Raw genomic sequence first — 53,328 nt, 5'->3', positions numbered from 1 at the left:
TTCAACCCGGACGGAACTTTATTGTGGAAAAACTGGTTAGATACCGTAACTGCAATCATTCCTTACTTTAAAATGAGGTTCTTGGGCGGTCTGCTTTATATTTCAGGAGCTATTTTAATGGTTGTGAATGTCATAAAAACAATCAGATCCGGATCATTCCAAAAAGAGGTCCCTGCAGAAGCACCCGCTCTGGCCAATATCGGAAACAACAGGAAAGAAGGCGAAGGAGCACACTTATGGCTTGAAAGAACTCCTAAATTATTATCCATCCTTGCATTCGTTGTGATTTCCATCGGCGGACTGGTAGAGATTGTGCCTACGCTTACCATAAAAAGCAACCTTCCACAGATCACTGCTGTAAAGCCCTACTCTCCGCTGGAACTGGAAGGAAGATATTTATACATCCGTGAAGGCTGTAATTCCTGCCACTCTCAGATGATAAGACCTTTCCGTGATGAAGTGATGAGATTTGACGGTAAAAACGGACAGTATTCAAAAGCCGGGGAATTTGTTTATGACAGACCATTCTTATGGGGATCAAAAAGAACAGGACCGGATTTGCACAGAGAAGGAAGCAGAAACCCTGATTCATGGCACTTTAAACATATGTATAACCCGAGAATTACTTCTGCAGGCTCCATTATGCCCCGCTTCCCGTGGCTGATCACCAATAAACTCGACCGTTCAGAAATGGTTGCTAAAATGGAACTGATGAAAAATACGTTTGACATACCTTATACAAAAGCCCAGGTCGATTCTGCAAATCAGTGGGCAGACAACCAGTCTAAAGCGATTGTAAAAAGAATTTATTCAGAAGCTGCCGACGTAAAAGATCAGGTAGAAAAGGATAAAGTCGCTAAAGGTTCTGCATTTGTTCCGCTTGAACAAAGAGAAATTATAGCCATGATCGCTTATCTGCAAAGATTAGGGACAGATATCAAAACGACAGACATTAAAACGGCAAGTGCAGATTAATTTTTTTAAACTGATGTAATATGAAGACAAGAACCCCCATTTCAATATACATTGCGGTAACGACAGGCTTAACCATTATGGCGTTCGAAATGTTCGCCCAGGATGCCAGCTATTTTTCTTCGCCTTTCTTCTGGGTATTGCTGATCATTGCAACTATTCTGCTACTGATCATGAATTCAATCGGAGACCTGGTGGAAAACGAAAGCTTCAGCCGCCTGACCGAGGAAGAAAAAAAGCTGTACTTGGAAGAAAAGAAAGTTTCTTATTTTCAAAAACTATGGAACTCCGCATTCAAAAAGCAATCCCAGTCTGAAGAAAAAGACATTCTTATCGACCATGGTTTTGACGGAATCACCGAGCTCGATAATTCATTACCGAAATGGTGGATCGGCCTCTTTTATTTCGGATGTATATTCTGTGCCATTTACATGATTGCATTCGCTTTTACAGACTATGCCCATCCCGATGCGGAATATGATAAAGAAACCAAAACCATGCTTGCCTCCATCCAGGAATTTGAAAAAACAGCTCCTGCGATTAATCTGGAAACCGCAAAATACAGTGCAGATCATATTGCGGAAGGTGAACAGCTTTTCAAAACCAATTGTGTAACCTGCCACGGAGACGGGGCAAAAGGAGGAATCGGGCCCAATCTTACCGACGCTCATTGGATCAACATCAAAGAAAAAAGTTTATTCAAAAATGTTTTCTGGATGCTTGAAAACGGTTCCCCGAATAATCCTACCATGAGGCCTTTCATAAAAGAAGGAACCATTACGGGAAGAGATGCTGAAAAAATTGCAGCCTATATTTATCATATCAATCAGGAAACAGCTCCTATCACAGAAGCTCAGGGTGGTGCCCAACCACAGGGAGAAGAAGTAAAATGGGAAAACGGAAACGAATAAATTAATAATCTTAACTTATAAACCATGCCATGCCCCTTTGAAAAACAAACTAACATTTTGAATTTTCATTTTTGCAAAAACCTTTTCAACACATCAAAAAAATGATTAAAAGGGGGCTTTTAAAAAACAAAAAATCCACGCCTTGGTTGTTTTCATCAACTAATTCACTTGACTACAACTAAACAAAAATTCCATAATAGACAGCCAAGGCAGGATTTTTGTATTCCAATAGGGTACCACAACAGATATTTTTTTTAATTAGTATTATTATCTTTGTTACAAACCCTATCACAATTTGAAACTAAAAATCAATAAAAGAAAACTTCTGAGGCGTATTGCAATAACCTTTATTTCAATATTGATTCTTCTTACCCTGCTTATACTTAGCTTAAGGCTTCCGGCCGTTCAGAATTTCATCAAAGACAAATTGGTGGTATATCTTGAAAAAAAAATCAAAACAAAAGTCAGCCTCGAAAAAGTTTATATAGGATTCCCAAACAGTCTGGTAATGGAAAACCTATATCTTAAAGGGCAGAATATTGATACTCTTTTAGCGGTTAAAAAACTCGATGTAGGGCTGAATATGCTGAAGCTCATTAATTCCACCGCAGACATCACCTCTGTAGATCTGGAAGGAGCCCGAGCCAACGTGGTAAGAAAACCGGACGGCACATTCAATTTCGATTACATTATCGATGCTTTTGCAACCAGTGATAAGGAAGAAAGCCCCTCTAAACCATTTATTATTTCGCTGGATAAAATCAAATTAAAAGATATCGGGGTTACTTTTAACGATCAGCAATCGAGAAATGATATTCAATTATATTTCAAATCTTTTGATACAAGAGTAAAAACTTTTGACCTCAGTAAAAATAAATATGCAGTCAATGATATTAATCTTGACGGATTAAAATTAAAGCTGAAGCAGGACCTTGTGGAGGAAGTTTCTGAAAAAGTAGAACAAAAAGTAGATTCTCTCAACCAAAAAAAACCGATGAGTATTGGTTTAAGAGGAATCAAACTAACCAATTTCGATATTGATTACGGGGATGACAACACCAAAACATTCGCAAAAGTTCTGTTTAAAGAATTAAGCACCAGAGTGAATAAGCTTGATCTGGAAAATAACGCTTATAACGTCAGTACTGTTTTTCTTTCAGGTGCGGATATTAATGCCAATCTTTACCTTCCGTCTCAAAATGCCAATCCGAAAACTTCAAAAGAACCGGACGTTTCAAAGGCTTCCGATGAAGAAAAAGCCATGAAAATTCTTTTAGGAAAGCTCGTTCTGAATGATGTGAAAATGGTGTACAACAACACGGCAATTGCTCCCACAAAACAGGGAATGGATTTCAATCACATGAATTTTTCAAAAATGAATGTAGAGGTCCGGAATTTTAAAATGGAGAACAATACATTCGCAGGAATCGTCAATTCAGCAGAAATTAAGGAAGCACGCGGACTGGATATTCAGAAATTCAACACCGATTTTGTTTACGGAGACAAAGAAGCTTATCTTAAAGATCTGTATCTGCAGACTCCAAAAACCCTTTTACGGGATGAGGTGGTATTAAATTACAATTCAATCGAACAGCTCAGTTCTAATCTGGGAGCCGTAAAAATTTCAGCCAATATCAAAGATTCAAGAATAGGTTTTTCCGATATTTTAAATCTGGTTCCGACTTTAAGAAATACTGTGCCTTTCAACAAATATCCAAACGCAATACTGAATGTAAATGCCAATGTAAAAGGAAACGTAAATGATCTTCTGATCCGTGACCTGAAAGTTTCGGGCTTAGATCAATTGAGAGTGGCTGCTTCAGGAAGAATTAAAAATGCAATGAATCCTGATAATCTGTATTACGATTTAAGGATCGGTGAGCTTTCTTCATCAGCAAAAACCATTTTCAATTTAGTCCCGAAAAACACGATTCCATCCAATATTTCTTTGCCGTCACATCTCAGCATAAAAGGAACAGCAAAAGGTTCAACGAAAGTTGTAGATGCTAATCTCAATCTTTATTCAACCCTTGGAAATGCAGCCGTTATTGCACAAGTTGACATGAGACGTAAAAATCATGAGCTCTATGATGTAAAAGCTAATCTTCAGGCCCTACAGATCGGTAAAATCATTCAGAATAAAGACCTCGGACCTGTTACAGCCCAGATTTCCGCAAAAGGAGAAAGCTTTGATTTCAAAAATGCCAATGCCAATCTTAAAGGTTATGTTTCGTCCGCAGTTTACAAAGGTTACCGCTACAGCGATATGAATCTGACCGGAAAAATTAATCGCGGTGCCTATCATATCATCCTCAACTCAAAAGACCCGAATGCCAATGTACAACTAACCGCATCGGGAGTTTATGACGAGAAAAACCCGACGGTAAAAGTAAACGGAAGTATTAATAAGCTGGATCTGAATAAGCTTGGATTTTACACAAAACCTATGATCATTGCAGGAAAAATAGACGGTGATTTCACCAATCTTGATCCCGATCATCTTAACGGATATCTAAACCTTAAGGATTTTGCCTTTTCCGACACCAAAGAAGTTTTCCCTGTTCAGGAGCTTAATCTTAAAGCAACTTCCACCAATGATTCGACCAGGATTGTCTTCAACTCACAGATTGCTGATGTTGACATGAAAGGGAAATATAAACTGACACAGGTTTTCGGTTCTTTAGCACAAACGATCAACCAGTATTACCAGTTCCAGAAACCGGATACATCTCAGAAAATTGATGCCGGACAGTATTTTACATTCAATGCCAAAATTAAAAATGATGATCTGATCAGAAAATTCGTTCCCGATTTAAAGAGCTTTGAAACCATCAATATCACGGGAAATTACGATGCTGATTCTCAGAAAATAGAGATTGACGGGCAGATTCCACAATTGCTCTACGGAACCAATTCTATTGAAAATGCCACATTAAAAATCACTAATGAAAATCAGGCGTTACAGTATAATCTTGGGGTGGTTTCATTAAAGAGCGAGAGTTTCGCTTTAAACAAAGTGAATATCAATGGAGATGTTGCTGATAATATGATCAATTATAACATCACAACAAAAGATGACAAAGATGTTACCCAATTCCTGATTGCAGGAAATGCCAAATCATTAAATGACATTACGGAAATATCACTGAATCCAAACGGTTTAAAATTAAATTACAGTGACTGGACCGTAGCGGAAGGAAATAAAATCCAGATCAGCAGCAAAGGCATTTTAGCCGATAATTTCAGATTATCCAACAGCGGAAGTGAAATATTGCTGCAGTCTGAAAGCAATTCTCCCAACAGCCCGTTAAATGTTTCGCTAAAAGATTTCAAAATTGAAACCATCACGGAAATCATTAAAAAAGATTCTCTTCTCGCTAAAGGAACAATCAATGGTACTGTTCAGATTAAAGATCTGACCAAAAAACTGACCTTTAATTCAGACTTGAATATTTCAGACCTTTTTGTATTTGGAAATCCTGTCGGGAACCTTGCCGTGAAAGTAAACAATACTTCAGCCAACCTGCTGAATGCAGATATTGCGCTTTCTGGAAATAATAATGATGTAAAAATCTTAGGAGATTATAATACTTCCACAAGTTCTTTTGACCTGAATATGGCCATTAACCAGCTTCAGATGAAGAGCCTTCAGGGATTCACGATGAATGCAATTACCAATACGGAAGGTTATATTTCCGGAAACCTGAAAATCACAGGAACTACGGATAAACCGAATATTTTAGGAAAAGTAAAATTCAATAATGCCGGACTTGAAATTGCAAAAACGGGAAGTGATTTCAGAAATATTGATGATGAAATTGCCTTTACAAACCGGGGTATTGAGTTTGATCATTTTAAAATCAAAGATAAAGACGGCAATGCATTAAATGTAGACGGGCAGGTTCTTACCCAGACTTACAGAGACTTTGCGTTCAATCTTGATGTGAATGCCAAAGATTTCAAAGTGGTTAATTCTGAGAAATCAAATGATGCCATGATGTACGGAATTCTTGCCATTGATGCCAACTTACACGTCCGTGGAAATCTGGATTTACCGAAAGTTGACGGAAGATTGGCGGTTGCAGACAATACGGATTTTACGTTTGTGCTTCCCCAATCCAGCCCGTCATTACAGGAAAGAGACGGAATCGTTGAATTTATCGATCAGGACCAGGTTGTTTTGAATAAAACCATTAAAGCAGATTCTTTAAATGCACAAAGCCGCATCAAAGGAATGGATGTGAATGTAAATATTGAAGCCAGTAAAGAAGCGAAACTTTCAATCATCATTGATAAGGCTAACGGAGACTTTGTAAAGCTTCAAGGGGAAGCAGACCTGACCGGCGGTATTGATCCTTCGGGAAAAACAACGTTGGTTGGTGTTTATGAAGTAGAAAAAGGATCTTATGAACTTTCGGTGAGTCTTTTGAAACGTAAATTTGATATTCAGAAAGGAAGTACGATTACCTGGACCGGTGAACCGACTGCCGCCACAATGGATATTACGGCCGTCTATAAAACCGAAGCTCCGCCTATTGATCTCGTGGAGCAGCAGTTAAGTGGCGAAAGTGCTTCTATTATGAATCAGTTTAAGCAGCGAATACCTTTCAACACATTATTGAAAATGAAAGGTGAATTGCTGAAACCACAGATCAGCTTTGATATTACCACGGAAGAAAAAAACAATTCTGTTTCATCTACTGTGACGGATATTGTAGATCAGAAGCTCACTCAGCTCAGAACGCAGGAATCTGAAATGAATAAACAGGTTTTTGCTTTGCTTTTACTGAATCGTTTCGTAGGGGAAAATCCATTCGAGTCCAGTGCGGGTCTTTCTGCTGAAGCCATGGCAAGACAGAGTGTAAGTAAAATTCTTTCGCAACAATTAAACAATCTTGCTTCAGGCTTAATCAAAGGGGTAGATTTAAATTTTGATCTTGAATCTTCCGAAGATTATACATCGGGAGAAAAAAATACCAGAACAGACCTGAATGTAGGTCTTAGTAAAAAATTACTGAATGACCGCCTGAAAGTTTCAGTAGGAAGTAATTTTGCATTGGAAGGTGATGCCCGTCAGAATGAAAACATGACGAATATTGCAGGTGATGTAACGGTGGATTACAGCCTTTCAAAAGACGGAAGATATATGCTTCGGGCCTATCGTAAAGATGAATATCAGGTAGCGCTGCAGGGGCAGATTGTAGAAACGGGAGTCGGGTTTATCATTACTCTGGATTATGATAAATTCCGCGAGATTTTTCAAAAATCGAAGAAAGACAGACCTAAAAAAACAAATAAGAATAACCAAGTGGTAGAATTTAAATAATGAAAAGTAATTGGCAGACCTATTTCAGATGTGTATTCGCTTCAGGACTTACCCTGGTTACTCTTTCGTGCAGTAACACCAGGTATCTGAAGGAAGGGCAAATGCTCTACACCGGCGGCGAAGTAAAAATCGAAAACGACACCATTTCGAAAAAAGAAAAGAAAGAGCTTCAGACCGCTTTGGAAGAAAATTTAGTTCCGAAACCGAACTCCTCAATTTTAGGGTTACGCCCGAAATTATATTTTTACAATATCGCCAAAGAACCGAAAAAAGATAAAGGCTTTAATTACTGGTTAAAATATAAGGTAGGTGAAAAGCCTGTTTTATTAGGAGATGTAGACCGTGAGTTTAATAAAAAAATCATTGAAAACTATTCTGAAAACAAAGGATATTTTAATGCAAAAGCTACTTATGACACCGTCTCTAAAAATAAAAAAGCACAGGTTATTTATACCTTAAAACCAGGATCAAGATATTTAATAAGCAATGTTAAGTTTCAGCAGGATTCTTCATTGATCAATAAAGAAATTCTGACCTTAAGGGATAAAACTTTACTTAATTCCGGGAAGCCATTCGATCTGGATGTCATTAAAAACGAAAGAGAACGAATTGATAACGGGTTAAAAGAAAGAGGTTTTTATTATTTCAGTCCCGACAATATTATCGTACAGGCAGACAGTACCGTGAGTAAAAACCATAAAGTTGAGCTTAATGTAAAACTGAAGGAAGATACTCCCGACCTGGCGACCAAACAATTCACCATTGATAATGTTATTGTTTTCCCGAGCTATAATATCCAGGATGTAAAGGATGGTAAATATAAAGTACCTATGGATGTGGATTCACTTTCAAAATACGCCTATAATGGCATTTATGTGATCGATCCGCAGCATAAATTCAAACCGAAAATTTTTGACAGGGCTTTATATTTTAATAAGGGCGATCTGTACAACCGGACCAATCATAATCTTTCACTGAACCGTCTGATCAGTTTAGGGGTTTTCAAGTTTGTGAAAAATGAGTTTATCGTTTCAGATTCGCTCAACCATAAATTTGATGCCTATTATTTATTGACCCCAAGACAAATCCAGTCATTAAAGCTGGAAGCATTAGGAAGAACCAACTCCGCGAATTATGCCGGCAGTGAATTGAATCTCAACTGGACACACAGGAACTTCTTCAGAGGCGCAGAACAGTTTAAAGCAGCTGTTTACGGAGCTTTTGACTTTCAGATGGGCGGACAGGAAAATGCCAAAAACCTGTTCCGGGCCGGAGCCAATGTGCAGCTTTCCATACCCAGAATTGTGGCCCCTTTCCGTTTTAATTCTTCAAGCGCGTTTGTCCCGAGAACGAATATTACTTTGGGCTACGAATTTCAAAACCGTACGGAATATTACACGCTTAATAATTTTAATGCATCATTCGGATATGTATGGAAAGAGAATGCAAGAAAAGAACACGATTTAAAAGTAATCGATATTACACTTGTCTCTCCCGCTAAAGTAACAGATTTGTTTTATGAGCAGGCGAAAACTCCCGCTGCATTAAGGGTAGTACAGGAACAGCTTATTTTCGGACCCACCTATTCCTATACTTATACGAATACGATGCTTCCAAAGACCAATACGATCTACTATAAAGGTACATTGGATCTGGCAGGAAACATTACCGGTCTGGTCACGGGAGCCAATGTAAAAAAGAATAAAGAAAAAGAAATTTTCGGCATTCCGTTCAGCCAGTATGCAAAAATTGAAAATGATTTCAGGTTCTATCATAAGTTTACGGAAAAAAGCTCATTTGCCAGCAGATTTATCGGAGGAATAGCTTATCCTTATGGAAATTCAGAATTTGTTCCTTTCTCCAAACAGTTTTTCTCAGGAGGAAGCAACAGTATCCGTGCTTTCCGTGCAAGGACTTTAGGGCCGGGAAGTTTTGATCCCCGGACGATTCCACAAGGAACCTTGCTGGATCAGTCGGGAGATATTAAACTGGAATTGAATGCAGAATACCGAGCCAATCTTTATAAGTTTTTAAATGTAGCTGCTTTTGTTGATGCAGGAAATATCTGGTTGCTGCATGACGATGTAGACAGACCCGGAGCCAGGTTTTCAAAAGATTTTTTAAGTGAAATTGCTGTAGGAGCCGGTGTCGGCCTTAGACTCGACTTCTCTATTCTGATACTGCGATTGGATCTGGCCATGCCGTTACGTGTTCCTTATTATGAAAAAGGAGACCGATGGGCATTTGACCGGATTAATTTCGGAGATTCCGGCTGGAGAAAAGATAATCTTGTACTGAATATTGCCATCGGATATCCATTTTAATATGATCAATAATATAAAATTTTTCTGGGAAGTTTTAAGGGAAACCTTTAGTGAATGGAACAGCTCATCTGCATCCAAAGATTCGGCGAGCCTTGCCTATTATGCAATTTTTTCCATCCCCGGATTATTGATTATTATTATCTGGATTGCAGGAAATTTTTTCGGTGAAGAAGCCATCCGTGGTGAAATCAGCAATCAGATCAGCGGATTAATGGGAAATGATGTTGCCAAAAGTATTGAAGGCATGATCGCCGGCGCACTGATCGATAAGCAGAATATTTTCATGAAAATCGTGGGAATCGGATCTTTGGTTTTTGGTTCCACTACTTTATTTTTTCAGCTGCAGCATACTTTAAATACGCTTTGGGATGTGGAAGCGGCTCCTAAAAAAGCATTGATTAAATTTCTTTTGGACCGGGCCAATTCATTAGGAATGATTCTTATTCTCGGCTTTTTACTAATGATCACCATGATTTTATCGTCTATGATAAGTTTATTTAACAACTGGATTACCAATTATTTCGGACTTGAAACGTATATGCTTGTAGAGTTTGTCAATTTTGCGATCGGTTTTGGAGTGGTGATGCTGTTATTTGCATTGATGTTTAAAGTACTTCCTGATGTTAAAATAAGCTGGAAACCCGTATGGAGAGGAGCATTATTAACTACGATCCTGTTTACGCTGGGGAAATTTTTACTGAGCCTTTATTTTGGTAATTTTAAGCCTACTTCCACTTTCGGGGCCGCCGGAACTGTTATTTTAATTATGATGTGGATCAATTATTCCTGTATGCTGGTGTTTTTCGGAGCAGAATTTACCAAGGTATATACCTATAAAAAAGGATATGAAATTATTCTTTCCAAGCATGCAAAATGGAGTGCCGCCAAGCTTTATGCCGATAGCCGTAAAAATCAGGATTCCCCAACCTGACCAAGATAAAAAAAGCCTCCTGAAAATCTCGGGAGGCTTTATAGTGTTTATTACATTCTGTTTACTGTTCCTATTCCCAGTAAACCTAAAGATTTCTTTATTGTTTTCGCTGTTAAATCCGAGAGATTTAAGCAGAATTGCTTCATATTTTCATCTTCCAGAATCAAAATCGGATTATTCTGATAGAACGAATTATAAGATTTAACTAAATCATATAAATAATTGGCTACCAATGCCGGGCTTAATATCTCCGCAGCTTTTTCTACCACAGTTTTATAATTGGCAAGCTGCATAATCAGCTCTTTTTGAAACTGATTCAGCTCTACGGCTTCAGTTTCTTTCTGGGCATATCCTGCTTTTGACAATAAGGACTGAATACGTGCATAGGTATATTGAATGAACGGACCTGTATTTCCGGAAAATTCTACACTTTCATCGGGATTAAATAGCATTTTCTTTTTAGGATCAACTTTCAGCATGAAATATTTCAATGCTGCCTGTCCTATTATTTCATAGGAAGCTTCTTTTTCTTCTTCTGAAAGTCCTTCAAGCTTCCCTAATTCTATTGTGATCGCTTTTGCCGTTTGATACATTTCCTGCATCAAATCATCAGCATCAACAACGGTTCCTTCACGGGATTTCATTTTTCCATTTGGTAGCTCCACCATTCCATAAGATAAGTGGAATAACTGATCTGCCCAGGCATAACCCAATTTCTTCATGATTTTAAATAGTACCTGGAAGTGGTAGTCCTGCTCATTTCCCACAGTATAAATCAGCTTCTGAATATCATTCTGCTTGAATCGCTCTACTGCTGTCCCTAAATCCTGGGTCATATATACCGAAGTTCCGTCTGAACGCAGTAAAAGTTTCTGGTCCAACCCTTCATCGATAAGATCACACCAAACCGATCCGTCTTCTTTCTGATACAGAACGCCTTTATCCAATCCTTCCTGAATAAGGTCTTTTCCTAATAAATAAGTATTGCTTTCATATTGAACCTGATCAAAATCTACTCCTAATCTTTTATAGGTTTCATTGAATCCTTTATAAACCCAGGAATTCATTTCATTCCAGAGATTTCTTACTGTTTCATCATTATTTTCCCAATCCAGAAGCATTTTTTGAGCTTCTTTCATCATGGGAGCTTCTTTTTTAGCCTGGTCTTCCCCTACTCCCTGCTCAACCAGCTCTGCAATTTCTTTTTTGTAGTTTTTATCGAATTCAACATAATAATTTCCTACAAACTTATCTCCTTTTGTATGGGTTGTTTCCGGAGTTTCGCCATTCCCGAATTTCTCCCAGGCCAGCATCGATTTACAGATATGAATTCCTCTGTCATTGATGATCTGAGTTTTAATGACGTCATATCCTGCCTCTTTAAGAATCTGTGCGACAGAAAACCCCAATAAATTATTTCTGATATGACCCAAATGCAAAGGCTTATTGGTATTCGGAGAAGAATATTCCACCATTACGGTAGCATTTTTCTTTTCTATTTTTGAAAAACCTTCACTGACAGATTTAAACTGGTCTACAAAGAATTGATTTTTAACTTTCACGTTAAGAAAGCCTTTAACCACATTGAAACTTTCCAGCAGGTTTGTTTGAGCCGTTAAAGATTCTCCCAGTTCTACTCCTATACTTTCAGGATTTTTTTTCAATTGTTTTACCAATGGAAAAGTAACAATGGTAAAGTCTCCTTCATATTCGGTTTTATTTTCCTGAACTTCCAGATTGATCTCCTTCAACTGGTATACATTCAAAATAATTTCCGAAAGTTTTTCTTCTATGATATTTTTGATATTCATGTGCTAATATTCTTTTTTCAAAGACCATATGAAATAGCCTTGTATTTTCGCTTAAAATTTTGAAATACAAATATACGGAAATAAAAAAACCACCCGAAGGTGGTTTGTATAGAATACTTATTGTTTTATAAACACTAAGACCGCATCATCATTTCCTGGGATATTATCTAAATCTCTCGTATTATCGGAAATTTTAAGTTCTGTATCGGAAAATGTATCAACATCTTTTTTAAGAGTCTTAACCACTCCGGCCTCTGTATAGGTAAGTGTTAGAGTTCCACCCATATTATCATAGCTCCATTTACCGGCAAATGAATCAAACATATTACACTCTCCGGAAGACGGTGCCACATCATATCTTTCGTATACTCCTGAAAAATCTGCATTCACCGATATCTGTCCTTTTTGCTGACAGGTAGTTACCGGATAGGTCTTTCCTTTATATTCATATTGATAGGGCTTCCAGACTCCATTGATATCCGGAGTTTTTATTTCTGCATTTTCTCTGCTATCATCACTGCTGCAAGAAACAATACTCATCATGACAATAAGGCTGATCAAAAATTTCATATTTACAATTTTACAAATTTAAATAAAGATATTCCTGCATAGTTACAGGAATATCTTTTAATATGATTCATTAACTACTAATTAGTTTACATCCCAAAAAACTTTGGTTGATACTTTATCACCACCGATTTTTGCAGCAGCGGCAGCAACGTTAGTTGCGTTAAGTAAATATTCCTGGTCTGAGTATTTCATTCTCACAGGTACTGCTTCAACAGCAGAATCTTCTGGGTTTTCAAATACAGGATAATTTAGTCTTCTTGCAAAATTCCATGCCTGGAAACCTTTATTAAACATAGCTACCCAAGCCTGGAAACCGATAGATTTTCTCCAGTTGGTTGCATCATAAGGATTGGCAGCAATAAATGTAGCTGCAGCCGTAGGGTTTATCCCGTATTCTCCCATAGAAGCGGTAATGGCTTCACCATATAATGTAGCAGCTGTTCCGCCTACATTGAAGCCGCGTGCAGCAGCTTCAGCTCTTAAGAATGTAATTTCAGAATAATCTAATAAAAATCCTTGAGCATTTTCGGTAATAAGCATGTAACCATCCTCTCCGGCATCATTCGGTTTTGAAGAAGTCATATGCGAGTATGCACCAAATGAATTTCCTGAACCGTATACTCCTCCTACAAAAGCACCACCTACTTTAGTAAACCATCTTCCTCTTCTAGGATCTGAAGTAGAGTTCATATAATCAACCAACATTTCTGAAGGAACAAAATCATTTCTACCAGATTGTACTACATCTTGATAAACCGGATTAGCAAATAATCCCGATGGGAAAGCAGTTAATCCGAAATTATCTTCTTTAGCTGTAAATAAGCCTGCAGCATAGGCTGCTTCTGCATGAGTTTTAGCTAAAGTAGGGTCAACATCTGATAATGTAACAGCTAATCTGAATTTTAATGAGTTACCCATTTTCTTCCAATTAGTCATATTTCCTTTATAAAACAGATCATCTGTATAGCCGCTTTCACTAGTATTGATCATAGCTGTAGCAGCATCAATTCTTTTAATCAGATCCACGTAGATGGTTTTGGCATCATCATAAGGAATCTCTGATGCACCCGGATTTCCAGGTACCGCTTTTAAGGCTCCGAAATAAGGTAAATCCCCGTAAGTATCAACAAGGTTTGCCCATGCATACACACTGACTAATTCAATAATGGCTTCATTATTACTCTTCTTTGCTGCGCTTACACTTTCATTCTGAAGAAATTGTCTTGCATCTCTAAGAGCCGATAAAACACCTGGAGAATGTACGGTGGCAGAACTCGAAGCCATCATTCTGTTATAATGGTTTCTTGGAATAGGTCTTGTCACCATATCATAGTTAGACTCATCTATATAAGTAGTCTGTGCCCATTGTTGGGTAAAGAATCTGGATATATTGTTATTAACATTAGGTGTTAATAATTGTGAAATTAATTCCTGCTCCGCACTTGCTACCAATAGTCCTGAAGGCACAACCGAAGGGTGTTTAGGATCTTCATTCAGTGAAGTAATATCCCTCTCACAAGAGTTGGTGATTACTGTCAGTGAAATTAAACTTAGTATTAAAAATATCTTTTTCATGTCTTTTTAGAATTTTAATGTTACATTGATACCGATGTCACGTGTTGTTGGAAGAACCCCAATAGAATTACCTTTTGAAGCTAATCCGTTACCTGTTCCTGCTTCAGGATCCGCGTAAGGTAAATTTTTGTGAATAATCCAAAGGTTTCTTCCAACCAAAGAAATTTTAGCTTCCTGTAAAGAAGTATTTTTCAATATAGATTTCGGAAGGCTGTAACCAATACTTGCTTCTCTTAATTTAACATATGAAGCATCATATACAAATCTGCTGTTCGGCATTCTTCTGTATCCGTCTACGTTACCGAAAGTACCCGGTGCAATTGTAGGTGTTGTGTTCACCTGTCCATTAGGATTTACTCCAGGATTGATAACACCAGCTGTTCTATAGTCACCCACTGCTGTTTCTTCATACAAACCGGTAGCAAGACCATAGTACATATCTGTTGAATAAACATCTCCACCGTGTTTAACATCAATTAAGAAGCTTACTGAAACTCCTTTATAATTGAAACTGTTTCTGATACCACCAATCCAGTCCGGAGTAATATTACCGATTACCTGGTTAGGGTTTCTTAAATATCTACCAGTAGCAGGGTCTACTACACGCTCACCATTTAAATAAACATAATCTGATCCTACAAGAGCACCGAAAGCTTCACCTACTCTTGCATTTAAAGAAATTCCCCCCTGGTAAGATGCTAATAAATAATTTTTTGCATCTCCATATAAAGAAACTACTTCATTTTCATTTTTAGACCAGTTCACATCAACATCCCAACTGAAATTAGATGTCTTGAATGGTGTTCCGTTTAACTGCACTTCAATCCCTTTGTTATTAATCTGTCCTGCATTTACCAGGAATGTTCTGTATCCTGTAGCTGAAGAAACCGGTAGATTAATAATCTGGTCAAGTGTACGAGTTTTATAAACAGCAACGTCAAATCCTAATCTGTTTTTTAAGAATTGAGCTTCCATACCGAATTCTAATTCTTTAGATCTTTGTGGTTTCAGGTCCGGATTGGCCAAAAAGTACGATTGGTCTACCAATCCTGTGTTTCCAAATCCACCTCTTACTCTGTAGGTATTCTGTAATTGATAGTTAACTGTTGATGAACCTACTTCTGCATAATTCGCTCTTATTTTCCAGAAGCTTAACCAGTTTTGTTTCCATAATTCTGAAAGAATCAAAGATCCTGTAGCTGAATAATAATCGTAGGTATTATTTTCTTTTGGAAGGTTTGAACTTCTGTCTACTCTATAAGTTCCGTCTACAAACAATAAGTTTTTATATCCGAATGAAGCGGTAGCATATAAACTTGAAGTAAGCCATTTTGCATAGTTCTCATCCGGTGGAATGATCGGACTGGCAGAGTTTGAGATAGCAAACAATCCCGGAGTTGCCAGACCTCCTTCAGTACTTGCATAAACACCGTCACTTAAGTTTCTTCTTACGTTCCCCCCTACGATACCACTTACGTTTAAATCGTCTGTAATATCAAATTTATAGTTGGCAAATACGTCGAAGTTGGTTTCCGCAGTTCTTACATCCTGACGGGAATATCCTGAAGTCACATTATTTCCTGAAGCACCAAATGCCTGAGGTAAAGATCCGTTCATCAATCTTTGCTCAATCAGCATCTGCATATTGTCATATGATAATTTCCCTGTAATACCGAAGTTTTTAGAAACATCATATTTTAACTGAGCATAGCTGAATGTTCTCGTTCTTGAATCCGACTGATAATTCTGATATCTTTGGAAATATGGGTTATTCCAGTAGGCAGGTGTTCCATCTGCACCTGAAGTTCTGTTCCAGGTGTTATTGGAATTATTTGTTCTGGCATACGCATCTCTCAGCTCATACAAATCTACGTTGGTCTGCCACCATTGTCTGAAACCGGTCACAATATTATCTGAATACCCTGTTTCATTTCTACCTTTAGTATCCTGAATCGTTAAGGTTGAGAAAACTGTAGCATGAAGCTTATCTGTAAAGTCATAGCTGAATTTTGCCGTCAAACTGTTCTTTCTCAAATCGGAATTCGGTAATAAACCATTGGAAAGCATATTTGAATATGACAAAGATATGTTGGATGACTTATTTCCTTTTTCTAATGAAATTGAGTTAACATAGGTAACCGGGTTCTCGAAAAATTTAATCGGCCCGTTTTTAGCAGCCACCCAAGGCGTCGCCTTTCCGTAATAAGGTGAAGTAGGGTCATATGAATACCATTGACGTACCATCAAATTAGGATTAAACTCTGCCCCATAAGATGCATCCTCAGTAAGTGGTACCTGAAACTCACCGGTATCAGGGTCGTGATTAAAATATTCATCCGGATTGCCATCACCATTCGTATCGTTTCCATATTGAGGACCATAGCCGGCTCCATATCTTGTCTGGTATTTAGGGAATGTCGATTTATCAATAAAACCTACATTTACACTTGAATTTAATGTTACTCCCCAACTTCCGTCTTGTTTTCCTCGTCCGTTTTTAGTAACAATCAAAATAACCCCATCACTTCCACGCTCACCATATAAAGCTGAAGCCGCAGCTCCTTTAAGAACGTTTATACTTTCTATATCATTTTGGTTGATATCAGATAAAAAGTTTCCGTAATCAAATATTGATCCTTTAACAGTACCGTTATTTACCGGAGATCCATCTATTACGATTAACGGGGCACCGCCACTTAAAGATTTGTATCCTCTAATCAATAAGTTTGAAGATCCGCCAAAGTTGTTATTTGTGTTCACCTGCAGACCTGCTACTTTACCTGAAAGTAATCCCGCAACGTTTCCGGTATTAGTAGTTCCTCCGGTAAGGGCTTCAGCCTTTACTTCTTCAGAGGCGTACCCTAATGATTTTTTTTCTCTTTTGATCCCGAGTGCAGTCACCACTACCCCCTCAATATCCTGTGTTCTTACCGTATCACTTGTCTTTTGCTGCGCATTTACAATAGCTAAAGACGAAGACAATACAAGAGTAAGCACACTTGCTGTTAGTTTCTTCATATCAAATTTATTTTTGCGTTGTTGCAAATTTGTAAAACTTTCTTAAAAACACAAAAGAAAATCACATAAATTTAACAATGTTTCAAAAAAAAATAAAAAAAACAACGTTTCAATCAATAATATTTGTTAAATACCAAACATTTAACAAAAACAAATCGTCATAAAAATAAAATGATTGAATATAATAAACAACGCTGAAAATTAGAATTTTATATCAATTATAGGTGAAATTATCATGAAAAATACACAAAAAAACAAATATTAATAACTGATTATCAGATCATTAAAAAACAAAAAATAAACAAAAATGAAAGAATATTTATGATAATTCAACACTATTGGACAAATAAAGCAATGCAACGCATATATTTTTTTTCATCTAGCTATCTGTTAAAATAGGTGAAAATTATAAAAAGTTTACAAAGATTCAAATAAAAAAATGCTTCGTAAGGCCTACTTAAATATTGAAACTTCTAGCATTAATTTGGAGAAAAAAATGGAATTAGTAAGTAATCAGTTTTTATATAACTACATTCATTTCGATATTCTTTTAATTGATATTTAAAACTTATTTATTAAATCCATCTCAGATTAGTCAATAAAAAAACCGCCCTAAGGCGGTTTTAAATATTAAAATTGTTTATCGTTCAAATATTAATTCTGGTTCCAGAATGGAGTAGAACTATTTTTTGTAAATAATTGTGCTGTCGAAAGACTTGGAACATTTGATGGGTTAGCACTGTATTCCGAAGTAGGATATTGTAATCTATATGGTTTTCTAGCTTGTGCAGCTGTTACAGCTAGAGGAATAAAAGGATATCCCGTTCTGCTATATTCGATATATGCTTCTGTAGGTGTTGCATTTACTGTAGAAATCCATTTCTGTGTCATAATTGCTTCAAGTTTTTGAGCATCAGACCCAGTCCAACCTAATCCCGCTTTTGAAGCAATATCAGCTAAATAACTTCCAGATGCAGCTCCATAGTAAGTAAATGAATCAGTGATTCCTTTGGTGAATTTGGTCTGAGCATTATAACTAAATAATGAAGGCCATCTTAAAGCAGCTTCAGCTTGTAAGAAACTACTTTCAGCAGCAGTCATCATTACACCTCCACGGTCATTTGATAACTGTATTAAACTTCCACTAGTTGCACCACCAATAAAGTTTCCGTTTGCAAGTTGAGAAACGTTTCTACTAGACGGACTGTTTGGATCCTGAGGTGCTCCTGGCTGACCCGCTGTAGCTCCTTGTCTTACTCCTTTCAACCTGTTAAAAGACTGACCGTTGAATGAATATGAAATACGCGTAAACTGTCTGTATTTTCTTGGATCACTAACGTTATTGAATTTAGCATAATAAGGCTCCGTAGAATTTAGAATCGTATTTCCTTCTAACGTATTAGCAAGGTGTTCAGATATTGTTACAGTTCCAAAGTTTGAAGGCCTAACTCCAGCTGATGTTGCAAAATAGCTTACAACAAACGGATGCATAGAATCATTATTTGCACTAGAATATCCTGGATTTTCGCTTACAGTTTGATTGATAAATACATTATCCCAACCCAAAACAGCTGCTTCAGCAGAAAGTTTTGCTAATTCCTGATCTCTGAATGTTGCCATACTGCCTGTAACATTTGACATTCTGATAAGATATCTTAACTTTACCGTATTAGCAAACTGTCTCCATAGGTCCATATCACCTTCAAAAACAATATCACTAGCATCTGCAGCTTCAGCAACTGGGTTAGCAGCATCAATAATAGCGATAGCAGCATTAAGATTTTCTATTGATGATTTGTAAATCGTTTCATCATTATCATATTTCGGATGTAGGTTTGCCTGACCTTTAAACGCTTCAGAATAAGGAGCGTCACCATACAAATCAACTATATATTGCATGTAGAATGCTTTCATAACTTTTGAAATAGCTATATAATTGTCTTGTTTATGATCTGGATTAGGGAAATTTTCAATAAAATTGAATGTATTAAGATTCAAATAAATATTGTCCCAGATCCCACTATAAGATGAGCTGTTTAAATTTAAGGTATTCTCTGTACTGAATGTTTCCCCAAATGAATAGACATTACAAGCCCAGTTATTCATCATCAAATTACCTAGTTTCATCATATCTGTACCTTGTGTTCTGTAAATTTCAGAAATCGCTCCTGGAAGAGCTAAACTTGGTAAAATATTTTCTGCCGGAACAGAGTTAGGGTTTTCGTTGATATCTAAATAGTTATTACATGAGGTTGTTGTTAGCCCCATCAACACTAAAGGAATTAAAAATTTTATCTTTTTCATTTTTTCTAAAAAGTTACGTTAACATTGAAACCAAAAGTTCTTGCAGTAGGGTATTGACTAATAGCTTGGTATCCTCCACCGTTACCAGCAGTATTGGTAACTTCAGGATCTCCAAAGTTTCTGTTTGATTTAGCATACCATACAAATGGATTTCTAGCATAAGCTCCAACTGTCAAACTGTTAATAAACGTATTGCTTATCCAGTTTTTAGGGAATCTATAGCTTAATGAGATTTCTCTTATTTTAAGAGCTGTACCGTCAACAACGAATTCTTCAGCAATATCATCCTGGTATGATCCCGTAAAATAAGACATCACATGCTGGTAATCACCAACACCTCCCACCGGGGTAGTGTTTGCAACATATTGCCCATTTACTAATTGTACCGAATTAGGAATAACATAACCTTGCGAACGATCAAATTCTGCAGTTTTCTCTAGCAATCCGGTGAAACCTGAAAGTTGTTTTGATGCTGAGATAAAACTATTACCTGTTCTATAATCTCCAACTGCTCTTAAAGTGAAACCTTTATATCTTACTGTTGTACCAAAAGTAAGAATGTAATCAGGATTTACTTTTCCTAAGATTTCATAGTCACTGTTTACTACAGGTAAACCATTAGCTCCAACTACGATATTTCCGTTAGGATCTCTTTCGTATTTAGTACCGATGATCATAGGCATTTGTTGTCCTACAACTGCTGCAATACTTGCAGGGATACCACCACCAGCATTAGCTAAAATTACTCTATCACCTCCACCTTCTAAGCTTAAAACTTCAGATCTGTATTGAGAATAAGAACCATTTAAATTCCATTCAAAATCAGCACTTTTGAAAGGTGTAATTCCCAAATCTACTTCAAAACCTTTGTTTCTCATAGTTCCTACGTTATCAAGCACAGCATTAAATCCTGTAGGTGTTGGTAAAGTAGCATTAGTAATCAAATCTTCTGTCTTAGTATTATAGTAAGACCCTTCAATAGTAATACGGTCTTTTAAGAACCCTAAAGCTAAGTTCGCTTCAAATGTATTATTAAATTCAGGCTTGATATCTGGAGATACTGGGTTTCTGTTAGGTCTGTAAGATGATAAATCTCCGAAAGGATACCCTGTTGGGATAACACCAACTTCATCCAATGCATAAGTTCCGATAGTACTGGAGTTACCTGTTCTTGTATATGAAGCACTTAATTTCACATAGTTAAGAACATCATTTTTAAGACTTTCAAATGCCTTAGTAGGAATGAAAGACGCTCCAAATGAATAATAAGAATATCCTTGATTTTTGAAATCATCAGTATAAGTTGGTCTAACACTTAAAACTGAAGATTGCTCATAACGGAATGTCCCATTTACAAATAAATAATCTTTGTATCCTAAATCTATATTAGCAAACCAAGCAGCACTTCTTACTCTTGCTTTACCATTTTCAAGATTATACCATGGAGTACTACTTGTAACGTTATTAATATTATACCAACCAGGAATTCTTAAATTTGTTCCTCCAACTTGAGTATAATCTTCTTTAGTATCCTGAAGGTTACTACCAACATTCGCTTTCAAATTAAGATTATCTGTCAAGTCATAGTTGAAGTTTAACATTAAATCTCCATAATACTTCCAGCTTTTAGTCATGCTCTTATTATAAGCCGAAGTGATTGGCGTATAGGCATTCTGTGTAAAACTGAAAATATCTTCACCATCAAAAAGCGGGTTACCCGTGTTTGCCCAAGGAATAGCATCTGATTGATTAAACTGATCATTATAAGCTTCAGTTATACCAGAACTGGTCAATAAATTCCCTGTATATGTTACACTGATATTTTTATTAAATTCATATGCTAAGTTAACGATACCATTAAAAGTAGTTGTATTGTTATTAGTTCTGAAATGCTCTCTCAACCAATATGGGTTTGTGGCATAAGGAGTCCAATGTCCACTGATTCCTGAATTTTTATAATCTCTAACATTAACGTTTGCAGGAGTTTGTAATAACATCCCATACAAGTTTCCAGAAGTTTGGTTAGTATTCTGGTCTATTACGTTAAATGTTCCATCAATTCTAAATTTACCTAATTGTTTTCCACCCTTGAAGAAGAATGTATTTCTTTTTAAGTTATCACCGTCAACCATAAACTGGTTTTCTAAACGGTTAAGAGATAAATATGCATATGCATCATCACCACCAACATTCATGGACAATCCATTTTGCATCAAAACTCCATTATTGAAGAATTTTTTGATGTTGTCTTCCTGATAACCATAATTAGCTTTGATGAAACTTCCATCAGCCTGAGGTAATCCTACAGGTAACAACTGCCCTCCTAATCCTGGAGTTGACCATACAGGTCCCCAAGAGGTATTTTCATAAGGAACCCAGTTGGTACCGTTGTAATCAGTATCATCAAAAGTTGTATCATTGATACCCTGACCATATACAGATTGTCTTAATGGTAATTTGTATATTGTAGAAATATCAACAGAAGAAGTTAAATTAAATTGAATTTTACTTGATTTCGAACCTCTTTTAGTTGTTACTACAATAACCCCATTACTACCTTTTTCACCATATAAAGCAGCACCTTGCTGTCCTTTAATTACGTTTATGTTTTCAATAATCTCAGGAGGTAATTGCTGGAAAATTGAAGTAGTTGAGATTGTTCCATCAATAATAATTAAAGCAGTATTAGTACCAGAAATAGATCTATTACCTCTTAATACGATACGAGCAGTCGAGTTTACTGAGTTATCCAAAGTATTAATCTGCAAACCTGATACCTTACCAGTTAATGCTTGAGCAAGATTCGGGTTACCTCCATTGCTGATTTCCTGGTTATTTAAAACCTTGTTACTGGAAATAACTGCATCCTGTCTCTTTTTAATACCAAGAGCTCCAGTCACTACGACCTCACGTATGTCTTGTGTTCTCAAAGTATCGCCTTCTGTATTTTGTGCATTCACAACCACAAAAGAGGAAGTAAGAACTATAGCCAAAACACTTGTAGTTAATTTCTTCATATTTAAATTGATTATTTTTTTTATTATTGCAAATATGTAAAACTTTCCCAAAGTAACCAAATATTTTGTTAAAAATATTTAATATTGCATGGTTTTATTTCACGTTATCGTATATATTTATGGAATTATTAAAAAAATGGTCGAAATTTTATGTCGAAGCAGGGTGTGACGAAGTAGGCAGAGGCTGTTTATGTGGGCCTGTTGTTGCCGCTGCAGTTATCTTAGATCATAATTTTAACCAAAATTTGGTTAATGATTCAAAAAAACTAACTTTTAAGACAAGAATGGATCTTGATAACTATATAAAAGACAATGTTAAAGACTATGCCATCGCCGAATTGCCACCATTATTTATCGACACCCATAATATTCTCAATGCAAGCATTCATGCCATGCATCTTGCGTTGGATCAATTAAAAATAAGACCGGAATTCATCCTTGTAGATGGAAACAGGTTTCATCCTTATAATTACATACCCCACGAATGTATTATTAAAGGTGATTCAAAAGTATTATCTATTGCAGCCGCTTCTATTCTGGCTAAAAATTACAGAGACAGGTTAATGATTGAACTCCATGACGAATTTCCGGAGTATGGCTGGAACACGAATTTCGGGTATGCCACTAAAAAGCATCAGGAAGCCTTAATAAAATTCGGGCCAACCAAACATCACAGACAATCGTTCAGACTTAAATATGATTAAACGATTATAAATTAACTGTAAGTGAAGAGTTGAAAGTTGAATTGATATCAATAAAAAAGAGAAGCAAATTTGCTTCTCTTTTTTATACTATTATATAAGGTATACTATTTCTTTTTATTTTTTTGTTCAGCTACTTTTTGCTGTTCCTGAGCTTTCTCCATCATTTCTCTCATTCTCTTCTGGAATTTACCCTCTGTTTTAGGTTTTTCCTTATTGGCCTGGATTTGTGCATGGATTTTCTTTTCATCCAGAATCCAGTATTTAATAACAAGGATGATTAAAATATTAATCGCGTTGGATACAAAATAATACCATGAAAGCCCGGAAGCTGAAGTATTCAGGAAGAATAGGAATGTAACCGGGAAAATATACATCAACACTTTCATGTTTGGCATACCTTCCTGCTGTGGCTGCTGAATATTTCCTGAGGTCATAATGGTATAGATCAAAATTACAACGGTACATGCAAGAGCAAAAATACTTAAGTGATCTCCCAGGAAAGGAACTTTAAACGGTAATTTAATCAAATCATCATAAGCCGTAAGGTCTTTTGCAAACCAGAAGCCCTGCCCTCTCAAATCTATAAAGTTCGGGAAGAAACGGAACAATGCATAGAAAATAGGAATCTGTACCAACGCCGGCAAACAACCAGCCATTTGATTCACTCCTGCTTTTCGGTAGATTTCCATGGTAGCCTGTTGTTTTTTCATGGGATCTGCATCCTTTAATTTAGCATTGGCTTCATCAATTTCAGGACGGATCACTCTCATCATTGCACTCAGCTTATGTTGCTTGTACATAATTGGTGACAAGATCAATTTAACCAGGATTGTCAATAAGAAAATCGCCCAACCTGCTGTCAATCCCCAAGATGCAATAAAGTTATAGATAGGAATAAAGAATCCTCTGTTCATCCATCCGATGAAAGACCATCCCAATGGAAGAATTTCGTCGAAGTTTTTATCATAAGACTTTAACAAAGGTAAATCCAATGGCATAAAATACCACGTGAAATCCTGGTTCAGTTCACTTCCTGTCATTTGAACAAAACCTTCATAGTTCAGTTTTTTCAGATATTCACCTTCTTCAATTGATTCCTGATTTCCTTTACTTTGAGTAAATCCGTTTTTAGCCTCAATCACAGAAGTAAAAAACTGCTGTTTTACCCCAATCCAGTTAAGTGTTTCTTTTTCCTCCTCCATTGTTGTTCTTCCGTCATAATCATAATCTTTATAATTATTAAATGCATAAGAGAATTCTGAGTGAGACTGTTCCTGAGCTCTACCCTTTTCCATATTTCTTACACTGTAGTCCCAGATGAAATCAGCTTTGGTATCAGAAGTTACTTTTGCAAGGCCCTGAGTTCTTACTTTAAAATCTAAAGTGTATTTCTCAAGCAGTGTATAAATAAACTGAATAACAGCGCCATTATAATTAGCCGTCAGTGTTACAGCATTCCCGTTTACAGTTGGGGAGAAAACTAAATCTTTGGTATTAATTACTTTCCCTGTTTTATCTTTAAACTGGAATCCGTAATTGGAATTGTTTTTATTGATTAAATATAATGGCAAATCTGTTTTGTCACTTTTGTGATCGTATGCCTTATATTTTAAAAGTTCTACTTTAGAAACCTGCCCTCCTAAGCTTGAAAATTCCAGTTTCAATTCACTGTTTGCTAAGTTGGAAACCTGAATCGCATTAGGAGTTACATTTGGATTGATATTGCTTGCCTGAGTTTGTTTTACCGCATTTTTAACCTGTTCGGTCTTTTGTTGCTGAGCTTTTACCTCCTCCTCTTTCGATTGCTTGTTTTGAAAATAAAACATAAAACCGAAAAGTACCAGACATAAAACCGCAAAACTAATCAATTGACTTTTATCGAGTCCGTTGTTTTGTTGCATTTTATCTTAATTAAAATTTTTAATATTAAATAGGTATTACAAGTGCAATACATTTTGAGTCGACAAAAATACTGTTTTTTTATCAAAACTCTATGCTATAATATATTACTATATAATAAACTCAGGCTGAGAATAATCAGTCTGAGTTTATTTATGACGTTTGTAATTAAAAAATTACTTTACTTCTTTTCACAAGCCTTGATGAAAGCTCTGAATAACGGATGCGGCGTTGCTACCGTGCTTTTGTATTCAGGGTGATACTGTACCCCGACATAGAAAGGATGATCCGGCATTTCAAGAGCCTCAACCAATCCTGTTTCAGGGTTTATTCCCGTTGCCAGAAAACCGTTCTTTTCAAATTCCTGAAGATAATCGCTATTGAATTCATAACGGTGACGGTGTCTTTCGGAAATATTTTTGTTACCGTAGATTTCAGATAATCTGGAATTGTTTTTTAAAGTACATTTCCACGCTCCAAGACGCATTGTACCTCCTTTGTCTACTACATTTTTCTGCTCTTCCATGATAGAGATCACTGGATGTTCCGTAGAAGTATCAAATTCCATAGAATTGGCTTTTGAATAACCGAGAATATTTCTCGCAAATTCAATCGTCATGATCTGCATTCCTAAACAGATACCCAACATCGGAATCTTATTTTCTCTTGCATATTGTGCTGTAAGTACTTTTCCTTCAATTCCTCTGTCTCCGAAGCCCGGAGCAATCAGAATTCCGTTCACTCCTTTTAAAGTTTCCTTGATATTTTCTTCGGTAATATCTCCGCTGTATACCCATCTTACTTTCACTTCTGTTTCCACATCTGCACCTGCATGCTTGAAAGCTTCAGCAATGGAAATATAAGAATCCTGAAGAGAGATATATTTTCCTACCAATGCAATTTCTATTGTTTTCTTAGGGTTCTGGAATTTCTTTAAGAAGCTTTTCCAGTCTTTAAGATCTGCCTGTTTATCACTTTTAAGATCCAGCTCTTTTAAAACCACATCATCAAAGTTCTGCTTCTGAAGATACATCGGAACTTCATAAATCGTTTCCAGATCTTTACATTCAATAACGTTATCTAACGGAACATTACAGAACTGTGCCAATTTTGCTCTCTGATCTTTCGGAATTTTATGTTCCGTTCTGCAAACCAAAACATCAGCCATAATTCCGCTTTCCATTAACTGACGAACTGAATGCTGAGAAGGTTTTGTCTTTAATTCTCCACTTGAAGCCAGATATGGCAATAAAGTCAAATGGATGACCATAGAATTTTTCTCACCCAGCTCCCACTTCAACTGACGCACAGTCTCAATGTAAGGCAGGGATTCAATATCTCCTACCGTTCCACCGATCTCAGTAATGATGATATCGTAGTTTTGTTTGGAAAGAATTTTAATTCTGCGTTTAATTTCGTTGGTGATATGAGGAATTACCTGAACTGTTTTTCCCAAAAAGTCTCCTTTTCTTTCTTTTTCAATAACAGTCTGATAAATTTTCCCTGTAGTAACGTTGTTATTCTGGGAAGTTGGAGCATCCAAGTATCGCTCGTAGTGACCTAAATCCAGATCCGTCTCCGCACCATCTTCGGTTACATAGCATTCTCCGTGTTCATAAGGATTCAGTGTTCCTGGGTCAATGTTAATATAAGGATCCAGTTTTTGGATCGTTACATTAAAACCGCGTGATTTCAGTAATAGTCCCAGAGAAGCAGATACGATTCCTTTTCCCAAAGATGAAGTTACACCTCCTGTCACAAAGATGTATTTAGTGTTCTTTTTACTCATTAGATTAGGTTTGTGCAAAGTTAGGGGAAAAAGAAATACAAAGCAATTTTTTAGATTTTGAATTATTTTAATTAATCGTAATGACGAAAAATAAGTTTAAAATTTAGGTAACTATATCCTATTTTACACTCAATCATTTTTTATTAACGCAAAGTTTTAAAAATTCGCCGGCTATATTTTAAGAAAAAGAAAGAAAAGCAGCAAAGCTGCTATGAAGTACTCTTTTGAAAATCTGTTTTATAGATTTAAAACTTTGCTCATCTTAGATAGGTCCGATTCAATTCATCTACGAATAATAACAAATTACTCACTACACTCCAAACTCACTCGTTTTGCAGCAATCTTAGTTACGAGTGACTCCGAATTTACAGTTTCACGATTTAGCAATTCCGCCTTCAGATATGGCAAAAAGGTTCCCAACATACATTGAAAACCTTTTACCCAACCAAATATATATATGAAAATTATTGTTTAATCAATTCAAAATATAAATTCACATCAACATCTTTAGCTACACCGGCTCCTGTAGGATCATATTTGATATTATAATCCAGACGGTTTACTTTAAATGCAGTCTGGAAACCCATTACTTCTTTCCCCTGCTGATTTTTTGTTACTCCGCCGTAAGTTACCGGAACACTGATTTCTTTAGTTACATCTTTAATCGTCAGTTTTCCTTTAAGCGTGTATGTATTATTTTTACCTTTCGTTAAAGAAGTACTTTCAAAAGTCATGGCAGGAAATTTTTCAGCATCGAAGAAATCTCCACTTTTCAAATGCTTGTCTCTCATTTCAACACCGGTATTCACAGAACCTGTCTGTACCGCAAAAGAAAATGTGGCATTATCCAGATTAGCTCCCGGAGTGGATATTTTTCCGTCAAATGCATCAAATCTTCCCTGTACAAAACTGATCCCCATATGTTTGATGTTAAAATTCACAGAAGAATGCATCGGATCTACAGCCCAGGCTGTTTGTGCAAAACCTATAACGCTCAGAAGCGCGAATACGAAAGTTAAAAATACCTTTTTCATTTTTTAATATATTTTAAATAGGAGTCAAAGGTATAAGGAAAATAAAGTACTGACATTGATCTATGTTAGTTTATTAACCCTTTATAAAAATTTTTTGATGCTGAGTTTTTTTATAATTTTACATCATGGCAAAACTTAAAACAGCATACTTCTGTCAAAACTGCGGAACCCAGTATTCTCAATGGATGGGACAATGCAAAAACTGCGGACAATGGAATACCCTGGTAGAAGAAGTGGTAGAAAAACCTTCTCATAAAAGTCTTCCTTCTTCAAAAACCAAACAACATGTCATTAACATCGTTGAAGTTGAGGCGATTGAAGAACCACGGATCAAAACTCCCTCTGAGGAACTGAACCGGGTTTTGGGCGGCGGAATTGTTTTAGGATCTGTAACACTGATCGGTGGTGAACCGGGAATCGGAAAGTCTACCCTTCTTTTACAGCTGGCCTTAAAAATGAAGAAGAAAATTTTCTATGTTTCGGGAGAAGAAAGCGCCTCACAAATCAAAATGAGAGCTGACCGGTTAACGGATATTCAGAATCCGAACTGCTTTCTTTTTACCGAAACCTCACTGGAAAAAATTCTTCATGAAGCTAAAAAACTGGAACCTGATTTTGTTATTATTGATTCCATTCAGACCTTACAATCTCAACTGATTGAAAGTTCGCCGGGAACCGTTTCCCAAATCCGCGAATGCTCCAATGAAATTATCAAATATGCCAAAGAAAACAACACGCCGGTTTTCCTGGTTGGGCACATTACGAAAGACGGACAGATTGCCGGTCCCAAAGTACTGGAACATATGGTGGATGTGGTATTGAATTTTGACGGCGACAGAAACCATCTTTTCAGATTATTGAGAGCCAACAAAAACCGTTTCGGTTCCACTTCAGAAATCGGAATTTACGAAATGGTTTCTCAGGGTTTGAAAGAAATTAAAAATCCTTCTGAAATTCTCATTACCAAAAAATTCGAAGAGCTTTCCGGAAATTCTGTGGCAGTAACTCTGGAAGGAAACCGCCCGATGCTTCTGGAAATCCAGGCGCTGGTAAGTACTGCGGTTTATGGAACACCTCAAAGAAGCTCCACCGGTTTTGATGCCAAAAGATTAAATATGCTTCTTGCGGTATTGGAAAAACGTGCAGGATTCCAGCTTGGAGCAAAAGACGTTTTCCTTAATATTACAGGCGGGATTAAAACCGATGATCCGGCTTTAGACCTTGCTGTTGTGGCTTCTATCCTTTCTTCCAATGAAGATATTGCGATTTCCGAGCATTTCTGTTTTGCAGGAGAAATCGGTTTGAGTGGTGAGATCCGTCCTGTGGCACAGGTAGAGCAACGAATTTCAGAAGCTGAGAAATTAGGATACGAAAAAATATTCGTCTCCAACCTTAATAAAATTCCTAAAAGAAAATTCGGGATTAAAATTGAGGAGGTAAGTAAAATTGAAGATTTTCACGAGAGAATTTTTTAGAGTTATAAGTTTTGAGTTATGAATTATGAGTTTTGAGGATTACTTCAGTTTATAATTTCAATGGGAAAGATAAAAACGGATTTTTAAATTTCATCTTTTTTAATCTTTAATCCTTACCTTTAAGTTTTCACAATAATGAATTACTTAGCACATTCTTTCCTTTCATTTACTGACGGGCAAATCGTAGGTCAGTTCCTGGAAGATTTTATCCGGAATAAGGACCGTTTTTCTTTCCCGAAAGATATTCAGGACGGCATTACTTTGCACAGGGCCATTGATACTTTTACAGATTCTCATCCGGCTATTCACGAAGCAAAAAAAGTATTTGCTCCGCTCGTAAGATTATATGCCGGAGCTTTTGTTGATGTTTCAATGGATTATTTTGTCGCCACAGATTTCACCCTAAACTCACTTCAGGGATGGAAAGATCATTCTCTGAAAGTATACAGAGTGCTTAATGAAAACAGCGAATGGCTACCTGAAAATTTTAAAAAGATGCTGGTAAAAATGGAAGCCGATGACTGGTTGTATAATTACCGTGAAGACTGGGGCATCAAATTCAGTATGCGGAATGTTCTCAATAAAGCTAAATATCTGGATCCGGACATCCCCGTGTTTGAATTATTCCTGCAGAATAAAGAAGTGCTTCAAAAATGTTATGACCAGTTTTTTCCGGATTTACTCGATCATGCAAAAGGGATTAATGCACTCCTGCAACTCGAAAGTTAGCTTATTTTAAATATCAGTTCCAAAATAACGGTTGGGATACGTAAGCTTTTCACTTTTTCTTTGCCCGTTGATGATGATATGAACGATATTGATCTGGTCATCAAATAAATTATATAAAAAGCTGACAGCCGTCTCAATTTTTTTCGGATTATTTACGGTTTCCGATTCCATAAAAATATTTACTGACTCACTGTCTTCTTCATATCCGATGTATCCTATTTTTAAAAAGGCATTGTTGGTTTTGAGTTTAAAATATTCCGCACAATACTGTTTTAATGCTCCATTAAGCTGCGCTTTGTATTTGGGATCATTAAAATGAAAAGGTTTACCGTACTTTTTCGTTAATCCGTTTTCCAGGTCATCAAGAAAAAAACGGCCTGTAATTTCAAAAGTTTTCGATTTTGAATTGTAGTTGATTTCCACGGAACCTACATGATAAGGATGTTTTTCTTTAGTAAAAGAAAACAAAAAAATAATCGGAAGCAAAAACAGCCATAAATTCTTCATAAACCCTCGGATTTAAAATTTGTTCCGAAATTAATCATTATTTTCGTAAGCTTTATATTTTACTACGTTATGCAGGATTTTTTATTTTATTTAAACCTTGGCTGGGAGCATATTATTTCTTTAGATGCATTGGATCATCAACTTTTTGTTTTAGCATTAATTGCAGTATATTCTTTCAGTGACTGGAAAAAGATCCTGATTCTTGTAACTGCTTTTACAATCGGACATTCCATTACATTAGCGCTGAGTATTCTGGATATTTTCAGAGTTCCGTCTGACTGGGTAGAATTCCTGATTCCGTTAACAATCGTTCTTACTTCACTGGATAATATTCTGATGAAGAATAAAAAGCAAACCCTGATGCGGGCCAATTATTATTTAGCCTTGATTTTCGGGCTTATTCACGGAATGGGATTCGCCAACACAGCCAGAGTAATGATTGCGAAAAGCCAGAGCATTGCCATTCCTCTTCTGGGTTTCAATATCGGGTTGGAATTAGGACAAATTGTAATTGTTTTTGCCATTTTAACAGCTCTTTTCATTTCACTTAATATATTTAAGGTAAATAAAAAAGACTGGATTCTCTTTGTTTCTTCAGGAGTTTTTGCGTTATCATTAAAAATGACTTTGGAAAGAATTCCGTTTTAAGGCTGAAACATTTCCTATTTTTCAACTACTTATCATTATATTTGAACATTCTTAACCATTTTGATCATGAAACTAAAAGTTACATTACTTTCTGTATTCACTTTTGCAGGCCTGACTGCACAAAATATTCAAAATAATCCGGGGAGCAATCACGGAAATAAATTTGAACAATTAGGAACCATACTTCCTACTCCAAATATCTACAGAACCGCTTCCGGAGCTCCGGGACACGGATACTGGCAAAACAGAGCAGATTATACTATTTCTGCTTATCTCGATGAAGACAAAAGAAATTTAAAAGGCTCCGAAACCATTACCTATTATAATAATTCACCGGATGACCTTGAATATATCTGGCTTCAGCTGGACGAAAACCAGCAGTCGAATGTAAAAAATGCAGACTTTCCTTTTTCCTCCACCCTTCCAAAAATTTCGAATGATCAGCAGTTAAAGACCACTGATCTTCCTGCAAAGGATAACGGATATGGTGTAAATCTTGAAAAAGTGACTGATGCATCCGGAACACCATTAAGATACACGGTAAACAAGACCATGATGCGTATTGATTTACCGAAAGTTCTGAAAAAAGGAGAAAAATTAATTTTTAAAATAGACTGGAATTATAACATCCCCAACAGAATGAAAATGGGTGGTCGTGGCGGCTACGAAAACTTTCCGGAAGATGGAAACGATCTGTATACAATGACACAGTGGTATCCTAGAATGTGCGTGTACAGCGACTTTCACGGATGGCAGAATCACCAGTTCACAGGACGTGGTGAGTTTGCTTTGGTTTTCGGTAATTTCAAAGTTTCGATGAACGTTCCGGCTGATCATATTGTGGGCGGAACCGGCGAATGTAAAAATTACGAACAGGTTTTATCTTCTGACCAACTGGCCAGATACAGAAAAGCACAAAACTCTGATGAGCCTGTAGAAATTGTAACCCTTGATGAAGCTAAAAAAGCAGAGAAAAATCATTCGAAACAGAGAAAAACATGGACTTTTGAGGCGAATGATGTAAGGGATTTTGCATGGACCTCATCCAGAAAATTTGTGTGGGACGGAATGGGTGTTGTCATTCCTGAAAACAATAATAAAGTAATGGCCATGAGCTTCTATGGAAAGGAAGCTTACGGTTTGTACAGAAAATTTTCTACAAAAGCTGTTGCCCATACTATTAAAACCTACTCTGAATTCACGATTCCGTATCCTTATCCTGTAGCGCAATCTATTGAAGCAGCCAACGGAATGGAATATCCGATGATCTGTTTCAATTTCGGAAGAACGGAGAAAGACGGAACCTATTCTGAAGGAACAAAAAACGGAATGATCGGCGTAATCATTCATGAGGTAGGACATAATTTCTTTCCGATGATTATCAACTCTGATGAAAGACAATGGAGCTGGATGGATGAAGGTTTAAATACTTTCACGGAATATCTTACTGAAGAAAAATGGGATAATAAATTCCCTTCAAAACGCGGACCGGCATGGACGATCGTAGATTACATGAAGCTGCCTAAGGATCAACTGGAACCTATCATGAGTAATTCTGAAAACATCATCCAATTCGGACCGAATGCTTATTCCAAACCGGCAACCGGACTGAATATTCTTCGTGAAACCATTATGGGAAGAGAACTTTTTGATAAAGCTTATAAAACATATGCTAAAAGATGGGCTTTCAAGCATCCTGAACCGGCAGACTTTTTCAGAACAATGGAAGATGCCAGCGGTGAAGATCTGGACTGGTTCTGGAGAGGATGGTTTTACGGGACTGATCCTGTAGACATTGCTATTGATAAGGTCTCTATTGCAACGCCTGACCTGGAAGCCGTTCCGAAAGCAAATGAAATTAACTATAAAGTTGATAAACCTCTGCAAAACGAATTTGAGGACATTTCAAAAATCAGAAATAAGGAGGATAAAAATATTACCTTCTATGTAGATAAAGATAAAGATGTTCAGGATTTCTATTACCGTTATGATCGCGGACAGGAAAAGGTGGACAATAATAAAGACTATTCTTTGAAGATTGAAAACTCCACTACACTGGATGCCAAAGACAAAGATAAGTTCAAAAACATTAGTGCCTATCAGATAGATTTTGTAAACAAAGGAGGATTGGTAATGCCTATCATTCTTGAGTTTACTTTTGAAGACGGATCCAAGCTTTATGACAAATCTTCCGCTCAGATCTGGAGACAAAATGAGCAGAAAGTATCAAAGACGTATTATTTTGACAAAAAATTGAAATCAGTACAACTGGATCCGATGAGAGAAACGGCAGATATTGATACGTCAAACAATTTCTGGAGCAATGACGGAAGTAATACCCATACGTCAAAATTCCAGGTGTTTAAACAGAAACAGGGAGGAGCCGTAAGAGGAGGAGCCAACGGAAAGGTAAATCCTATGCAGGCTGCAGGAAAGAATAAATAAAAGAACTTCATACCAACAAAAAAACTGCCCTCGGGCAGTTTTTTTGTTAATATAATCAGCCAGTTTAATTCAAATAGGTTTTCAAAGAATTTTTATAAGTTCTGCCCAACGGAAGTTTGTCGCCATCTTTAAGATAAACATTGCCGGCATCATAAGAACTGATATGAGAAGACAGTACAATATATGATTTATGAATCCTTATAAATCCTAAATCCTGAAATTTCTCTTCAAAATTAGACATCCGTTCAAGGATCATGTATTTTTTCAAAGGCGTAATGAGGATAATATATTCTCCGAATCCCTGAATCCATCTAATATCTTCCAGAAACACCTTATTCATGATATAATTGGATTTAAACATGATGAAATCTTCTTGTTTTTTATTTTCCGTTGAATTTTTAAACTGTAAAAAATCTTTCGCTTTATTCACTGCTTTTTTGAAGGTTTCAAAATCTACAGGTTTTACAAGATAATGTACAACGTCCAGCTCAAAAGCTTTTACAGCATATTGGGTTTCTAAAGTAAGGAATATGCAGAGGGGTTTATAGGGCAGCTGCTGCAGAAGCTCAATCCCATTAATGTAAGGCATATTAATATCCAAAATAACGAGATCCACTTTATTATTCTGAAGATACGCCAAAGCCTCTTCAGGATCCTGGAAACCTTTCAAAAGATCAACACCCTCTATCTGATCGCAATACTTTTCAATAAGTTGCAACGCAGGATATTCATCATCTACACTCACTACAGTCAGATTACTCATGATAATTTAATTTTTAAAATCGTCAGATATTCATTATTTTCTATTGCTTCTGACAAAAAAGTAAACATCCCCGGATAATTTTTTTCCAGGATACGAATGACAGCTTCATTACCCAATCCTCCGCTATCTCCATTATTTTCCAGAACTCTCTTTCTGGCAACCGAATTTATAATTTCAAAAAAAACTTCCCGGTTCAGTATCTTATAATTCATTTTTATAAAACTTCCGGGCTCAATTCCGATTGCAGAATGCTTCAGGGCATTTTCAAATAAGGTAAGAAAAACAGAAGGCGGAATTTCGATCAGATCTACCGTTTCTTCATCCTGAACATCAAAGGAAATATTCAGCAGATTATGATATCTCAGTTGATAAAGGCCACTAAGCGCTCTGATAGAAGAAAACTCCTGAGCAATACTTATTTTATCCTTATGGGTATCATAAATAACATATTGAAGTAATTTACTAAGCTGCAATATAGATTCTGATGTATTTTCCGAAGGCTGAAAACTCTTTGCATAAATATTGTTAAGCGTGTTCAGTAAAAAATGAGGGTTGAGCTTAGATTTAAGCAGATCCAGGTGTAACTGGTCTTTTTCTTCGCCCAGGTTCTTAAAATCTTTTTCTATAAGGAATTTATCTTTTGTTATTCCAAGAAATGAAGCGGTAAGAATCACGATGCCCTGCGCCGTATAAACATTGTATAAAAATTTGGTATTGGAAAGGCTCTCATTAAAATTCATACTAAAGATGGCCGGTTCCAATAAAATTCTGAAAAGGCTGGATACTAAAAAACAAATCAGAGCATACAGGATAAACTCCGGATACTTATTCGATAAATAAAACTGGGGAACAAGATAATAATACACCAGATAATACATTCCAACATTCAAAATAATTACAGATGCCACACACCAGATCAGATCCGGGGCATCAAGAAAGTAATTTTCGGTAAAAAAAGTAATTAAAATGAAAACAAAAAAGAAAAAAGCATGCTGAAACCTCAATAAAAGCTCCCAATGATAATCCATTAGTTTTTTCAGAATCTTACCATTAAATAAAACCCTGAAAACCAACAATATGACTACAATATTAATAAGTAAAAACATCTAAAAAACGAAAATTTTCCACTTTCAAATATAACATCTTTTTCATCCCACCCTGCAGTTTATTGATAAAATCTGTCATTGATTGAAAAATTAATTGACACTTTTTTCTTCTGGATATATTTGAGAAATCAGATATTAATCAAAGATTACATGAAAATTAAATTAAAATTAATTGTCATTTTATTGCTTGGACTGAGCAAATTCGCGACCGCCCAAAGCCGTGACCAATACAATATGTGGTTTCAGTATCTCATGTCAGCCAGACTAACGGATAAAAGTACCTTAACTGCGCTTTCCCAATACCGTTCTTTCGATCTGGCTTACGATACAAGACTTTTCCTGGTTTCGGCATATGTAGATTATGAAGTGGCGAATGATGTAAAACCTGCCGCAGGATTTATGTTTCTGATTTTAGATTCTTATAAATCTGATAACACCAAAAAAGAAAGATATGAAAAAAGGCCTTTTCAGCAGGTCAGCCTGGGAGGCAGCATCGGCAGAACATCCGTCTCTCACCGTTTCCGTGTGGAAGAACGTTTTATAAGCAACCCCAATGAATTTATCGTAAGGCTGCGTTATCTTATTTCCCTGAGAATTCCATTTAACAGAGCCGGAGAAAAAGAAAAACTCTATGGCATTTTGAAAAATGAAATCAGGATGAACGTAGTTAAAGAAGACCCGTTCGACAGCAACCGTTTAACTGCAGGAATCGGAATAAAAACGGGTAAAAACTCAGCCATAGAAGTCGCTTTTATCAATCAGCTTGAAACCGGATCTACCAGTAATTATGGCTATATCGGTTACAGAAATAATTTCGACTGGCGCAAGAAAAACAAAAATTAGATAACCTAAAATACATTCATTTATGCTTACATTCCTTGGATTTTTAATGATTATCATCTTTATGGTTCTCATTATGAATAAAAAAATGACTCCGCTTACAGCTTTGGTTATCGTTCCCGTAGTGATTGCACTTTTTGCCGGATTCGGGCCTGAGCTCGGAGATATGATGAAAAACGGAGTAAAAGAAATAGCCCTCACCGGGGTTATGCTGATTTTTGCCATCCTTTATTTCAGTTTAATGATAGACACTGGGTTATTTGAGCCATTAGTCAATATTATTTTAAAAGCGGTTGGTGATAATCCGGTCAAAACAACCATTGGAACTGCTATTCTTACCGCTCTCGTTTCTCTGGACGGAGACGGCTCTTCTACTTATCTTATCGTTGTTGCCGCAATGCTTCCGCTTTATAAAAAACAGGGATTGAACCCTTTGGTGCTGACCTGCATCATCATGCTTGCCGGTCAGATTATGAACATTCTTCCGTGGGGTGGCCCTACAGCAAGGGTAATGAGCTCTCTGAAACTTGGACATACGGAAATTTTCGTTCCGATGATTCCAATTATGGTTTTAGGAATTGCATGGGTCATATTTGTTGCCTATATTTTAGGAAGAAGAGAAAAGAAAAGAATCGCCAAACATGGAAAATACACCCACTACAACAGCGATGACATCATTGGCGAAACCGATCCCAGGCTCCGCCGCCCGAAACTCATCTGGATCAATCTCGGCCTTACCGTTGTTCTTCTGGTTGTTATGATTCTTGACCTCGTTCCTCTGGGTATTGCTTTTATGATTGCTTTCTGTATCGCTTCCATTATCAATTATCCTAAATTAAAAGACCAGCAGAAAATCATGTCTAAACATGCGGGTAACGCTTTATCTGTGGCAGGAATGATCTTCGGAGCAGGAATTTTCACAGGGATTTTAAATGGTTCAGGTATTATGCAGGCTATGGGAAACAGCATGATAGAAATTGTCCCGAAAAGCTGGAGCGGCTCTTTGAATATCATTACCGCAGCGCTCAGTGTTCCGCTTACCTTCTTCCTTACCAATGATGCCTATTATTTCGGAATATTGCCTGTTATTGTAGCTACCGGGCAGCAGCTGGGCATTTCACCGGAAATATTGGGAAGGGCAAGCCTTATAGGACAGGGCTCACATCTTTTAAGTCCGCTTGTTCCCTCAACCTATTTATTAGTTTCATTAGCAGGTGTAGAATTTTCAGACCATTTAAAATATACTTTAAAATGGGCAATAGGTTCTTCTGTCATCATGTTAGTCGGGGCATTACTTCTCGGGATTATATAATTGAAACTAATGTGTTATTATTTTGTTTCAGATGTATACCTTTATTCCCACCGGAATATAATATTAATTTTGTGCTGACAAACAGTTTTTGAGATGAATCTTTTCCATACAAAAAAGACATTTACGGGCAGTTATCTGAGGAATCTGACTTTATATGTATTTGCAGCCATTATCTGCGGCGTACTTATGGGGTATTATTTTCCTGAGTTAAGCATTAAACTTGGGATGGTAAGCCGGTATTTTTTCATGGTTCTGGAAATGCTTATACTGCCGGTTATTTTCATGGCAATCATCTATGGAATCTCTCATTTGGCTGAGATTAAAAATGCAGACCGAATCATCTGGCAGACCGCAGTGTATTTTATCATTATAAGTGTTATCGCCATTCTATTGGGCTTTATTTTCGGTTTTGCCATAAAACCCGGAGCCAATACAGGAATTGATGCCGGTAAAATAAATACCGTACTTCCAAAGAGCTTTGAAATAAACGACCGTTCTGTAACCTCAGTGCTCTATCTCAACAGGCATGGTATTTTTCTGATCTTATCCATTATTGTCGGTATTTCCCTAAATTTATCTAAAGGAAGACAACGTTTTCTGAAGATCCTGGATTACGGGCTGGGAATTTTCTATACGGTTATCAAATATCTCTACATTATCCTTCCCATGATTATCTTCTGCAATATCGCTTTCGGGATTTCCGTATATGGGATCAACACGCTTTTGCCGCTCAGCAAGGTTGTTGCAACAGCATATCTGGCAGATATTGTTTTTATCTTCGGAGTTTTAGGATTGATTTCTTATTTCTTTAAATTTAACCTCTGGAAATTCCTTCTCAATATAAAAGAAGAGATTATCCTGGTGATTACAACTTCTTCTTCAAAAACCGCATTTCCGGTTATTTTCGAAAAAATGGAAAGCGAAGGTTACAGCCGGAAGATTCTGGGATTCATAATTCCACTGGGATATAATTTTAATCTCGCAGGAGCTTGCATTTATATTTCTGTAGCATGTTGTTTCCTGATTCAGTTTTATAATATTTCTCTGGCTTTTAATGATTATCTCTGGCTTTTTCTTATTATTTTCATTACCTCAAAGACGGCATCAGGAGTACCGGGCTCTGGTTTTCTGGCTCTTATTTTCACCTTAAATAGGTTCGGAAAAATTCCTTTAACTGACATCGCTTTGCTGTATAGCGTCGACCGTTTTATGAATGAAGCAAGATCGGTAACCAATTTTATAGGTATTGCGGTTTCGGCGGCCATTATTTCAAAAATCAATCAGTCTCAGAAAAATAAAACGCTTCTTTAGTTAGATTTATAAAAGAAAAATTATTGTAGCCGCATAAATCCTATCAAAATGTAGACAAGAAATAAATTTGTTTAGATTATAGATTTATAAATTCACATTTAACATTCAGAATCAATATAATTGATTAGATTTATAGCTAAATAAAAAGCTATGAAAACAATTTTCTTACCTGGACAAAAAAATACTTTTTTTTGCCTTTTCACTCTTTTATTATTTTGTTTTACACAAGCACAAATTGTAAATATTCCTGATGCAAACTTCAAAAATGCATTAATTGCAAAGGGAATAGATACAAATAATGATGGAGAAATACAAGTAACTGAAGCACAAGCTATAGTGAATGAATTAAATATAGTTGATAAAAACATCGCAGATTTAACAGGGATAAAGTCATTTACGAATTTAAAAATCTTAAATTGCCTAAAAAATAATCTTACGACTCTTGATTTAAGTGGTATGATCAATTTAATACAAGTTTCTTGTAGCGAAAATAATCTTACTACACTTAATTTAAATGGTCTGGTAAATGTAGTTAACCTATATTGCGGGGTAAATGACCTTACCTCACTTGATTTAGGTAGTATGACAAGCTTACAGCACGCCTATTGTAGTGAAAATAATCTTATCAGTATTAACTTAAACGGAGCAACAAACTTAAGATATTTATATTTGAATGATAATCAGCTTACCTCCATTAATTTAGACGGATTGATATATTTAAAGTATTTAGATCTTGGTGCCAACCAATTCTCTTCACTGCAAATAAATAATTTACCCAGTTTAGAAATATTCGATTTTGGGAACAATAATCAACCTGCCAGCCTCAATCTAAGTGTATTGCCAAACATAAAGACAGTGCGCGCATCTAATAGTAAGCTTACTTCAATTAATTCAAGCGGATTACAAACTTTAAAAATTTTGAATTGCTCTGATAACCAGCTCAACTCGCTTTCTTTTCAGGATGGATTTCTGCAGAATCTTCAATATTTAAACGTAACAAATAATCCTATACAATTTATTTGCAAAGACAGTTATGATTTATTAACCAATACGAATCCTGTCCCGCAATTGATAAATGCTTGTATTCTAGCTACACAAGAAGTCATTAATGAGCAAGCGAAAATAATCATCTATCCAAACCCGGCCAAAGAATATATAAACTTAAATCCGAAAGCAAAAGAGATAAAAATATTTAGTCTGGAAGGCAAAATAGTATTGAACAAAAAAGATAATAAAGAATCAAAAATCAACATTTCTAATCTTCCCATTGGTGTATATATAGTGAAAACCGAATTGGGAAGTACTAAATTTATAAAGAAATAAAAAGCATAAAAAATCAATCATTTTAAGTTATTAATTCTGAATAACTTTTTTCTTTTAAATTTTTATTTTTATCAGCCAAAAACCTGTAACTTTTTGAAAGGCAAAGCTACTTATTCATAAAAATATATATGAAAACAGTTCTTTTCTTTTTAATGATAGGCAGCACTCATCTATTTTCACAAAAGCTGCTGACACCAAGCAACAACAATATTGATTCTAAACTTATAAAAGATGAATCATCCGAAGCAGTATGGTACGCTGAAAATGCAGGGACTAAAATTGAAATAGGCTCCATCATTACGGATCTTAAAAAATTAAACAAGACGGATCTGCTTATTAAAACTACCGTTAAAATGAAACAGGCTCCTGATGCCTGGGTAGATTCCACGATTGTAAAAACAGCCAACTTCCAACCGGTTTACCATTCATCTTTTAATTCAATGCGGGATATGGTTCTGAAATCTGAGAAAAGTAAAGTGACAGGATACTATCTGGATAAGAAAGCTCAGAAAAAAGACAATATCGACATGCCCGCAACAGATTATTTTGACAGCAGCAGCTATCCTATGCTGATCCGTTTTTCTCCTTTAAAAGAAAAATACACCGCTGAAATATCCATTTTTGATTATAACCCTGATGCTAAAAAAGGACTCATAAAAGCATACGTACAGGATGTACAAAAAACCGAATATAAAGGCAAAAAAGTATGGGCTGTAAAAACGACCGATGATATCAGGGATAAGACTACAATTGTCACTTACTATATTGACACGGAAACAAGAAAAATCCTGAAACAGGAAATAGACCTTGGCAGAAGAAAAATGATCATGGAAACCGTTAAATAAATACTCATCAGAGCCTTAGACCCAACACCGACACAATACATAAAACACTGGTTGTCAAAACAAAAATCAACAATCAGTCTACAAACAGCATTTAATATATGCAATAAAAAGCTTACATTTAAATGGTCAAAAAATCCTGATTGACATTAAACGTTCAGGAAAAATCAAAAAAACCAAAATATTAATTATGAAAAATGCTAAATCATTAAGCAGAGACGCCCAGAAAACCATTATCGGAGGCGCAAGAGTTGTTTGTTGTGAATACAACGACCAGGGAAAATGCATTCTATGGATTGGTCCCGGACAGAATTGTCCTTAATTAAAGAACTGAAATCATAACTCAAAACTAAGCCGGAAATCTCCGGCTTTCTCTTTTTAATTTTTCTGCCAAATTTTCATACCCGAAAATAAAAATCTGCCATTTCATCCACAGGCAATCGATGGCACACATTTAGAGAATTACAATGCAGAAACAATAAAAAAACAGATATATTATGTCAGTAAACTTTAAACCACTAGCAGACAGAGTTCTAGTAGAACCAATTGCTGCAGAAACTAAAACAGCATCAGGTATTATTATTCCGGACACAGCGAAAGAAAAACCACAAGAAGGTACAGTAGTAGCAGTAGGTCCCGGTAAAAAAGATGAGCCTACCACTGTTAAAGTAGGTGACAAAGTGCTTTATGGAAAATATTCAGGAGCTGAATTAAAACTGGAAGGAAAGGATTACTTAATTGTAAAAGAAGGAGATTTATTAGGAATCATCGGTTAATTTGTAAAAAGTAAAATGTATTCATGTAAAATGATTTCATGAATATAATTCATTAATACATTGTACAAAGTACATTAATACAATAAAAAATTATGGCAAAAGAAATTAAATTCGATATTGAATCAAGAGACGCTTTAAAAAGAGGGGTTGATGCATTGGCTAATGCAGTAAAGGTAACTTTAGGCCCAAAAGGTAGAAACGTAGTGATCGAAAAATCTTTCGGGGCACCTCACGTTACTAAAGACGGTGTTTCTGTAGCAAAAGAAATCGAACTTGAAGACAGAGTAGAAAATATGGGAGCACAAATGGTAAAAGAAGTGGCTTCCAAAACCAATGATATCGCAGGAGACGGTACTACTACCGCTACTGTACTGGCACAGGCTATCGTAAGAGAAGGTCTTAAGAACGTAGCTGCAGGTGCTAACCCAATGGATCTGAAAAGAGGAATCGACAAAGCAGTAACTGCAGTTGTTGAAAACCTTAAATCTCAGTCTAAAACCGTTGGAGATTCTACGGAAATGGTGAAACAGGTTGCTTCCGTTTCTGCCAACAACGACGAAACGATCGGTGCTTTGATCGCTGAAGCTTTCGGAAAAGTAGGTAAAGAAGGAGTTATCACGGTAGAAGAAGCTAAAGGTATCGATACAACGGTAGACGTTGTGGAAGGGATGCAGTTTGACAGAGGTTACCAGTCGCCTTATTTCGTGACTAACCCTGAGAAAATGTTAGCTGAACTTGAAAATCCATACATCCTTTTAGTAGAAAAGAAAATTTCTTCAATGAAAGAATTGCTTCCTGTTCTTGAGCCGATCGCTCAGGGAGGTAAATCTTTATTAATTATCTCTGAAGAAGTGGAAGGTGAAGCTTTGGCAACTTTAGTGGTAAACAAATTAAGAGGTTCTCTTAAAATTGCTGCTGTAAAAGCTCCGGGATTCGGAGACAGAAGAAAAGCAATGCTGGAAGATATCGCCATCTTAACGGGTGGACAGGTTATTTCTGAAGAGCAGGGTTTCACAATGGAAAACATCTCTTTAGATATGTTGGGAACTGCTGAGAAAGTAACAATCGATAAAGACAATACAACTGTTGTAAACGGTGGTGGTGAAGAAAGCAAGATCAAAGGCAGAGTAAACCAGATCAAAGCTCAGATGGAAACTACCACTTCTGATTATGACAGAGAAAAACTTCAGGAAAGACTGGCTAAATTAGCCGGTGGTGTTGCCGTACTTTACGTAGGTGCAGCTTCTGAAGTGGAAATGAAAGAGAAAAAAGACAGAGTAGACGATGCACTTCACGCTACAAGAGCCGCTGTTGAAGAAGGTATCGTTGCAGGTGGTGGTGTTGCTTTGGTAAGAGCGATCTCTGCTTTGGAAAACCTTACAGGAATCAATTCTGACGAAAGCACAGGAATCAAAATCGTAAAAAGAGCAATCGAAGAGCCATTAAGACAAATCGTTGCCAACGCAGGCGGTGAAGGTTCTGTAATCGTTGCTAAAGTAGCAGAAGGACAAGGAGACTTCGGATACAATGCTAAAACTGACGAGTATGTAAACATGCTTGAAGCAGGTATCATCGACCCTACAAAAGTAACAAGAGTTGCCCTTGAAAATGCAGCTTCTGTTTCCGGAATGCTTCTTACCACTGAATGTGTAATCACTGAAGTAAAAAAAGACGAACCAGCTATGCCAATGGGTGGCGGAATGCCGGGAATGATGTAGTAGCGTGTCACTAAGACAATTTAATATATAAACCGTTCTGCTTTTGTAGGGCGGTTTTTTATTTTGTAGATAACTCTTTTGTTTATCATTTATTATATACTATTGCGTTTATCCAAAAACAACTAAAAATAAACCGCTGTTTAACAAGCAATTGTACAATACATATATGAAATAAGCGCAATAATATATATGTGATATTTGCGCAATGCGTATATTTGGACGTTATCTGTAATTGCAAAACCAATATCTCGCAAAAAATAAATGACTTTATTAAATGTAATTTGGCCCGCTATTTATGTTAGTGAAGAAGTTCAAAAATTTTGGTATTTAATTTTCCTTACAATAATTATTGAAACCATAACTATTTATGTATTTCTTAAAATTGGTTGGAAAAAATCTGTGCTAATATCAATAATCGGAAATTTAATTTCTGGATTTCTTGGAACTCTTGTGATGATGTTTGCAATGTTAATTTGGCATTTTGCAATTGATAGATTTCTTCCAAATGCAACTTTTGACAAATTTAACTGGATTGCAACTTATTTTTTGATGTGCTTGGGAAGTGTGTGTATTGAAACTTTCGCTATATCAAAAATTTTCAAATTCAGTTTTAAAAAATTATTTATTCCTCTTTTAATTGGAAATGCTTTAAGCTATTCATTTATAGTATTTGCAGCAACAAAAGAAAACGATGTAAAACAAGCTAAACAAAAGCGTATTGAAAATGTTTTTTATAAACCATTAAAAAATAATTATACCTTATTAAACAAAAAAGATGTAATGTTTTACACTGCAAAAATTGAAATAGAATACGATGAAAATAATAAAATTTCAAATATCAGTTATCCATTGGAAATAATTTTTAAATATGATTATAGGGACTACTTTATAGATTTTCCGTTTGAACTTCGATTATCGACAGATGAAAATTCCAGCGAAATTGGAAACGGAAGAAAAATAATTTATCTTGACAAACTTTCTGATACTGTAAAAGTAGTCCTTGAACAAAAAAATCCCGATGAAAACATTGGTTGGACAAAACCAATAATTACTGACACACTTAAATTCGTTCGATCAAAAACCGAATAATGCAACTACAGATAACATTATATTGGCAAAATATGGGTTAAGGTTGCCCTTGAAAACGCAGCTTCTGTTTCCGGAATGCTTCTTACCACTGAATGTGTAATCACTGAAGTGAAAAAAGACGAACCAGCTATGCCAATGGGTGGTGGAATGCCAGGAATGATGTAACAGCTGTTGCTGAGACAATTTAATATATATTAACCGTTCTATTTTTATAGGGCGGTTTTTTGTTTGGATTATAGCTTTCCATAAGGAAAATAATATATTTAATGATTAACAAATGGATATTTAGTTAGCGCAATTTTATATATTGCATACTACTGGCGTAGTGCGCAAATTTGAATGTTATGTGCCATTTAAAAAAGACAGATCAAAATGGATAGAATTGAATTATGTTCAAGTAAAAAGAAATCATTAATGTTATTGATTGGATCACTTATATTTGTTGTTTTAGGTTTTTGGTTACTTTTAGAAGCTGAAAATTTGACTAGTAGGAGAGCCAGAAGCCCAATTTTTACTCGAGGAATTGGAATTGCTTCAATTCTTTTTTTCGGATTCGGTATTTTTATAGGAATAAAAAGACTGATTAAGTCAGAAATTATTTTAATTATTGATACCAAAGGACTAAATGTGAATCCAAAGAAATCATTGACTGAATTCATAAAATGGAGTGAAATAAATGGTTTTAAAGAAATCAAAATAAATAGCACACGAATTGTAATTATAGAAGTGAGAAACCCAGAGTATTGGCTTGACAAAGAGACAAACGTATTTAAACGAAAATTAATGCAGTTTAATATTAATAATTACAACTCACCTTTCAATATTTCGGCTTCTGGAATTGATATTACTTCGGACAAACTAATCGAAACTTTGAATGGCTATTATGAAAGACATAAAAACGAGGCATAATAAAAAACCGTTCTATTTTATAGAACGGTTTTTTATTATATTTGATGAGTAACTATGACCCATGAAAATAATCCAAAATGAAGATCAATTTCTTTTCTAACGTATTTATTTGGTTACTGCTAATAGCTTTGCCAGGAACGGCATTTTCACAATTCACCGGTTTTACCATTCAGGATGTAAAATTTGAAAGTCAGGGCATTACTCTCGCAGGCTCCATTTTAGAGCCTGAAAAACCATTGGCAGCAGTTGTCATTGTTCACGGCTCCGATCCGGTAAAAAGAGAGATGGAGTTCGCAAAACGTCTTGCTAAAGAAGGCATTGCTGTATTCACCTATGACAAACGTGGCGTAGGAGAATCCGGCGGTGTGTATGTAGGTCCATCCGTTGGCACAAATAATATCGACACTGCTAATCTTAATTTATTGGCTCAGGACGCCAATGCAGCCGTAAAAACATTCCGGACCTATCTGAAGGATAAAAAAACACCCATTGGATTAGTTGGCTTCAGTCAGGCAGGATGGATCATCCCGATTGCTGCAAGCAAAAATCCACAAATTGAATTTATGGTTTTATTTAGCTGCCCTACCATTACAACACTGGAACAGCTTCGGTTTCAGTTTTATACGAATGGGAACAATCAATTCTGGGAAAATCATACAGAAGCAGACGCCCTTGAACATACTAAAAATGATCCGGACAGATACCAATTTGTGGCAACCGACCCAAAAATATCTCTGAATACACTTTCAATTCCCGGGCTTTGGCTTTTGGCGAAAAAGATATACAGATTCCGGTAAAGTTGTGTATAGAACAATTGAATACTCTTAAAGCTCAAGGCAAGCCTTTCGAATATACTCTCTTTTCTAAACTGGGACACAATACTTCCGGCAACAATACAGCACCCGTTGATATTGCCGTACAATGGATAAAGCAGAAAGCTTTGAATATTAAGAAATCTAAATTTTCAAAATAAATCGCAAACAGGTATAAATAAACCCGAATCAAAAGATTTGGACATCAAAAAATAAAATAGAATCTAATTTCAGTCCTTTTTGTTAAAATTAAAACTAATTAATTCATGATTAAACTATATATTTTAATAGCAGCAGCAGTATTATTCTTCTTCAGTTGTAAGAAAAATAACATGGAATACAATGTTGGCCAGGAATGGAATTATAAAACCCGCCCTGCAGAAGAAAACTCCACCATTAAAATTTTAAAGATTGAAGAATATCCTAAAACCGGAAAAATTATTCATATTTCAGTTAGCAGATTAAGGATGAAAAATCCTGGCAATCCTGAAGGCTTTGCTGAAAAACTAAGCCATATCCCGATTTCTGAAGACGCATTGGACAAAAGTGTTACCAAACTAAAAAGTGAAAACGGCAAAATCCCCGACTCCATTGAAATGGATGGATATTCTTATTGGAAAAGGGAGTTTGACAAAGGAGAGGCTGGGATATTCACTATTCCTGTTTCAGAGATTGTCAGCTTAATGGAAAAAGCTATTTTAACGGGAAATGTTAATGAATAAAACCCTATAAATTCTGATGAGATAGATCATTCTTATAACTTTGACAAAACGAAAAACAGGAACCAACAGAGCATTAATATCCATGAACAAAAACGAGAAAGGACACAGAAAACAAATCCGGAATGAGTTGAGGCAAAAACAGCAGGAAGAATTCGAAAAAAGCTTACCTGTAGAAAGGAAACGATTTGAAGAATTATTTGATTATTTAGATCATACATTAGAAGAGATTGGCTGTGATGATACCCATACATTAACAACAGAATTTTTGAAAAAAAATAAAGTAATAAATATCGAAAATGTTCTAAATTGGCTGGCTGAAAACGGAGGTTATTGTGACTGCGAAATCTTAGCCAATGTTGAAGAGAAATTTGAATTGTAAGGCTCATTTTCTAATCCAGAAAGGACAAAATTAAACTCAACATCAAACACATGAGTAAAGAAATTATTTCAAAAACAATCGGATCTTTGAAACAGGATGAAAGCTTTTCTGATTGGTGGAAAAGTGCTGAAATTGAAATTCCGTTGATGAACAATGAGAAGCTGGCTATAACGTTCATGGATTTTGAACCTGAACATGATACAACCTTTATAGAAGAAGCAGATCAGGCTCTGGCCAATTTCTTACAGCTTACCGTTGATGACAGAAACTCAATTTCTGAGCTTGCCTACAAAAACTGTATGGACTTTTTAGAAGCCGTAGGATTTGATGAAGATGATAAACCTTTATGGGAAATACAAAACCACGATAAAATCTGGAATTTTGTCCAGCCAACTGAAATTTACATATCAAGACGACACAGAAGAGACAAAGATATATACGTCCAAATTGTCTGTGAATGTGATTGGGAACAGGAACACGGATTTCAGCTTGTTTTCAGACAGGGGAAACAATTAACAAGAATAAGCAGTCAGGACGGTCATATAACGGAAGCGGATGCCTACGACAAACCAGACAGCGAAGATGAATTATTATCAAAATTCATCAGTTGACCTTAACATCTATACCGTTGGCACGAGTGTCCGGCTCGTGTCCAAAAATTTGAAAAAAAATATGAGTGAGACGCTCGCGCCAACAAAGAAAAGAAATAACCCGTCCTCAAAATAACAATGGAAGACATTTTTAAAGACTACGAAAAAAATATACCTAAAAAACATAGCATTAGTTTTTCTCCAAAATATAAAGAAGAATTCAAGACATCTATCAGTGAAACACTCTTTATAGGTATTGCAGAGAAAACATTTGAAAAATTGGGTTGGGATCTGATTTACAAAGATGACAACAACATAGAAGCAAAGCGTAAAGAAGCAGGCTGGGTAAATGAACGATGGACAGAAATCATTACAGCCAGTTATAAAAATGGTATTGTCTTAGTAAAAAGTGAATCTTTGGGTAACGAAATCTGGGATGCCGGGAAAAATTCCAAAAGAGTAAAACTATTCATTTATGCTTACCAGGAAACCTTAAAAACTTTTGACGAACAGGCACTCAAGGAGTTTGAAAATGAAATAGAAAAGAAAAATAACTGGGATGACTATATTATTCCTGAAACTTTACCAAAACCATCACAAGCAAAAGTTCCCAATATTACACTCCCCATTATTGGTGGTTTATGCCTGTCTTTAATTCTCGGTTTTATCTTAGCATTCCTTTCTGTAAAAGGTCTGTACATTATTATATTGTTTGAGTTTTTGGTGGCAACTGTTATTACTTTTGTGATGAAATATTTAATTAAATTTTCAAACTATACGGATTTTAGCAAATTGCAATACCTGTTAGGAGCAATGATTATATTGATTTATATATTAAACCAATATTTTCAGTATGAACTCATTTTGCATGAAAATAATCTGGAAAGAATTGGATTTTTGAATTTCCTACAGATAAGATTTACGCAAGGTTTTACAGTAAACAAAGCTAATTTAGGCTGGATAGGTTGGATAATTAATTGGATTTTACAACTTGGTCTTACAGGCATCTTTGTTTATTTACAAATAGTTTCTGCACTCACCAAATATATTATTGGAAGAGTACCGATTGAAGTAGTTGACTTTGCATATTATCATTTAGTAAAAGAAAAATCAGAGGAAGAGATTAGAAGCGAACTTGCTAAAAAAGGCTGGTCTGACATAAAAAATCAGGATGAAGTTTTTGAAGCAATTGGGGGAATGCAAAATGCAATAGAATTAAATAGAATAAAATAAACCTTTTCCTATTTAACAAAGGAAATTTGAATATTAAAATCACTATCTTGAAAAAGATAATACATCTTAATCAGCACCATGAAGAAAGCCTTTGAATTCCTCACCCAACTACAGAAAAACAACACCCGTGAATGGTTTTCACAGCACAAACCGGAATATGATTCGGTTATAAAAGAAAACAAAATATTTTTCAATAAGATTTACAATGAACTTCAGGAACACGATCAATTAAAAGGAATTCATATTTTCAGGATTCACAGAGACGTTCGTTTTTCTAAGGATTCTACTCCTTATAAAAACAATTTCGGGGTTGGTTATTCCCGTTCAAAACCGATGTTGAGAGGCGGATATTATATTCAATTAGAGCCAAACAACAGCTTTGTGGGTGGTGGATTTTGGGCACCTGACGCTAAAGACTTACTCCGCATCCGTAAAGAATTCGAGCTCAATACAACGGAAATCGGAAAGATCACTTCTGACCCAACATTTATAAAATACTTCGGGGAAATCAAAGGAGATGCTGTGAAAACAGCTCCGAGAGGTTTTGATAAGAATCATCCTGCGATTGATTTAATCAGGAAGAAACAATTTATCGTGATGCGAAAATTTACGGATAAAGAAGTTTTATCTGACACCTTTCAGAAAGAAGCCGTTCAAACCTTATTGGCTATGCGTCCGTTTTTTGATTATATGAGCGAAGTGCTTACTACTGATTTAAATGGGGAACCTTTATTTAAATCAAATCTAAAATAACAGCCCGCAACAATGATCAATTCGTAGAAACCATCATCTTTCTAAATATCTGATATTTCATTTACATCCCCTGCTCCATCAATAGTACATTAAACTTATGCCCGTCTGGGTCTGCAAAAACAAAACCGTAATGATTGGTTTCGTCTCTGCCGGCTTCGTTAAAAACCTTACCTCCTGCTTCTTTAACTTTATCCATCCATTCCTGTACTTCCGTTTTGGTTTCTGCAGAAAGGGTGAACATAATTTCATTCGTGTTTTCCGGTCCGGATGGTAAATATTCATCTATTTGAGAACCCCTTTCAAAAAAATGGATCACAAAATCATCATCCCCGAAAAGAAAACTGGCCAGTTTAGGATCATTGTTCGGCTTATTGGGTGTAAAGCCTAATTGCGTGTAGAACTCATGGGTACGGGCGGCATCTTTTACGCTAAAATTAGCCCATATTTTTTTTGTTTTCATATTGTTGAATTTTGAAATAACATACAGTAATCATACCAGTGTATTACTTTCAAGTTTTAAAAAAGAAAATAATTTTACTAACAATTTAAATGTTCAGTTTTCTCATCATTTTTGTACGTAAACTGATAAATAGAATAAATTTGGAATATATTTAAACCACAAACATCAATTAAAATGATCAGTCCTGAACTTTGGGAAGAAGAATTAAAAACAATATGGGATCAGTTGGGGAAAATTTCTGATGATGATTTCATTGAAAAAATAAAACTCCATACAGAAAAGATTTCCGATGGCCAACCCAATGCCATTGCTGATTTTGAAAGAGCCTGCGCTTATGATTCAACCGGTTTTGAAGAAAAAGCCGAGCCACTTTACAGATCTGCCCTGCATTCAGGACTGACCGGATTGAGGAGAAGAAGAGCCAGAATCCAATTGGCAAGCACCTTACGAAATAATGGGAAAGTCCACGAAAGCATAGAGATATTGAGAGAAGAAAAAGAAAATTATTCCGATGAGCTGGACGATGCTGTGAACGCCTTTCTAGCCCTCTCTCTTTCTTCAATAGATCAGGATAAGGAGGCATTGTCACTGGTGCTTATGTCTTTATCCAACCATCTTCCAAGATATAACAAATCGGTTTACAATTATTCGAAAAAAATAATTGAATAAAAGGAGTTAAGATCATTCTAAAATAAAACCGGAATGCCGGGATTTATTTATTCTATCAAATTATTATAAACAATCATATTTAACATGGCCGTTCTACAATCAGAACGGTTTTTCTATATCCGTAAAATAACGAAAACGGGTAATTGATATAAAACCTAAATATATAGAAATTTGTATAAGGTATTTAAATAAAAGCCATCAGGGTAGCCGAAAACTGCAATTTTTAAAGAGTAGGCAAAAAAACATAACATATGAAAACAAAAATTGTATTAATCCCAATGCTTGCATTACTCCTCACAGGATGTAATTCTATGTCAAAGATTTCAGATTTAAAAGATATTGAAGGGAAAACACTGGCCCATCATGTATCTTATGATGCCTCAAGAAGAGGTAGTTTAATTTTCACTGATAAACAGGGACGAATCATCGTAATCTCCGAACCACCGCCGGATGTAGCAACAAAACTGGCTACCGAGCTGGGAGCCAAAGCAGATATCATCGGTAAAGCAAATATTGATCTGTATATGCAGACCACTAAAAGTATTGCAGAGCTCGGAAGAAGAACCTCAGCCGTAAATATCCTGCGGGATGCATTATATAAATTATCCGAGCTTAAATTAAGGGATAATGGACTTGATGGGGAAACAACCGCTCTGTTTAATAAAATTTTAGAAGCCGTGAAAGATATTTCCTATGTGGAATTACAAAACGCCAGGACTGAAACTGAACAGGCTGAAGCTGAAAAAAGTAAGGCAAAAGCACAAGAAGCCCTTCTTACCAATACTCCGGTCAGCCTTGACAATGAAATCGCACAGCAATTGGAAAACCAGGCTTTCGAACTTCTTCTGGATAAAAAATATTCTGAAGCTAAAGAGAAATTCAAAACTGTAGATGATACATTTCCCAAATATCATTCTGCATACGATATTTACCGTTACCTGAAAAATAATGAAAATGTGACTGATGATAAAAAAATTCTCCAGGATATTTATTTAAAACATCGTTGGGGAATGCCCATAAGATATCAGCTGGAAATCAGAAAAAGAATTGGTGAATAACAAAATATTGATCCAATATTTTTTAACTCATAAACCGTCTTGTTATCCGAGGCGGTTTTATTATTTATAAATTTATAAATTTGGATTGAACCGATAATTAAAATATCAACCCATGCAAAACAACACCCGAGTCTACAAAATGTCTTTTGCAGGCGTTTATCCTCATTATATTCAAAAAGCAGAAAAAAAGGGACGCACCAAAGAAGAGGTGCACGAAATTATTTTCTGGCTAACAGGATATGATGAAAAAGGCCTTCAGGAAATTCTGGATAACAAAACTGATTTTGAAACATTCTTCAGACTTGCCCCTCAGATCAATCCTAATGTTTCCCTGATCAAAGGTGTCATTTGTGGTTATCGTGTGGAGGAGATTGAAGATGAGCTGATGAGGAATATCCGTTATCTCGATAAATTGATTGATGAACTGGCTAAAGGAAAATTAATGGATAAAATTTTAAGAAAATAAAATAATCTACGTTTAATAGACATTCAATTTTTTAAGTTTCGGCTAAAGCCTGTTGATGGGTTTTATATTTTGAAAGCGGGCTGAAGCCCGCCCCTATTGAATAATTATATCCTGCTGATGTTTATCAAAAAAATCTTTTAATCTTTTAATCTTTTAATCTTTTAATCTTTTAATCTTTTAATCTTTTAATCTTTTAATCTTTTAATCT

42 protein-coding genes are annotated in these 53,328 nt (G+C 35.9%); 29 read left to right on the top strand and 13 right to left on the bottom strand.

The annotated features are described in order from the left end of the window. From ccoO to AB8P06_RS19965, 5 genes are all read left to right on the top strand, one after another. The coding region (gene ccoO / locus AB8P06_RS19985) for a cytochrome-c oxidase, cbb3-type subunit II (RefSeq protein ID WP_369844314.1) at positions 1 to 975 on the top strand (975 nt) is incomplete at its 5' end. Positions 976 to 995: 20 nt separating this feature from the next. After that, positions 996 to 1,883, top strand: coding sequence for a cbb3-type cytochrome c oxidase N-terminal domain-containing protein (locus AB8P06_RS19980; RefSeq protein WP_369844312.1), 888 nt, complete (start codon positions 996 to 998; stop codon positions 1,881 to 1,883). A gap of 295 nt (positions 1,884 to 2,178) precedes the next feature. Beyond that, positions 2,179 to 7,209 (top strand): translocation/assembly module TamB domain-containing protein, encoded by a 5,031-nt coding sequence (locus AB8P06_RS19975; protein WP_369844310.1) that lies wholly within the window; start codon positions 2,179 to 2,181, stop codon positions 7,207 to 7,209. Next, positions 7,209 to 9,533, top strand: a complete 2,325-nt coding sequence (gene tamL / locus AB8P06_RS19970) for a translocation and assembly module lipoprotein TamL (RefSeq protein ID WP_369844308.1) — start codon at positions 7,209 to 7,211, stop codon at positions 9,531 to 9,533. The genes AB8P06_RS19975 and tamL overlap by 1 nt, the downstream gene beginning before the upstream one ends. A gap of 1 nt (position 9,534) precedes the next feature. Then, the gene (locus tag AB8P06_RS19965; RefSeq protein WP_369844307.1) at positions 9,535 to 10,464 is read left to right on the top strand and encodes a YihY/virulence factor BrkB family protein; all 930 of its coding nucleotides are present in this window, start codon (positions 9,535 to 9,537) and stop codon (positions 10,462 to 10,464) included. Positions 10,465 to 10,514: 50 nt separating this feature from the next. Here AB8P06_RS19965 and argS read toward each other — a convergent pair whose 3' ends face one another. The 6 genes from argS to AB8P06_RS19935 form a co-directional block, all read right to left on the bottom strand. Then, positions 10,515 to 12,275 carry an arginine--tRNA ligase gene (gene argS, locus AB8P06_RS19960; RefSeq protein ID WP_369844305.1) on the bottom strand — a complete coding sequence of 587 codons (1,761 nt, stop codon included), beginning with the start codon at positions 12,273 to 12,275 and terminating at the stop codon, positions 10,515 to 10,517. Between the two features lie 117 nt (positions 12,276 to 12,392). Then, positions 12,393 to 12,845: a lipocalin-like domain-containing protein gene (locus AB8P06_RS19955; RefSeq protein ID WP_369844303.1), complete on the bottom strand. Its 453-nt coding sequence runs from the start codon at positions 12,843 to 12,845 to the stop codon at positions 12,393 to 12,395. Positions 12,846 to 12,926: 81 nt separating this feature from the next. Further along, a complete protein-coding gene (locus AB8P06_RS19950; protein ID WP_369844301.1) occupies positions 12,927 to 14,420 on the bottom strand; it encodes a SusD/RagB family nutrient-binding outer membrane lipoprotein in 1,494 nt (497 codons plus the stop codon). Positions 14,421 to 14,426: 6 nt separating this feature from the next. Beyond that, complete coding sequence (locus AB8P06_RS19945; RefSeq protein WP_369844299.1) at positions 14,427 to 17,438, bottom strand: SusC/RagA family TonB-linked outer membrane protein; 3,012 nt, start codon at positions 17,436 to 17,438, stop codon at positions 14,427 to 14,429. A gap of 654 nt (positions 17,439 to 18,092) precedes the next feature. Beyond that, complete coding sequence (locus tag AB8P06_RS19940) at positions 18,093 to 19,742, bottom strand: SusD/RagB family nutrient-binding outer membrane lipoprotein (RefSeq protein ID WP_369844297.1); 1,650 nt, start codon at positions 19,740 to 19,742, stop codon at positions 18,093 to 18,095. A gap of 5 nt (positions 19,743 to 19,747) precedes the next feature. Continuing rightward, positions 19,748 to 22,810, bottom strand: coding sequence for a SusC/RagA family TonB-linked outer membrane protein (locus tag AB8P06_RS19935; protein WP_369844295.1), 3,063 nt, complete (start codon positions 22,808 to 22,810; stop codon positions 19,748 to 19,750). Between the two features lie 68 nt (positions 22,811 to 22,878). On the opposite strand from AB8P06_RS19935, the gene rnhB reads away from it, so the two are divergent. After that, a complete protein-coding gene (gene rnhB, locus AB8P06_RS19930; RefSeq protein WP_369844293.1) occupies positions 22,879 to 23,463 on the top strand; it encodes a ribonuclease HII in 585 nt (194 codons plus the stop codon). A 104-nt stretch (positions 23,464 to 23,567) separates the two neighbouring features. Here the strand turns inward: rnhB and yidC are convergent, their stop codons facing one another. The 3 genes from yidC to AB8P06_RS19915 all read right to left on the bottom strand — a co-directional run bounded on the left by yidC (position 23,568) and on the right by AB8P06_RS19915 (position 28,185). Further along, on the bottom strand, positions 23,568 to 25,364 hold the full coding sequence (gene yidC / locus AB8P06_RS19925) for a membrane protein insertase YidC (protein ID WP_369844291.1): 1,797 nt from the start codon (positions 25,362 to 25,364) through the stop codon (positions 23,568 to 23,570). Between the two features lie 179 nt (positions 25,365 to 25,543). After that, a complete protein-coding gene (pyrG, locus tag AB8P06_RS19920) occupies positions 25,544 to 27,151 on the bottom strand; it encodes a CTP synthase (protein ID WP_369844288.1) in 1,608 nt (535 codons plus the stop codon). Positions 27,152 to 27,615: 464 nt separating this feature from the next. Continuing rightward, positions 27,616 to 28,185: a YceI family protein gene (locus tag AB8P06_RS19915; RefSeq protein ID WP_369844286.1), complete on the bottom strand. Its 570-nt coding sequence runs from the start codon at positions 28,183 to 28,185 to the stop codon at positions 27,616 to 27,618. Positions 28,186 to 28,310: 125 nt separating this feature from the next. On the opposite strand from AB8P06_RS19915, the gene radA reads away from it, so the two are divergent. Both radA and AB8P06_RS19905 read left to right on the top strand, forming a co-directional pair. Further along, a complete protein-coding gene (gene radA, locus AB8P06_RS19910; RefSeq protein WP_369844284.1) occupies positions 28,311 to 29,660 on the top strand; it encodes a DNA repair protein RadA in 1,350 nt (449 codons plus the stop codon). A 135-nt stretch (positions 29,661 to 29,795) separates the two neighbouring features. After that, positions 29,796 to 30,389, top strand: coding sequence for an acyl carrier protein phosphodiesterase (locus tag AB8P06_RS19905; protein ID WP_369844282.1), 594 nt, complete (start codon positions 29,796 to 29,798; stop codon positions 30,387 to 30,389). 6 nt (positions 30,390 to 30,395) lie between these two features. Here AB8P06_RS19905 and AB8P06_RS19900 read toward each other — a convergent pair whose 3' ends face one another. After that, positions 30,396 to 30,896 (bottom strand): DUF6702 family protein, encoded by a 501-nt coding sequence (locus AB8P06_RS19900; RefSeq protein WP_369844280.1) that lies wholly within the window; start codon positions 30,894 to 30,896, stop codon positions 30,396 to 30,398. Positions 30,897 to 30,965: 69 nt separating this feature from the next. On the opposite strand from AB8P06_RS19900, the gene AB8P06_RS19895 reads away from it, so the two are divergent. Together AB8P06_RS19895 and AB8P06_RS19890 are read left to right on the top strand one after the other, a co-directional pair. Further along, the gene (locus AB8P06_RS19895; RefSeq protein WP_369844278.1) at positions 30,966 to 31,544 is read left to right on the top strand and encodes a HupE/UreJ family protein; all 579 of its coding nucleotides are present in this window, start codon (positions 30,966 to 30,968) and stop codon (positions 31,542 to 31,544) included. A 66-nt stretch (positions 31,545 to 31,610) separates the two neighbouring features. Then, the gene (locus AB8P06_RS19890; RefSeq protein WP_369844277.1) at positions 31,611 to 33,989 is read left to right on the top strand and encodes a M1 family metallopeptidase; all 2,379 of its coding nucleotides are present in this window, start codon (positions 31,611 to 31,613) and stop codon (positions 33,987 to 33,989) included. 64 nt (positions 33,990 to 34,053) lie between these two features. On the opposite strand, the gene AB8P06_RS19885 is transcribed toward AB8P06_RS19890, so the two are convergent. Together AB8P06_RS19885 and AB8P06_RS19880 are read right to left on the bottom strand one after the other, a co-directional pair. Beyond that, a complete protein-coding gene (locus AB8P06_RS19885; protein ID WP_369844275.1) occupies positions 34,054 to 34,752 on the bottom strand; it encodes a LytR/AlgR family response regulator transcription factor in 699 nt (232 codons plus the stop codon). Then, the gene (locus AB8P06_RS19880) at positions 34,749 to 35,858 is read right to left on the bottom strand and encodes a sensor histidine kinase (protein ID WP_369844273.1); all 1,110 of its coding nucleotides are present in this window, start codon (positions 35,856 to 35,858) and stop codon (positions 34,749 to 34,751) included. The genes AB8P06_RS19885 and AB8P06_RS19880 overlap by 4 nt, the downstream gene beginning before the upstream one ends. Before the next feature lie 150 nt (positions 35,859 to 36,008). On the opposite strand from AB8P06_RS19880, the gene AB8P06_RS19875 reads away from it, so the two are divergent. From AB8P06_RS19875 to AB8P06_RS19800, 16 genes are all read left to right on the top strand, one after another. Further along, a complete protein-coding gene (locus tag AB8P06_RS19875; protein ID WP_369844271.1) occupies positions 36,009 to 36,701 on the top strand; it encodes a DUF2490 domain-containing protein in 693 nt (230 codons plus the stop codon). Positions 36,702 to 36,723: 22 nt separating this feature from the next. Continuing rightward, on the top strand, positions 36,724 to 38,010 hold the full coding sequence (locus tag AB8P06_RS19870) for a CitMHS family transporter (RefSeq protein WP_369844269.1): 1,287 nt from the start codon (positions 36,724 to 36,726) through the stop codon (positions 38,008 to 38,010). A 93-nt stretch (positions 38,011 to 38,103) separates the two neighbouring features. Further along, positions 38,104 to 39,321: a cation:dicarboxylate symporter family transporter gene (locus AB8P06_RS19865; protein ID WP_369844267.1), complete on the top strand. Its 1,218-nt coding sequence runs from the start codon at positions 38,104 to 38,106 to the stop codon at positions 39,319 to 39,321. Positions 39,322 to 39,471: 150 nt separating this feature from the next. Then, the gene (locus tag AB8P06_RS19860; protein ID WP_369844265.1) at positions 39,472 to 40,644 is read left to right on the top strand and encodes a leucine-rich repeat domain-containing protein; all 1,173 of its coding nucleotides are present in this window, start codon (positions 39,472 to 39,474) and stop codon (positions 40,642 to 40,644) included. A gap of 128 nt (positions 40,645 to 40,772) precedes the next feature. Continuing rightward, positions 40,773 to 41,489: a DUF3108 domain-containing protein gene (locus AB8P06_RS19855; protein WP_369844263.1), complete on the top strand. Its 717-nt coding sequence runs from the start codon at positions 40,773 to 40,775 to the stop codon at positions 41,487 to 41,489. A gap of 187 nt (positions 41,490 to 41,676) precedes the next feature. After that, complete coding sequence (locus AB8P06_RS19850; RefSeq protein ID WP_369844261.1) at positions 41,677 to 41,808, top strand: hypothetical protein; 132 nt, start codon at positions 41,677 to 41,679, stop codon at positions 41,806 to 41,808. A 175-nt stretch (positions 41,809 to 41,983) separates the two neighbouring features. Then, a complete protein-coding gene (locus AB8P06_RS19845; RefSeq protein ID WP_007843108.1) occupies positions 41,984 to 42,262 on the top strand; it encodes a co-chaperone GroES in 279 nt (92 codons plus the stop codon). Positions 42,263 to 42,354: 92 nt separating this feature from the next. Further along, positions 42,355 to 43,980, top strand: coding sequence for a chaperonin GroEL (gene groL, locus AB8P06_RS19840; protein ID WP_369844259.1), 1,626 nt, complete (start codon positions 42,355 to 42,357; stop codon positions 43,978 to 43,980). Between the two features lie 261 nt (positions 43,981 to 44,241). Then, positions 44,242 to 45,069 carry a hypothetical protein gene (locus AB8P06_RS19835; RefSeq protein WP_184190438.1) on the top strand — a complete coding sequence of 276 codons (828 nt, stop codon included), beginning with the start codon at positions 44,242 to 44,244 and terminating at the stop codon, positions 45,067 to 45,069. A gap of 372 nt (positions 45,070 to 45,441) precedes the next feature. Next, positions 45,442 to 45,978 (top strand): STM3941 family protein, encoded by a 537-nt coding sequence (locus tag AB8P06_RS19830; protein WP_369844257.1) that lies wholly within the window; start codon positions 45,442 to 45,444, stop codon positions 45,976 to 45,978. Between the two features lie 77 nt (positions 45,979 to 46,055). Next, positions 46,056 to 46,775: an alpha/beta hydrolase gene (locus AB8P06_RS19825; RefSeq protein ID WP_369844255.1), complete on the top strand. Its 720-nt coding sequence runs from the start codon at positions 46,056 to 46,058 to the stop codon at positions 46,773 to 46,775. 281 nt (positions 46,776 to 47,056) lie between these two features. Further along, positions 47,057 to 47,512, top strand: coding sequence for a hypothetical protein (locus AB8P06_RS19820; protein ID WP_369844253.1), 456 nt, complete (start codon positions 47,057 to 47,059; stop codon positions 47,510 to 47,512). Between the two features lie 40 nt (positions 47,513 to 47,552). Further along, entirely contained in the window at positions 47,553 to 47,891 is a 339-nt protein-coding gene (locus tag AB8P06_RS19815) for a DUF2695 domain-containing protein (protein ID WP_369844251.1), read from the top strand. 50 nt (positions 47,892 to 47,941) lie between these two features. Then, positions 47,942 to 48,502, top strand: coding sequence for a DUF6985 domain-containing protein (locus AB8P06_RS19810; protein WP_369844249.1), 561 nt, complete (start codon positions 47,942 to 47,944; stop codon positions 48,500 to 48,502). Positions 48,503 to 48,619: 117 nt separating this feature from the next. Further along, positions 48,620 to 49,714, top strand: a complete 1,095-nt coding sequence (locus tag AB8P06_RS19805; RefSeq protein ID WP_369844247.1) for a hypothetical protein — start codon at positions 48,620 to 48,622, stop codon at positions 49,712 to 49,714. 78 nt (positions 49,715 to 49,792) lie between these two features. Beyond that, the gene (locus tag AB8P06_RS19800) at positions 49,793 to 50,467 is read left to right on the top strand and encodes a DUF2461 domain-containing protein (RefSeq protein WP_369844245.1); all 675 of its coding nucleotides are present in this window, start codon (positions 49,793 to 49,795) and stop codon (positions 50,465 to 50,467) included. A 61-nt stretch (positions 50,468 to 50,528) separates the two neighbouring features. Here AB8P06_RS19800 and AB8P06_RS19795 read toward each other — a convergent pair whose 3' ends face one another. Then, entirely contained in the window at positions 50,529 to 50,927 is a 399-nt protein-coding gene (locus AB8P06_RS19795; RefSeq protein WP_369844244.1) for a VOC family protein, read from the bottom strand. A gap of 174 nt (positions 50,928 to 51,101) precedes the next feature. Here AB8P06_RS19795 and AB8P06_RS19790 point away from each other — a divergent pair, with 174 nt between their 5' ends. The 3 genes from AB8P06_RS19790 (at position 51,102) to AB8P06_RS19780 (ending at position 53,120) form a co-directional block, all read left to right on the top strand. Continuing rightward, positions 51,102 to 51,596, top strand: coding sequence for a tetratricopeptide repeat protein (locus AB8P06_RS19790; protein ID WP_369844242.1), 495 nt, complete (start codon positions 51,102 to 51,104; stop codon positions 51,594 to 51,596). 251 nt (positions 51,597 to 51,847) lie between these two features. Then, the gene (locus tag AB8P06_RS19785) at positions 51,848 to 52,654 is read left to right on the top strand and encodes a hypothetical protein (protein WP_369844240.1); all 807 of its coding nucleotides are present in this window, start codon (positions 51,848 to 51,850) and stop codon (positions 52,652 to 52,654) included. 112 nt (positions 52,655 to 52,766) lie between these two features. Then, the gene (locus AB8P06_RS19780) at positions 52,767 to 53,120 is read left to right on the top strand and encodes a DUF2200 domain-containing protein (protein ID WP_369844238.1); all 354 of its coding nucleotides are present in this window, start codon (positions 52,767 to 52,769) and stop codon (positions 53,118 to 53,120) included. Positions 53,121 to 53,328: the final 208 nt, after the last annotated feature.

Origin of the sequence: Chryseobacterium tongliaonense (genome assembly GCF_041224435.1) — a bacterium.
In the GTDB taxonomy this organism is placed as follows: domain Bacteria; phylum Bacteroidota; class Bacteroidia; order Flavobacteriales; family Weeksellaceae; genus Chryseobacterium; species Chryseobacterium tongliaoense.
The sequence above is the reverse complement of the archived record's forward strand: the minus strand, read 5'-3'. Positions and strand labels throughout refer to the sequence as shown.

Bases quoted from the DNA above. Each gene is read 5' to 3' on its own strand.
- AB8P06_RS19980 (WP_369844312.1), top strand. From the start codon at position 996: ATGAAGACAAGAACCCCCATTTCAATATACATTGCGGTAACGACAGGC.
- tamL (WP_369844308.1), top strand. From the start codon at position 7,209: ATGAAAAGTAATTGGCAGACCTATTTCAGATGTGTATTCGCTTCAGGA.
- AB8P06_RS19965 (WP_369844307.1), top strand. From the start codon at position 9,535: ATGATCAATAATATAAAATTTTTCTGGGAAGTTTTAAGGGAAACCTTT.
- argS (WP_369844305.1), bottom strand. From the start codon at position 12,275: ATGAATATCAAAAATATCATAGAAGAAAAACTTTCGGAAATTATTTTG.
- AB8P06_RS19955 (WP_369844303.1), bottom strand. From the start codon at position 12,845: ATGAAATTTTTGATCAGCCTTATTGTCATGATGAGTATTGTTTCTTGC.
- AB8P06_RS19950 (WP_369844301.1), bottom strand. From the start codon at position 14,420: ATGAAAAAGATATTTTTAATACTAAGTTTAATTTCACTGACAGTAATC.
- AB8P06_RS19945 (WP_369844299.1), bottom strand. From the start codon at position 17,438: ATGAAGAAACTAACAGCAAGTGTGCTTACTCTTGTATTGTCTTCGTCT.
- AB8P06_RS19940 (WP_369844297.1), bottom strand. From the start codon at position 19,742: ATGAAAAAGATAAAATTTTTAATTCCTTTAGTGTTGATGGGGCTAACA.
- rnhB (WP_369844293.1), top strand. From the start codon at position 22,879: ATGGAATTATTAAAAAAATGGTCGAAATTTTATGTCGAAGCAGGGTGT.
- yidC (WP_369844291.1), bottom strand. From the start codon at position 25,364: ATGCAACAAAACAACGGACTCGATAAAAGTCAATTGATTAGTTTTGCG.
- pyrG (WP_369844288.1), bottom strand. From the start codon at position 27,151: ATGAGTAAAAAGAACACTAAATACATCTTTGTGACAGGAGGTGTAACT.
- AB8P06_RS19915 (WP_369844286.1), bottom strand. From the start codon at position 28,185: ATGAAAAAGGTATTTTTAACTTTCGTATTCGCGCTTCTGAGCGTTATA.
- radA (WP_369844284.1), top strand. From the start codon at position 28,311: ATGGCAAAACTTAAAACAGCATACTTCTGTCAAAACTGCGGAACCCAG.
- AB8P06_RS19905 (WP_369844282.1), top strand. From the start codon at position 29,796: ATGAATTACTTAGCACATTCTTTCCTTTCATTTACTGACGGGCAAATC.
- AB8P06_RS19900 (WP_369844280.1), bottom strand. From the start codon at position 30,896: ATGAAGAATTTATGGCTGTTTTTGCTTCCGATTATTTTTTTGTTTTCT.
- AB8P06_RS19895 (WP_369844278.1), top strand. From the start codon at position 30,966: ATGCAGGATTTTTTATTTTATTTAAACCTTGGCTGGGAGCATATTATT.
- AB8P06_RS19890 (WP_369844277.1), top strand. From the start codon at position 31,611: ATGAAACTAAAAGTTACATTACTTTCTGTATTCACTTTTGCAGGCCTG.
- AB8P06_RS19885 (WP_369844275.1), bottom strand. From the start codon at position 34,752: ATGAGTAATCTGACTGTAGTGAGTGTAGATGATGAATATCCTGCGTTG.
- AB8P06_RS19880 (WP_369844273.1), bottom strand. From the start codon at position 35,858: ATGTTTTTACTTATTAATATTGTAGTCATATTGTTGGTTTTCAGGGTT.
- AB8P06_RS19875 (WP_369844271.1), top strand. From the start codon at position 36,009: ATGAAAATTAAATTAAAATTAATTGTCATTTTATTGCTTGGACTGAGC.
- AB8P06_RS19870 (WP_369844269.1), top strand. From the start codon at position 36,724: ATGCTTACATTCCTTGGATTTTTAATGATTATCATCTTTATGGTTCTC.
- AB8P06_RS19865 (WP_369844267.1), top strand. From the start codon at position 38,104: ATGAATCTTTTCCATACAAAAAAGACATTTACGGGCAGTTATCTGAGG.
- AB8P06_RS19860 (WP_369844265.1), top strand. From the start codon at position 39,472: ATGAAAACAATTTTCTTACCTGGACAAAAAAATACTTTTTTTTGCCTT.
- AB8P06_RS19855 (WP_369844263.1), top strand. From the start codon at position 40,773: ATGAAAACAGTTCTTTTCTTTTTAATGATAGGCAGCACTCATCTATTT.
- AB8P06_RS19850 (WP_369844261.1), top strand. From the start codon at position 41,677: ATGAAAAATGCTAAATCATTAAGCAGAGACGCCCAGAAAACCATTATC.
- AB8P06_RS19845 (WP_007843108.1), top strand. From the start codon at position 41,984: ATGTCAGTAAACTTTAAACCACTAGCAGACAGAGTTCTAGTAGAACCA.
- groL (WP_369844259.1), top strand. From the start codon at position 42,355: ATGGCAAAAGAAATTAAATTCGATATTGAATCAAGAGACGCTTTAAAA.
- AB8P06_RS19835 (WP_184190438.1), top strand. From the start codon at position 44,242: ATGACTTTATTAAATGTAATTTGGCCCGCTATTTATGTTAGTGAAGAA.
- AB8P06_RS19830 (WP_369844257.1), top strand. From the start codon at position 45,442: ATGGATAGAATTGAATTATGTTCAAGTAAAAAGAAATCATTAATGTTA.
- AB8P06_RS19825 (WP_369844255.1), top strand. From the start codon at position 46,056: ATGAAGATCAATTTCTTTTCTAACGTATTTATTTGGTTACTGCTAATA.
- AB8P06_RS19820 (WP_369844253.1), top strand. From the start codon at position 47,057: ATGATTAAACTATATATTTTAATAGCAGCAGCAGTATTATTCTTCTTC.
- AB8P06_RS19810 (WP_369844249.1), top strand. From the start codon at position 47,942: ATGAGTAAAGAAATTATTTCAAAAACAATCGGATCTTTGAAACAGGAT.
- AB8P06_RS19805 (WP_369844247.1), top strand. From the start codon at position 48,620: ATGGAAGACATTTTTAAAGACTACGAAAAAAATATACCTAAAAAACAT.
- AB8P06_RS19800 (WP_369844245.1), top strand. From the start codon at position 49,793: ATGAAGAAAGCCTTTGAATTCCTCACCCAACTACAGAAAAACAACACC.
- AB8P06_RS19795 (WP_369844244.1), bottom strand. From the start codon at position 50,927: ATGAAAACAAAAAAAATATGGGCTAATTTTAGCGTAAAAGATGCCGCC.
- AB8P06_RS19790 (WP_369844242.1), top strand. From the start codon at position 51,102: ATGATCAGTCCTGAACTTTGGGAAGAAGAATTAAAAACAATATGGGAT.
- AB8P06_RS19785 (WP_369844240.1), top strand. From the start codon at position 51,848: ATGAAAACAAAAATTGTATTAATCCCAATGCTTGCATTACTCCTCACA.
- AB8P06_RS19780 (WP_369844238.1), top strand. From the start codon at position 52,767: ATGCAAAACAACACCCGAGTCTACAAAATGTCTTTTGCAGGCGTTTAT.